43 protein-coding genes (2 of these 43 cut by a window edge) are annotated in these 57,671 nt (G+C 61.5%); 23 read left to right on the top strand and 20 right to left on the bottom strand.

The annotated features are described in order from the left end of the window. The 4 genes from BMZ66_RS13995 to BMZ66_RS14010 all read left to right on the top strand — a co-directional run. On the top strand, window positions 1-2,436 hold the 3' portion of the coding sequence (locus tag BMZ66_RS13995) for a T9SS type B sorting domain-containing protein (RefSeq protein ID WP_092674395.1). Its footprint begins 522 nt before the window's first position; only the last 2,436 of its 2,958 coding nucleotides appear in the window; its start codon lies beyond the left edge, outside the window; its stop codon occupies window positions 2,434-2,436. 251 nt (window positions 2,437-2,687) lie between these two features. Beyond that, the gene (locus tag BMZ66_RS14000; protein WP_092674401.1) at window positions 2,688-5,639 is read left to right on the top strand and encodes a T9SS type B sorting domain-containing protein; all 2,952 of its coding nucleotides are present in this window, start codon (window positions 2,688-2,690) and stop codon (window positions 5,637-5,639) included. 144 nt (window positions 5,640-5,783) lie between these two features. Beyond that, entirely contained in the window at window positions 5,784-6,719 is a 936-nt protein-coding gene (fabD, locus tag BMZ66_RS14005) for an ACP S-malonyltransferase (RefSeq protein ID WP_092674407.1), read from the top strand. Continuing rightward, a complete protein-coding gene (locus BMZ66_RS14010) occupies window positions 6,720-7,958 on the top strand; it encodes a glycosyltransferase family protein (protein WP_143080212.1) in 1,239 nt (412 codons plus the stop codon). A gap of 20 nt (window positions 7,959-7,978) precedes the next feature. On the opposite strand, the gene BMZ66_RS14015 is transcribed toward BMZ66_RS14010, so the two are convergent. From BMZ66_RS14015 to BMZ66_RS14030, 4 genes are all read right to left on the bottom strand, one after another. Continuing rightward, window positions 7,979-8,950 (bottom strand): PorP/SprF family type IX secretion system membrane protein, encoded by a 972-nt coding sequence (locus tag BMZ66_RS14015; RefSeq protein ID WP_092674416.1) that lies wholly within the window; start codon window positions 8,948-8,950, stop codon window positions 7,979-7,981. Between the two features lie 77 nt (window positions 8,951-9,027). Beyond that, window positions 9,028-13,122 (bottom strand): DUF8696 domain-containing protein, encoded by a 4,095-nt coding sequence (locus BMZ66_RS14020; RefSeq protein WP_092674419.1) that lies wholly within the window; start codon window positions 13,120-13,122, stop codon window positions 9,028-9,030. Window positions 13,123-13,581: 459 nt separating this feature from the next. Continuing rightward, complete coding sequence (folK, locus tag BMZ66_RS14025; protein WP_092674422.1) at window positions 13,582-14,088, bottom strand: 2-amino-4-hydroxy-6-hydroxymethyldihydropteridine diphosphokinase; 507 nt, start codon at window positions 14,086-14,088, stop codon at window positions 13,582-13,584. Beyond that, window positions 14,085-14,945 carry an alpha/beta hydrolase family protein gene (locus BMZ66_RS14030; protein WP_092674428.1) on the bottom strand — a complete coding sequence of 287 codons (861 nt, stop codon included), beginning with the start codon at window positions 14,943-14,945 and terminating at the stop codon, window positions 14,085-14,087. Before BMZ66_RS14030 ends, folK begins: the two co-directional genes overlap by 4 nt. A 124-nt stretch (window positions 14,946-15,069) precedes the next feature. Between BMZ66_RS14030 and BMZ66_RS14035 the strand changes: the two genes are divergently transcribed. Further along, window positions 15,070-16,077, top strand: coding sequence for a polyprenyl synthetase family protein (locus BMZ66_RS14035; RefSeq protein WP_092674434.1), 1,008 nt, complete (start codon window positions 15,070-15,072; stop codon window positions 16,075-16,077). Window positions 16,078-16,245: 168 nt separating this feature from the next. Here BMZ66_RS14035 and BMZ66_RS14040 read toward each other — a convergent pair whose 3' ends face one another. Then, entirely contained in the window at window positions 16,246-16,542 is a 297-nt protein-coding gene (locus tag BMZ66_RS14040; protein ID WP_092674439.1) for a hypothetical protein, read from the bottom strand. A gap of 153 nt (window positions 16,543-16,695) precedes the next feature. Here BMZ66_RS14040 and BMZ66_RS14045 point away from each other — a divergent pair, with 153 nt between their 5' ends. Continuing rightward, window positions 16,696-18,111, top strand: coding sequence for a cytochrome P450 (locus BMZ66_RS14045; RefSeq protein ID WP_092674445.1), 1,416 nt, complete (start codon window positions 16,696-16,698; stop codon window positions 18,109-18,111). Between the two features lie 318 nt (window positions 18,112-18,429). On the opposite strand, the gene BMZ66_RS14050 is transcribed toward BMZ66_RS14045, so the two are convergent. The 3 genes from BMZ66_RS14050 to BMZ66_RS14060 all read right to left on the bottom strand — a co-directional run bounded on the left by BMZ66_RS14050 (window position 18,430) and on the right by BMZ66_RS14060 (window position 21,852). Next, window positions 18,430-19,308, bottom strand: a complete 879-nt coding sequence (locus tag BMZ66_RS14050) for a universal stress protein (RefSeq protein WP_092674448.1) — start codon at window positions 19,306-19,308, stop codon at window positions 18,430-18,432. A gap of 244 nt (window positions 19,309-19,552) precedes the next feature. Further along, window positions 19,553-20,410, bottom strand: a complete 858-nt coding sequence (locus tag BMZ66_RS14055; RefSeq protein ID WP_092674453.1) for a universal stress protein — start codon at window positions 20,408-20,410, stop codon at window positions 19,553-19,555. Between the two features lie 140 nt (window positions 20,411-20,550). After that, window positions 20,551-21,852, bottom strand: coding sequence for a peroxiredoxin family protein (locus BMZ66_RS14060; protein ID WP_092674458.1), 1,302 nt, complete (start codon window positions 21,850-21,852; stop codon window positions 20,551-20,553). Window positions 21,853-22,114: 262 nt separating this feature from the next. On the opposite strand from BMZ66_RS14060, the gene BMZ66_RS14065 reads away from it, so the two are divergent. The 3 genes from BMZ66_RS14065 to BMZ66_RS14075 all read left to right on the top strand — a co-directional run bounded on the left by BMZ66_RS14065 (window position 22,115) and on the right by BMZ66_RS14075 (window position 25,935). After that, window positions 22,115-24,406: an aconitate hydratase gene (locus BMZ66_RS14065; RefSeq protein WP_092674464.1), complete on the top strand. Its 2,292-nt coding sequence runs from the start codon at window positions 22,115-22,117 to the stop codon at window positions 24,404-24,406. A gap of 97 nt (window positions 24,407-24,503) precedes the next feature. After that, entirely contained in the window at window positions 24,504-25,043 is a 540-nt protein-coding gene (locus tag BMZ66_RS14070) for a hypothetical protein (protein ID WP_092674471.1), read from the top strand. 328 nt (window positions 25,044-25,371) lie between these two features. Then, complete coding sequence (locus BMZ66_RS14075) at window positions 25,372-25,935, top strand: class I SAM-dependent methyltransferase (protein WP_177204726.1); 564 nt, start codon at window positions 25,372-25,374, stop codon at window positions 25,933-25,935. A 71-nt stretch (window positions 25,936-26,006) separates the two neighbouring features. Here BMZ66_RS14075 and BMZ66_RS14080 read toward each other — a convergent pair whose 3' ends face one another. Both BMZ66_RS14080 and BMZ66_RS14085 read right to left on the bottom strand, forming a co-directional pair. Further along, window positions 26,007-26,750, bottom strand: coding sequence for an EcsC family protein (locus tag BMZ66_RS14080; RefSeq protein ID WP_092674483.1), 744 nt, complete (start codon window positions 26,748-26,750; stop codon window positions 26,007-26,009). Window positions 26,751-26,822: 72 nt separating this feature from the next. Continuing rightward, entirely contained in the window at window positions 26,823-27,584 is a 762-nt protein-coding gene (locus BMZ66_RS14085; RefSeq protein ID WP_092674486.1) for a glycosyltransferase family 2 protein, read from the bottom strand. 159 nt (window positions 27,585-27,743) lie between these two features. Here BMZ66_RS14085 and BMZ66_RS14090 point away from each other — a divergent pair, with 159 nt between their 5' ends. After that, on the top strand, window positions 27,744-28,478 hold the full coding sequence (locus BMZ66_RS14090; protein WP_092674492.1) for a Dph6-related ATP pyrophosphatase: 735 nt from the start codon (window positions 27,744-27,746) through the stop codon (window positions 28,476-28,478). Between the two features lie 39 nt (window positions 28,479-28,517). Here BMZ66_RS14090 and BMZ66_RS14095 read toward each other — a convergent pair whose 3' ends face one another. Continuing rightward, window positions 28,518-30,245 carry a MutS-related protein gene (locus BMZ66_RS14095; protein WP_214607001.1) on the bottom strand — a complete coding sequence of 576 codons (1,728 nt, stop codon included), beginning with the start codon at window positions 30,243-30,245 and terminating at the stop codon, window positions 28,518-28,520. A 23-nt stretch (window positions 30,246-30,268) separates the two neighbouring features. Here BMZ66_RS14095 and BMZ66_RS14100 point away from each other — a divergent pair, with 23 nt between their 5' ends. Then, a complete protein-coding gene (locus BMZ66_RS14100; protein ID WP_092674505.1) occupies window positions 30,269-30,958 on the top strand; it encodes a TIGR02117 family protein in 690 nt (229 codons plus the stop codon). A gap of 436 nt (window positions 30,959-31,394) precedes the next feature. Here BMZ66_RS14100 and BMZ66_RS14105 read toward each other — a convergent pair whose 3' ends face one another. Then, the gene (locus tag BMZ66_RS14105) at window positions 31,395-31,643 is read right to left on the bottom strand and encodes a hypothetical protein (RefSeq protein WP_092674512.1); all 249 of its coding nucleotides are present in this window, start codon (window positions 31,641-31,643) and stop codon (window positions 31,395-31,397) included. Between the two features lie 231 nt (window positions 31,644-31,874). On the opposite strand from BMZ66_RS14105, the gene BMZ66_RS14110 reads away from it, so the two are divergent. The 5 genes from BMZ66_RS14110 to BMZ66_RS14130 all read left to right on the top strand — a co-directional run bounded on the left by BMZ66_RS14110 (window position 31,875) and on the right by BMZ66_RS14130 (window position 40,170). Further along, entirely contained in the window at window positions 31,875-32,330 is a 456-nt protein-coding gene (locus BMZ66_RS14110) for a LexA family protein (RefSeq protein ID WP_092674517.1), read from the top strand. Between the two features lie 29 nt (window positions 32,331-32,359). After that, the gene (locus BMZ66_RS14115; protein WP_092674521.1) at window positions 32,360-33,691 is read left to right on the top strand and encodes a Y-family DNA polymerase; all 1,332 of its coding nucleotides are present in this window, start codon (window positions 32,360-32,362) and stop codon (window positions 33,689-33,691) included. Window positions 33,692-33,865: 174 nt separating this feature from the next. Further along, window positions 33,866-34,264, top strand: coding sequence for a hypothetical protein (locus BMZ66_RS14120; protein WP_143080214.1), 399 nt, complete (start codon window positions 33,866-33,868; stop codon window positions 34,262-34,264). 215 nt (window positions 34,265-34,479) lie between these two features. Next, the gene (locus tag BMZ66_RS14125) at window positions 34,480-38,892 is read left to right on the top strand and encodes a CusA/CzcA family heavy metal efflux RND transporter (protein ID WP_092674529.1); all 4,413 of its coding nucleotides are present in this window, start codon (window positions 34,480-34,482) and stop codon (window positions 38,890-38,892) included. A gap of 189 nt (window positions 38,893-39,081) precedes the next feature. Next, window positions 39,082-40,170, top strand: a complete 1,089-nt coding sequence (locus BMZ66_RS14130; protein WP_177204727.1) for an efflux RND transporter periplasmic adaptor subunit — start codon at window positions 39,082-39,084, stop codon at window positions 40,168-40,170. Between the two features lie 43 nt (window positions 40,171-40,213). Here the strand turns inward: BMZ66_RS14130 and BMZ66_RS14135 are convergent, their stop codons facing one another. Next, complete coding sequence (locus BMZ66_RS14135; protein ID WP_092674535.1) at window positions 40,214-43,048, bottom strand: S8 family peptidase; 2,835 nt, start codon at window positions 43,046-43,048, stop codon at window positions 40,214-40,216. A gap of 280 nt (window positions 43,049-43,328) precedes the next feature. On the opposite strand from BMZ66_RS14135, the gene paaN reads away from it, so the two are divergent. Next, window positions 43,329-44,990: a phenylacetic acid degradation protein PaaN gene (paaN, locus tag BMZ66_RS14140; protein WP_092674538.1), complete on the top strand. Its 1,662-nt coding sequence runs from the start codon at window positions 43,329-43,331 to the stop codon at window positions 44,988-44,990. 107 nt (window positions 44,991-45,097) lie between these two features. On the opposite strand, the gene BMZ66_RS14145 is transcribed toward paaN, so the two are convergent. Then, a complete protein-coding gene (locus BMZ66_RS14145) occupies window positions 45,098-45,358 on the bottom strand; it encodes a hypothetical protein (RefSeq protein WP_092674541.1) in 261 nt (86 codons plus the stop codon). A gap of 134 nt (window positions 45,359-45,492) precedes the next feature. Then, window positions 45,493-45,795, bottom strand: coding sequence for a sll1863 family stress response protein (locus BMZ66_RS14150; RefSeq protein WP_092674544.1), 303 nt, complete (start codon window positions 45,793-45,795; stop codon window positions 45,493-45,495). 198 nt (window positions 45,796-45,993) lie between these two features. On the opposite strand from BMZ66_RS14150, the gene BMZ66_RS14155 reads away from it, so the two are divergent. Then, complete coding sequence (locus BMZ66_RS14155) at window positions 45,994-46,449, top strand: energy transducer TonB (protein ID WP_092674547.1); 456 nt, start codon at window positions 45,994-45,996, stop codon at window positions 46,447-46,449. 101 nt (window positions 46,450-46,550) lie between these two features. On the opposite strand, the gene BMZ66_RS14160 is transcribed toward BMZ66_RS14155, so the two are convergent. From BMZ66_RS14160 to BMZ66_RS14175, 4 genes are all read right to left on the bottom strand, one after another. Continuing rightward, on the bottom strand, window positions 46,551-47,105 hold the full coding sequence (locus BMZ66_RS14160) for a hypothetical protein (protein WP_092674550.1): 555 nt from the start codon (window positions 47,103-47,105) through the stop codon (window positions 46,551-46,553). Window positions 47,106-47,361: 256 nt separating this feature from the next. After that, window positions 47,362-47,889 (bottom strand): hypothetical protein, encoded by a 528-nt coding sequence (locus tag BMZ66_RS14165; protein ID WP_092674553.1) that lies wholly within the window; start codon window positions 47,887-47,889, stop codon window positions 47,362-47,364. Window positions 47,890-47,942: 53 nt separating this feature from the next. Beyond that, complete coding sequence (locus tag BMZ66_RS14170) at window positions 47,943-48,722, bottom strand: DUF2490 domain-containing protein (RefSeq protein WP_092674556.1); 780 nt, start codon at window positions 48,720-48,722, stop codon at window positions 47,943-47,945. Window positions 48,723-48,798: 76 nt separating this feature from the next. After that, window positions 48,799-49,314 (bottom strand): hypothetical protein, encoded by a 516-nt coding sequence (locus tag BMZ66_RS14175; protein WP_143080215.1) that lies wholly within the window; start codon window positions 49,312-49,314, stop codon window positions 48,799-48,801. 459 nt (window positions 49,315-49,773) lie between these two features. Here BMZ66_RS14175 and BMZ66_RS14180 point away from each other — a divergent pair, with 459 nt between their 5' ends. Next, complete coding sequence (locus BMZ66_RS14180) at window positions 49,774-51,753, top strand: PAS domain-containing protein (RefSeq protein ID WP_092674562.1); 1,980 nt, start codon at window positions 49,774-49,776, stop codon at window positions 51,751-51,753. Window positions 51,754-51,824: 71 nt separating this feature from the next. Here BMZ66_RS14180 and BMZ66_RS14185 read toward each other — a convergent pair whose 3' ends face one another. Next, window positions 51,825-53,630: a sensor histidine kinase gene (locus BMZ66_RS14185; protein ID WP_092674565.1), complete on the bottom strand. Its 1,806-nt coding sequence runs from the start codon at window positions 53,628-53,630 to the stop codon at window positions 51,825-51,827. A gap of 654 nt (window positions 53,631-54,284) precedes the next feature. On the opposite strand from BMZ66_RS14185, the gene BMZ66_RS14190 reads away from it, so the two are divergent. From BMZ66_RS14190 to BMZ66_RS14205, 4 genes are all read left to right on the top strand, one after another. Further along, complete coding sequence (locus tag BMZ66_RS14190; RefSeq protein WP_092674568.1) at window positions 54,285-55,364, top strand: NAD(P)-dependent alcohol dehydrogenase; 1,080 nt, start codon at window positions 54,285-54,287, stop codon at window positions 55,362-55,364. Window positions 55,365-55,489: 125 nt separating this feature from the next. Beyond that, window positions 55,490-56,545, top strand: a complete 1,056-nt coding sequence (locus tag BMZ66_RS26440; RefSeq protein WP_092674888.1) for a 2Fe-2S iron-sulfur cluster-binding protein — start codon at window positions 55,490-55,492, stop codon at window positions 56,543-56,545. 15 nt (window positions 56,546-56,560) lie between these two features. Further along, window positions 56,561-57,613: an FAD binding domain-containing protein gene (locus BMZ66_RS14200; protein ID WP_092674571.1), complete on the top strand. Its 1,053-nt coding sequence runs from the start codon at window positions 56,561-56,563 to the stop codon at window positions 57,611-57,613. Between the two features lie 34 nt (window positions 57,614-57,647). Next, window positions 57,648-57,671, top strand: partial view of a xanthine dehydrogenase family protein molybdopterin-binding subunit gene (locus BMZ66_RS14205; protein WP_092674574.1) — the start only. The gene runs 2,226 nt beyond the window's last position; only the first 24 of its 2,250 coding nucleotides appear in the window; it begins with the start codon at window positions 57,648-57,650; its stop codon lies off the right edge, out of view.

Raw genomic sequence — 57,671 nt, forward strand, 5'->3', positions numbered from 1 at the left:
AAAGCCGGGGTTAACCAGGTGTTTCTGCACAACCCCGGCGCTTTCGACCCCGACGGGGATTCTTTGGCGTTCGAATTGCGCGTTAGCCAGCGGGAGGCCCGTCCTCTTCAGAATGTGTTGGGAAATCCTTGCACCGGCACGGGCACCAACACTCCGCTGCCAACGCCGGTCCCCAACTTCCGCTATCCTGCGGACCCAAGCATTTCGCCCGGCAGGCCTCCGTTGCAAGTAGCTTATACCGGTATACCTACGGGAGTACCGGGCGCACCGGCCATTTTTGTGCAGGATGTGCGCACTGGCCAAATTACTTGGAATGCCCCGAACACGGTGGGTATCTACAACGTGGCCATGGTGGTGCGGGAGTTTCGTCGAACACCGCTGGGGCGCCGGCTGATAGGCGAGGTCATCCGCGACATGCAAATTATTGTGACGGGCACGGGCAACCTGCGCCCGCTGCTCACGCTGCCGCCAGACTTGTGCGTGATTGCCGGAGAAACGGCTACGGGCGTAGTGACGGCCACCGACCAGTCGTCGCCCACGAGCCCGGCCACCGCGGTGGACCTGTTTGCCTACTCGGGCATTCTGCCCCCGGCTACCTTCCGCCAAACCCAATTCGGCCCGCCGACGGCCTCAGGTACCTTTACCTGGCAAACTCAGTGCAACAACGTAGCCCAGCTGCCTTACCTGGTGGTGTTCAAAGCCCAGGATAGACCTGCTAACCCGACGCCCGCCAACCCGCCGCTCGTCGACGAGCAGGTCTGGCGAATTACCGTTATTGGCCCAGCGCCGCAGAACCTGCGCGCTACGCCCATTGTGGGGAGCGGCGCTGATGTGAACCGCGTCCGGCTCGATTGGAACCTGTACCAGTGCGCCAATGCCTCGCGCATCCTAGTCTACCGCAAGGTGAACCCGTCGAACTTCGTGCCCGAGCCCTGCGAAACCGGCATTCCGGACCGCGCCGGGTACACGTTCATTGGCTCGGTGCCTGCCAACACTACTACTTATACCGACAGCAACCCCAGCCCCGGTGGCAACAACCAGGGCCTGGAACGCGGGCAGAACTACTGCTACCGCATCTACGCCGAGTTTCCGCTGCCGGCCGGCGGTGCCAGCATTGCCTCGCAGGAGGCCTGTGCCACCTTCCCCGGTAGCCCGCTTCGGCTGGTGAAAGTAGACGTGGAAACCACCAGCCCGACCAATGGTCAGATTCAGGTCTGCTGGACTCGCCCGGCGCTGGGCGGTGGCGGCGCCCTCGAAGGCACTCCCAGCTATGTGCTGTCGCGTGGGGTGGGCCTGGCGCCTACGACTTTCGCGCCCGTTGCGACCATCACCTCGCTGGCCGATACCTGCTACACCGACACCAACATTAACACCGAGGAGCAGCAGTTTACCTACCGGGTGGAGTTTGTGCGCACCTTCCCGCCCAGCGATAACCGCGCGCCCATTCGGGAGGTGGCCCCCACGGCCAGCAGCGTGTACACCACTGCCGTGCCGGCCAACCCCGAAGCCACGTCCGTAACGGTGCGCTGGACCTACCAAGTGCCGTGGGACAATACTCAGCGGCCAGTTACTATCTACCGGCGTACCGGCAACACGGGGCCGTTTGTTCGTTTGAATACAGCCCCGACCACCGCCACCGGCGGCGTCTATACCGACAACGACCCCGCCCTGCGGCGAAACGAGACCTACTGCTACTACGTGCAGACCGATGGGCTGTACCCGGGCGTGCCCTTCCTCAACTCTCTGATAAACCGAAGCCAGGTGCGCTGCTTGCTGCTCAGCACGCCGCCTTGCCGACCCATTCTGACCCTGGCGCCCACCAACTGCGAGGAATTGGCTAACCGCCCCGTGTTTCCCACCGCTGGCGACCGCTACACCAACCAGCTGACCTGGACGCTGAGCAACCAGCCCACCGGCTGCGACGCTACCATTGCCAGCTACCGGGTGTATTACCGGCCAGCGCTTACCGGTCCGTTTACCTTGCTGGGCACTACCACCGAGCAGCGCTTCACGCACCCCAATTTAGAATTCAACGGTGGTTGCTACGCGGTGCAGGCGGTGGCGCCGGGCGGGGTGCGCTCGGACACGAGCAACGTGGCGTGCCAAGACAACTGCGTGTTCTTCTTGCTGCCCAACATCTTCACCCCTAACGGGGACGCGCAGAACCCGGTGTTCCGGCCCAAGAACCACAGCCCCGTGCGGCAAGTGCGCTTCCAGGCCTTCAACCGCTGGGGCGTGAAGGTCTTCGAGAACGTGACCACCGCGGCCGACCCCGTCCTCATCAACTGGGACGGTGGCGGGCCGGCCGGCGAGTCCAGCAGCGGCAAAGCATCGCGCGTGTCGGACGGCATCTACTACTACCTGGCCGAGGTGGAGTTTGCCGACTTTGCCAACACCAAGCGCACGTACAAGGGCTGGGTCGAGGTGCGGCGCTAAGGCCCCGCGCCGCTGCCAATCACACGAGAGAGGCCGCTCCATTAGGGGCGGCCTTTTTCGTGCCCGACTCATGCAGTCGAGCCTGCTTGAAACCGAATGAGTAGCACGTCAGGTTCGTAATTTAAACACCTTGGTACCTTCAATGACAGGCCCTTTTGGGCGCTGTCTTCGGGGCTGTATAACTCAAATAGTTATTACCTTGCTTACCGCTGAGCATAAGTGCCTTCTACCCTCTCTTTTCGTCTGTCATTATGCATAATTCTTTACTTAGCGCCAGAGCTATGGCGAAAGTGACCTTGCTGGTTGTGCTGCTATTGGCAGGGCTGGGGCTGAGGCCGGAAGGGGCGTGGGCTACGCACATTCGAGCGGGCGACATTCAGGCCAAGTCTGACACGACACTGCCGATAGCAAACCGGAATCCGCGCCGGGTCTTTTTCAAGATGGTGCTTTACACCACCATGACGGGGTTCGACGAGGAAACTGTTACCATATTTTTTGGCGATGGCAGCTCGAGTTGTGAGGGCGGCATTGCGCGGATTCCGGGTGGGCGACGCCCGATTCCGGGGGCTCCTGATACCGGTCTTAACATTTACCTCTTTGAGCACACCTTCCCTTCATCGGGCAGCTTCACCATCACTTACACTGGTGAAAACCGTGTTGGCGGGGTGCTTAATATGGACAACTCGATTGCTCAGTCTTTTCATATCAGCACCACCATTACCTTGGACCCGGCCCTGCTGGGCAACAGCTCGCCAGTGCTCAGGGCGCCAGCGGTAGACAAGGCAGCCGTGAGCCAGGTATTTCTACACAACCCCGCAGGCTTCGATGCCGACGGCGACTCCTTGGCCTATAAGCTGCGACCCAGCCAAAAGGTGAGTCGCGCTGTAGGTGTTATAGTGGGTAGCCCTTGCTCCGGAGCTACCGGCGATAATACTCCCGTGGCGCAGCAGGTGCCCAACTTCGTGTATCCAAACTCTGCCAGCATTAGTCCGGGTGCCGTGCAGGTAGAGTATGCCGGCAACCCGGTTGGGGTACGGGATAACCCCGCCATTTTCGTGCAGGACGTTCGCACGGGGCAAATCACCTGGAACGCTCCCATCCGGGTTGGCTTTTATAATGTGGCCATGGTAGTAGAAGAGTGGCGACGCACGCCCTTGGGCAGACGCAAAATCGGCGAAGTAATTCGCGATATCCAAATTATTGTGTCTGCCACCAGCAACCTGCGGCCAACCATCACCATTCCGGCCGACATCTGCGTGATTGCAGGGCAGACGGTGACCGGGCAGGTTTCGGCGGTAGACGGACTATCGGCAACCAGTCCGCAAACGCCCATCTCCCTTTTTGCCTATTCGGGTATTATTCCCCCGGCTACTTTCACGCAAACGGCTACTGGGCCGCCTACAGCTCAAGGCACGTTTACGTGGCGGACCGAGTGCAGCAACGTAGCTCAGCAGCCTTATTTGGTCGTGTTTAAAGCTCAGGATACGCCGTCAGGCGGCAATCTGGCGACTAACCCGCCGCTTATCGACGAGAAGCCGTGGCGCATTACTGTTATCGGGCCACCGCCTCAAAGCCTCAGGGTGACGCCTGCCCTCACCGGCCTGAACAGCGCAGGGCTAACCTGGAGCCCCTATGTGTGCACCAATGCTTCGGTCATTCACATCTACCGCAAGGAGAACACGGCAGGCTGGACGCCCGGTGACTGCGAAACGGGAATTCCTGCCTCCACGGGTTATGTGCGCATAGCAACCGTGCCCGCTTCCGCTACCTCTTTTACTGACAACAACGTGTCGGCCGGAGGTACCAACCAGGGTTTTGAACGGGGCAAAACCTACTGCTACCGCATCTACGCGGAGTTCCCCTTTCCCGCTGGGGGCGCCAGCATTGCTTCCGAAGAAGCTTGCGTGACTTTCGACGGCCGCGCGGCGCAACTGAAGAATGTTGACGTGGAAGAAACCAGCGCCACCGCGGGCCGAATTGCAGTGCGCTGGACGCAGCCCCGCGCCGCAGCGGGCCAAGTGTTGCAGGGTACGCCTTCTTATGTGCTCTCGCGCGGCGAAGGGCTGGCGCCAGCTACCTATGCGGTGGTGCGCACCTTCACGGCCATTACCGATACCTTTTTCATCGATACCAACCTCAATACCCAAGACCTTCAGTATACCTACAAGCTGGAGTTTGTCCGCACCCTTGCCAACACCCAAGTGCCCCAGGTGATAAGGGAAACGGCAACACCCGCGAGCAGCGTCCGCGTGTCGGTGGTGCCTACGAGTTCAACCTCAGGTTTTTCCCTGACGTGGACGTACCAGGTACCTTGGACTAACACGGCCAAGCCGGTGGTTATCTACCGCCGCAACAGTGCCCCTGGCAGTCCTTACGTTCAGATTGCCACCGCGCCTACCGGCCTCGCGGGCGGTAGCTACCGCGACGAAGACGCGGCCTTGGTGAAAGGACAAACCTACTGCTACTACGTCCGGACCGAAGGCCAGTATGCGCCTACCGGTTACCTCAGCTCTTTGCTCAATAGGAGCCAGGAACAGTGCGCCAAGCTGATTGCCCCGCCGTGCGTGCCAGTGCTGAGCTTGGCCGTAACAAACTGCGACAGCTTGGCGGCGCTGCCGTCGTTCCCGCGGCCTAACGAACGCTACACCAACCGCCTACGCTGGCGGCTAGGCAACGTGCCGGCCGGCTGCGACGAGGATGTTGCCAGCTACCGCGTGTATTATCGGCCGGGGCCGACGGGGGCTTTTGCCCTACTCGGTACCACCACGCAAACGAGCTACCTGCACCCCAATTTAGAGTTCAACGGGGGGTGCTACGCGGTGCAGGCGGTGGCGCCGGGCGGGGTGCGCTCGGACACGAGCAACGTGGCGTGCCAGGACAACTGCGTGTTCTTTCTGCTGCCCAACATCTTCACCCCCAACGGGGACGCGCAGAACCCGGTGTTCCGGCCCAAGAACCACAGCCCCGTGCGGCAAGTGCGCTTCCAGGCCTTCAACCGCTGGGGCGTGAAGGTCTTCGAGAACGTGACCACCGCCGCCGACCCCGTCCTCATCAACTGGGACGGCGGGCCGGCTGGCGAGTCCAGCAATGGAAGATTGTTAAAAGTCTCGGACGGCATCTACTACTACTTGGCCGAGGTGGAGTTTGCCGACTTTGCCAACACCAAGCGCACGTACAAGGGCTGGGTTGAGGTGCGGCGCTAAGGCCCCGCGCCGCTGCCAATCACACGAGAGAGGCCGCTCCATTAGGGGCGGCCTTTTTCGTGCCCGATTTGTCAGGTTAGTTGGTTTATGTGCAGCTTGCATGCCCAATTGCTGCGGCGGTTGGCTGGGCTTAAGGCCCCGAAAATGTCTGCTCATTTATTCCTAAGTGTCCTCGTGAACCCCACCAATTCCTCCGAATCTCACAAGTCTGCCATCGTTTTTCCCGGCCAGGGCAGCCAGTTTCCGGGCATGGCCCGCGAGCTGTTCGAACAAAGCCTAGACGCTCGCGCCCTACTCACCCAAGCCAACGACATCCTGGGCTTCAGCCTGACGGACATCATGTTCGGCGGCTCCGAAGAAGACCTGCGCCGCACCGATGTGACCCAGCCCGCCATTTTTGTGCATTCGGTGGCTCAGTTTGTGGCCCGGCCCGACTTGCAGCCCGCTATGACGGCTGGCCATTCGCTGGGCGAGTTCTCGGCCCTGGTGGCGGCCGGCGTGCTGCGCTTCGAAGACGCCCTGCCGCTGGTGGCACGCCGCGCCCAGGCCATGCAGGCCGCCTGCGAAGAGCAGCCCGGCACCATGGCCGCCATTCTGGGGCTTGATGATGCCACTGTGGAGCGCATCTGCCAGGAGATTACCGACGCGGGTGCAGTGGTGGTGGCCGCCAACTACAATTGCCCCGGCCAGCTGGTCATTTCTGGCTCGGCCGAAGGGGTAGCCAAGGCCTGCGAAGCCCTGAAGGCCGCCGGCGCCAAGCGCGCCCTGCCGCTGCCGGTGGGCGGGGCCTTTCACTCGCCTCTTATGCAGAGCGCCGCCGCCGCCCTGGCCGAAGCCATTGAGAAAACCACTTTTGGCGAGGCGCGCTGCCCCGTGTACCAGAACGTGGATGCGCTGCCGCACTCGTCGCCCGCTGAAATCAAGGCCAACCTCCTGCGCCAACTCACCGCGCCCGTGCGCTGGACCCAGCTGGTGCAGCAGATGGCGGCCGATGGCGCCACCGAATTCGTGGAGTGTGGCCCCGGCAAGGTGCTGCAAGGGCTGGTGAAGAAAATCGTGCCCACGGCCGTTCTCGGCTAGGTGGCGGGGCGTTCGTTGGAGTCACCGGGGTGGCTGCGGTGGTTTGGCTGGTCGGTAGGGCTGGCGGTGCTGGTGCAGCTGGGGCTGTTTGTCCTGGCCACCGCCCCGGGACTGGCCGGCACCGCCGACTCGCGTTATTATGTGCACGCGGCCGGCACGTTGCGCGCCGCGGGCGTTCTGCTGCATCCCGATGGGTCGGCTTATCGCTATTGGCCGCCGCTCTACTCCGTACTGGTGGCGCTGGGCGGCAGCCTGGGCGTGGTGCGCGTGCTGCACGGCCTGGCCCTAGTAGCCGGCCTGCTGGCCTGGAGCCGGCTGGGCCGCTGGCTGCTGCCGGGGGCACTGGCGCTGGCGTTTCCGTGGGTGCTGGCCCTCAGCACGCCGTGGCTGGTAGTGAGCAAATTTGTGTGGGGCGAGGCGGTGTTCGTGGCCTTGGTGGCAGGGTACGCCCTGGCGTTGTTCCGGTGGCTGCACACCCAACACGCGCGCTGGTGGGGGCTGGCTACTGCCCTGGGCTTTGTGCTGCCCCTGCATCGGACGCCGGGCTTTTTTCTGCTGGCGGGAGTGGGGGTGGGGCTCGTGCTGCAAGCCCGGGCGCTGCTCCCAAAGCAGCGCCTACTGGCGGTGGCCCACCTGGCCTTAAGCGCGGTGGGAGGGCTGGCCTGGCACTACTACTCGCTGCTGCTGGCGGCGCCCAGCGTTTACCGCTACAACAAGGGCTGGGCTCAGTTTTTCAGCTCCTGCGCCGACTATGGCTTCGTGCTGAGCCGCTGGCTGCTGCCGGTGCGGGCTTCCTGGCGCCCCGAAATGCCCTTGCTTTGGGCGTTAGCCTTGGTGGGTGTGTTGGTGCTGTTGCTGCCACGAGGTTCGACAACATGGCCACAGTCTGCATTCACGAAGCAAGACTCGGCCGGTGACTGGCGCACGCGCTTCCCACGGGTTCTGTGGGCTGCAACGGGTTTCTTTATTCTTCAGTTAATTATTACCACCACCTTCACCCGCAGCGCCGCCGGCCTATACGACGGCGAACGGTACACCAGCGTGCTGTTCGGGCCGGTTATGCTGTTGGCGCTTTTAGGAATAGGACGCTGGGCGGCTCACTCAGGAAGTAGAGATAGGTTTTCCTGGCTGGTAGTGGGCCTAGTGGGAATGTGGCTGGCATACGGGGCCGGCCGTACCATCAGCAACGCAATGGCCCTGCGCAAGCTGCCGCCTTTTGAATGGACGGCGGCGCGCTAGCCGCTAAAGCCAGTTGCCTTTTACCAGAAGCGGTTGGTGCACACCACCTGGGCCTTTTTCTTAAGGCGCAGGCCTACCAGCACCTCGTGGCTGCCGGCGTGGTACCCCGCCAGCTGGGAGAGGCCGGCATCGTAGGAATAGCCCAGCGTGTACTGCTCGTAGCTGAGGCCCACCATACCCACCATCGAGTCGAGGGCGCGCCACGACGCCCCGAACCAGAGCAGGTCCTGGTACTTGAGCTTGGCGTTGACGTCGAGGGAAAGCGGAGCTGGGTTCACGGCCTTCACCAGCACCGACGGCACCAGCGACCAGTCATCGTTGATGGGCAGCCGCACGCCAGCCGTGGCGAAGTAGTGCCGCTTCAGGGTGTTGCCGGTGCCCTCACCCAGTTGGTTGGCGCCGTAGGAAAAGTTGAGCTGATTGCCCAACAGCTGCGCGCCCGAGAAACCCACGTAAAATTTAGAGCTGTACATCCAGACGCCCACCGTCCCGTCGAGGACCCGCGAGGCGGCGCTGGGAGCAACCGTGGTGGGGTCGAAGAAGCGCAGTTGCTGCCCGTCAACAGCAAACTGCTGCATGCCGGCCGATACGCCCAGCGCCAGCCGCAAATCGGGCGTCAGTAGCAAGTTGTAGGCGTAGGAGAGGTGGGCGCTGGTCCGACTCGTGGGCCCGGTTTCGTCTTTGTATACGATGCCGCCTACCGCATGAAACGGCCGGCGCCGGTCGCGGATGGTGCGCTTGGGCGTGCTGCGCCACTTGCCCAGCGAGGAGCTCGCGCTGGCGTAGTAGGTTTTGGGCGCCCCCTCCAGGCCCGTCCACTGGGTGCGGTAGCTTAACTTGACGTCGATGTAATCCTCCACGCCAGTGGCGCCGGGGTTCAGGATGTAGTTGTTGTTCATGTACTGGCTGTACTGGGCCTGCTGCTGGGCCTGGGCTGGCGCGGCGGCCAGCAGCAGCAGTGGTAGCAGTAGCAGCGATAGAGCTCTTCTCATAACAGTGGGTGCCTTATTGTCTGGCTGGGAAGGAAGCTGGCCTTGCTGCGGCCAGCTCCGGGTAACGTACTGTCTAATTAATACAAAATCGTAATCGAACCGCTGTAGGACTTGCCCAATGGGCCCTTCGTGACGACGACGTAGTAGTAGGTGCCCACCGGCGCGGGCTGGCCGTTGATGTCGCCGCGCCACTCGTTGGCCCGGCTGTAGTTTTCGGCCGAGAAAATCCGGTTGCCCCAGCGGTTGAACACGCTCACGGTATTCTCCGGGAATTGCTCGATGAACTCAATCTGCCAGGTGTCGTCGCGGCCATCGCCGTTGGGCGTGAAGGCATTGGGAATGCGGATGGGCGGACGCACGGTTACCGTCACCTGGTCAGAATCGGCGCAGCCACCTTCTCCGGCCGACAGGGTATAGGTGGTGGTTTCAAGGGGGGCGGCCACGGGCCGCAGCGGGTCGTTGCCAGGGAAAGTCAGGCCGATAGAGGGCGTCCAGGTAACGGGGTAGTTGCCATCGGCGCGGCCTTCCAGCAACACGGACGTACCGGCCAGAATTTCCTTATCAGGGCCAGCGTCCACGTCGACCGGCGGCAGAATACGCACCGTGATGCCATTGGAAACCACCGTGACCTGCTGGGCGCATGCGTTGGTGGTGCGCAGGCGCAACGTCACGATTTGGCCTTCGCGCAGCGTGGTGCTGGTGAAAACCGGGCCAGTGGCCCCGGCCACGTCGTTGCCGTTAACCTGCCACTGATATTCGGGGGCTGGGCCGGCTTCGGTTACGCTCGCAATGCTGAACGTCAACGGCGAGCCCAGGCAAACTGCCCCGCCCGGCTGCACCGCAATGGCCAGCGTGGGCAGGGGCGTTGGTGTGCGCGTAACGGTGACCGTGGCCACGGTCGGGCCAGTGCTACAGAGGCCCGCCGTGGGCGTTACTTCCACTCGTACAACGTCGCCGGTAACCAGGGTGCTGCTGGTGAACGAGGACCCGCTGAACACGGCCACGTTGTTGACAAACCATTGGAAGCTAGGCGTGGGGCCCGCGTTGGCAGTAGGTACGGCCGTGAAGGTGAGGGGAATGCCGGGGCACTGCACCGGCGGGGGCGTCAGGGTCACGCCAATGGTTACCACGGGCTGCACCCGTATGGTCACTACATTGGAAAATGCGATAGAGCAGGTACCAGTGCCTGAAGTCACGCGCCGCCGGTAGTAGGTAGTAGCGGTGAGCGACCCAGGCACAAAAGTCAGCCCGGGGGTCCCGGTGGATGTCCAGCTTAGGCTATCCAGCGAGGATTCCCACAGGTTGTCAAACGTGCCTGTGCCGCCGCTGGGCCCGGCCGTGCTGGTGAGGGGGGACGGCACGGCTCCTGCACAAATTGTTTGGTTGGCTGCAATGCTGCCGGCATTCAGCGGCGGCAGCACCCTGAGCAAGACTGAGGCGGAATACACTGGACCACAAGGCCCCGAAATGACTCGGCGCCGATAATAAGTGTCGGACGTGACCGGACCAGGAGGGTAGTCAGCGCTAGTGGCGTCTGGGCCGGGAGCAGTTGTCCAGTTTGCATTATTACCTGACACTTCCCACAGATACTCATAATTACCCGTGCCGCCGCTGGCTCCGGTAATGCTAGTGAGACGAGCGGGGGTAGCACCAGAGCACAGCGACAGCTGGTCGGTGCCGATAGTCCCGGCTGTGAGGGCCGGCACTACGTTTATAGTAACAATATTGGAAAAGACTGGTGCGCAGGCGCTATCCGAACTGGCTTGACGCCGAAAAGAGGTGGAGGTACTCAGCGGGCCGGGTGGGTAAGTTGACCCGGTGGTCCCGGTGGGCGACCAAGTCGTACTACCCGCTGGTTGGAACTCCCATCGGTAATTGATTATGCCCGGACCGCTGGCATCGCTGGTGCTGGTGAGTTGAGCAGGGGTGGAGCCTTCACAAATAGCATTCGGGTCGGCCGCAATGGTCCCAGGGTTTAGCGTCTGCAGCACCGTTATTTTGACAGACTGAGAGAATTCAGGCCCACAAGGCCCGGAAGTTACGCGGCGTCGGAAGTAGGTGGTAGCCGTGAGCACGCCGGGTGGGAATATCTCACTCGTGGCGCCAGGGCTATCCGACCAGGTTCTGTCGTCCGACGAAAACTCCCACTGATACACAAACGAGGCGACACCGTCGCCGCCCGTAGCTGGGGTAGCGCTGGTCAGGGGCGCGGCGACGGTGCCCACGCATATGGTTTGGCTGGCAGCGATGGTACCGGCGGTGAGCGCGGGCAGTACCCTGATGGTTACCGGGTCGGTAAATGTGGGAGTACAGTAAGGAAGACCTGATGGGGCAGGCAGGAGAAGTTGAGCGCGCCGCCTAAAAGAGGTTGTACCAACCGGGAGAGAAGTTGGTGGCGTGTAGCTAGCACTTGTAACTCCGGTGCCTGCGTATGGACTGTTATTAAAGGAGGATTCCCACTCATAAACGAGCGGCAGCCGGGTATCGCCCGTAGCAGCGGTGGTGCTGGTAAGAGTGGGCGGCGGCGTTCCAGCGCATAATGTCTGCGGGCCAGCAATGGCACCTGGATTAGGTAAGTCTGGCACCAGAATACCGCCCGAGCTTTCGCGGCAAAAACATTCCGTCTCGATGCGCAAAGTCACCGTGTAGTTGCCGGGCCTATCGTAAGTGTGAGTGATGACGGAATCCGTTGAAGAAGGTGTTGTTTTAACGCCGTCGCCGAAAGTCCAGGTGTATATTTTCCCGGCAAAGTTAATGGGCGGGGCCGTGAAAGTTATTTGCCGACAACCTGTTATCTCGAAGCTAGGCCCCACGCGTAGCAGCGAGCTCTGGTTGAAGTTGACCAGGCCCAGCCCGCTCAGGCGGCTGCCGCCTAGCTGTAGGCTGTCATCGGCGTAGCCAACCTTAGCGCCCAGCGAGTCCGGGAAAGCAATAAAACCCAGGGCGGGTTGGTTGTCGCGGGCCACGTAAATCTTGCCATCGGGCGCGGCCTGCATTGAGCCCAAGTTGACGGTGGTCTTCAGCGGAATCTCTTCCTTGGTCACCGGCCCGGGGCCTCTGAGATTGAATTGGAGCAGCTTGGGCGGGTTGTTTACCGTAGCGTAGAGGTAGCTGCCGGGCGAAAAACTCACCCCATAATATTTGCCTTGGCCGCTGTCAACGATGAACGGGACCTGCGGGTTGACGGTCACAGCACCCGTGCCGGTATTGAACCCAAACAACTCGACGGTGCTGCTGCTATCGCCCACTGCTTCGCTGTAGCGGGCCAGGGCCAGCCGCTGGCCGTCGGGCGTCACCTTCATCTGGCCTTTATAGCCCAGGGCCGCCACGCTCGGCGCGTGCAGGCTGCCGACTTCTGAAATTATCGGTGTAGAATCCACGCCGGTTGTTCGCACACGGTAAGCCAGGAAAGCATCGCCCCGGTTGTCATTGCCAGTCTTGGCATCGCCCCAGCCGTGGATGATAACCCAGATATCGCAGCCGTTTCTATGGAATACGCCCGTTATTTTCTCTGCTGTGCCGCGAGCCAAGGGCGTGTTTTTAGTAGCGGCGATGACGGTGCCCTGCCTACTACCCGCGGGAAACTCTATTTCCGAATAGCTCAGGCCGGCGGTGCTATCCAGGGTGAAGAGGAGGTAACGCCTCGGTTGGCCCGGCAGAACTAGGCCCGGCCTCTTGAGGGGCAGGGGGCCGTCAGTAGTGAAGCGGTTGCCTGCCAGGCCTGTGCCGTTTGCCATCACAGTGCCGTCGCCGTTCCAAACGTTTTCGCCGTTGCTATAAAAGAGAATTTCGCCGTTCTCATCCGACATCACCCCCGAGCCGGCGGGGGCATCCATCGCCCCATTCGTGAGCACCTCCGGAAGAGTGACCCTCCGAAGAGAGTCGGTAGAGAGTTTGTTGAAGTCCAGTCCCGCCTTAAAGCCAAAGTACCAGGTGTTGGCAAACTTCTCATCGGCCGCGCACTCCGGGGGGGGCGTGCCCTGCGCCAGGGCCGAGGTGGCCGCGCCGCTCAGCAGCAGGAGCAGCAGGGTGAGCAGCCAGCTAGTGGCTGGCCGCACCCGACTGGCCGGGCATCGGCTATTGGCGCCAGCCAGCTGGCTGGGCTCAGCAGTAGGAGGAAGGTAGAAAACGTTGGTACTAGATGGGGCAGGATGCGATAGCTCTGCGGGCATAGTAGGGCGCGTAAGTGGAAGGGCAGGTAGGCGGGTACTTCCGAAGGAGAAGCACCGACCGCTGCCCTGAGGAAACGGAGGCTGATGGCCAGCTATTGCTGAAACACGCTTGCTAAAAAGCGCTGCCAGCCGGTTTCAGTAAATCTACGCACTGCCAGCTAGGTTTATGCAAGGCAATGCCCGAATAGTGATGAAGCCCGACGTTAATTGCCCGCTCAGCGTGTAGCTCGACTATAGCAACACCACAAGCAACTTCGTTTGGTTCCGGTTTTGAATTTCGGGCGAGTAAATTCCGAGTTCTGGCTTTGGGGTGCGTGCTTTTCTGTCATGCCGAGGAACAAAGCACCCTTTCACACCAAAAATAATCAGGTGGGAAAAAGATGCTTCGTTGCGCGGCACAACAACGCTTCGAAGCGATGCAAACGCCTGGCCCTTGGGAGTTTTTAAGGCGATAATTCTTTACTCCCCAGCCGCATCCAACCACGCCCGCACCGGCAGCGGGTCGGGGCAGCGCGCCAATAGCTCAGTCACGGTCAGGCCTGCCTGCGGATGCTCCAGCTCAGGTGCAATCTCCGCCAGCGGCACCAGCGCAAAGCGCCGCTCGGCCAGCCGCGGGTGGGGCACGGTGAGGCTGGGTTGGTCGATGATTTCCGGCCCGTAAAGCAATATGTCCACATCGAGCGTGCGGCTGCCCCAGCGCTCCAGACGCTCGCGGCCGGCGTGGCGCTCGGCGGCCAGGCATTGCGCTAGCAACAGCTCTGGCGGCAGCGTGGTGCGGATGGCCAGGGCCTGGTTGAGAAAGGCCGGCTGGTCTTCGCGGCCCCAGGCGGCCGTTTCATACAAGGCCGATGCGGCAATTATTTCGCCAGCGGTGGTGGCCAGTTGCTGCTGGGCAGCGCGCAGTAGCGCGGCCCGGTCGCCGAGGTTGCTGCCCAGCAGCAGGTACGCGGTTACTGCTGCGCTCACGCCTGGCGATGGAAAAAATCGGCGGTGCGTTCCGCAATGAAGCGTGCGGTTTCGGGCAGGCTGGTTTCGGGCCAGGGGTGGGCGCCGCCAAACATGTGGCCGGCTCCGGGCACCAGCAGCAGCTCGGCATTGGGCTTTAGCTCGTGCAGGGTATAGGCGGCGTTTACGGGCACGGTTTCGTCCTCATCGCCGTGAATGAGCAGCAGGGGCTGGCGAAGTCGGCGGCGCACGTTGTGCGGAATGTCGAGCCGCGGGCGGTTGGCGATGTAGTCTTCCACAATTTGGTAGTGCAGGGGCAGTTGCTGGCCGGTGCGCATGTTGGGCACGTGCAGGATGCCGGTGCGCTGCCACTCCTCGAGCATGGGCTGGGGCCAGCGCTGGTCCACGTCGGCGATGCCAGCCCAGGTAGCCACGGCCCGCACGCGCGAGTCTTCGGCGGCTTTTAGCATCACCAGGCCGCCGCCGCGGCTGTGGCCCACCAGGTTGAGGTAGTTTAGGTCCATTTCGGCGGCGGGCACGGGCGTGGCGCCGGGCGTGAACAGCGCGTCGATTACCTGGCCAATGTCGTCGAGCTCGATGCTGAAATTATTGCGGCCGAAGGCGTCGAGGTCTTCCAGGTCGCCGGTGCCGCCCACCACGATGCCGTTGTGCGAGAGGTTCAGTTTCACGAACACAAACCCGTGCTCCGCAAAAAAATCGGCAAGCAGCGGGAAGTGACCCCAATCTTTAAATCCCTTAAAACCGTGCACGAAAACTACCACCGGTTTAAGCTGGCTAGTAGGCTGATAGGTAGCGTCGGCTTCAAAAGCTCGGCCGTGCCGCGTGCCGGTGAGCAGAAAAGGCGAGTGAGTGAGCATAAGCGAAGGTAGGGCAGAGGCTAGCCAAACAGTCGTTCCAATGGTTACAATCGGCAACTAGGGCGAAAAGTTGGAAGCCGGCAAGTCGGCCTCTCCACTGTTCTGCCGTATCATTGTCGCCGCAATGCCCCATACTCCGACCTTCTCCCTCGACCAAATTCAGGCGCCCATCGCGGCCGAAATGGAAGAGTTTGAACACAAGTTCCGCCAGTCGATGCGCACCAAAGTGCTGCTGCTCGACAAGATAATGGGGTACATTGTGAAGCGCAAGGGCAAGCAAATCCGGCCGATGTTCGTGTTTCTCACAGCCCGGGCGGCCCGGCCCGAACCCGCCACCGGCGACCCCTTGCCCGATTCCTCCTTCCGCGGCGCGGCGCTCATTGAGCTGCTGCACACCGCCACCCTCGTGCACGACGACGTGGTGGACGAAAGCAACTACCGCCGCGGCTTTTTCTCCATAAATGCCCTGTGGAAGAACAAGATTGCCGTGCTCGTAGGCGACTACCTGCTGTCGCGCGGCCTGCTGCTGGCCCTGGAAAACGACGACTACGACCTGCTGAAAATAGTAAGCAACGCCGTGCGGGAGCTGAGCGAAGGCGAACTGCTGCAAATCGAAAAAGCCCGCAAGCTGGACATTACTGAAGATGTTTATTTCGACATCATTCGCCAGAAAACGGCTTCGCTCATTGCTTCGTGCACGGCCGTGGGCGCGGCCTCCGTTGGGGCCGACAAAGAGGTGATTGAGCGGGCCCGCTTGTTTGGCGAAAAAGTGGGCATAGCCTTCCAAATCAAAGACGACTTGTTCGATTACGGCACCGCCGAAATTGGCAAGCCCGTCGGCATCGACATCAAAGAAAAAAAGATGACACTGCCGCTGATTTATGCCCTGCAGCAGGCGTCTTGGCTGGAAAAGCGCAAGGTCATCTTCAATGTGAAAAACAACGAAGGCCACCGCGACCGGGTGCAGCAGGTGATTGAGTTCGTGAAAAAATCGGGCGGTCTGGACTATGCCATTACCACCATGAAGCAATACCGCGACGAGGCCCTGGCCATCCTGCACACGTTCCCGGAGTCGCCGAGCCGCACGTCGTTGGAAGAGCTGATTAACTACACGATAGAGCGGGAAAAGTAACGTTTGTCATTGCGAGGAGGCACGACGACGCAATCCGTCCTGTCAATACCAGACACTTTAATGAAACGGCAAGCCCCGGCACTGCGAAGTGTCGGGGCTTCTCACATTATTAAGCTGGTCGCTGAGAACAGGACGGATTGCTTCGGCTCCGCCTCGCAATGACACTTATTATTGAGCTACTTGGTAGCTCACTTCTTTGGCGTCGCTCACCTTGAAGGTCACGCCATCGAACGAGCTGTCTACTTCCAGGGAGTGGGTGATTTCGCAGCCGGGGCACTTGATTTCTTCAATCTCGTGATTCTCCGCGTGTTCCACCGAGTCGGCGTGCTCGTTGGGGGCGGGTACGCCGATGAGGTCGGTAAACACTTCGGTGTTACACTGTTCGCACTCGAACTTGAGGCCAACGGCGCGGCCTTGCAGGTCGGCAAGCGGAGCGGGCGAGCTGGGATTTTGCTGAATCCACATAAGGGAAGGGGTTAGTTTGAGGAAAGGAAGAAATGCGGCGGGCCGCAGTCCGGGTAGGTTTACGCGGCTGATTTGAAAAAAGATGAATCGGCCCCGGCTAGCGGTTATTTTTGACGGCCGCACCGGGTTGCGGGTCGAAGCCAAGGATGAGCTATGGAAGCATTAAAAACTGAACAGAAACCACCGGAAGGCTCCTTTCACTTGCCACGGGTGCCGCGCTGGCGCTCGCTGCTGCGCTCGTTTGCGCTGGCCAAAGACCCGCTGCCGGTGCTCGACCTGACCTTGGCCCGCTACGGCGACACCGTAGAGATGTTCATTGGCGGGGTGGAGAAAAGCATCCTCACCCGCGACCCGGGCCTGACGCAGCACATTCTGCAGAAAAACCACCGCAACTACGCCAAATCGAAGTTTACCCAAGGCTTTTCGCGCTACGTGGGCCACGGCCTGCTCACCAACGAAGGCCCCGACTGGCTCCGTCAGCGCCGGCTGATTCAGCCAGGCTTTCACCGGCAGCGGGTGGCGGCGCTCACGGGCCTGATGCAGGACATCACGGCCGAGACCCTGGCTCCGCTGGCTGCCCAGGCCGCCAGCGGGGGCGGCGCCTTCACCGTGCCGGTGCACGAGCTGATGACGCGGCTCACGTTTCGCATCATTGCCCGCTCGGTGTTCAGCACGAACTTTCCCGAAGCCGAACTTGACCGGCTGGCCGGGCTGATTACCGAAATCCAGGCGTTTTTTGTGCGTTCCATTCGGCAGCCTTACCTCAAGCCCTGGTTTCGGCTGCGCGGGCAGTTCCGCTACCACGACTCACTAGCTACCGAGTTGCGCACCCTGCTGGCCCAATACATAGCCCAGCGCCAGCAGGCCAACCAGGCGCCCAACGCCACCCCGCCCGACGACCTGCTGCAAATGCTGCTCGACGTGCGCTACGAGGACACCGGCGAGCCCATGACCCCCGACCGCGTGCTCGATGAAGCCCTCATCCTGCTCATAGCCGGCCACGAAACCAGCGCCAACGCCCTCACCTGGCTTACGTACCTGCTGGCTCACCACCCCGAGGAAGCCACTCGCATTCGCACCGAAATGGACACGGTGCTCACCGGCCGCACGCCCACGTTCGAAGAGCTGCCGCGCCTGGGCAAAGCCCTCTACGCCGTGCAGGAGGCCATGCGTCACTACCCGCCCGCCTGGATGGTAGACCGCGTAGCCCTAGCCGACGACACCTACAATGGCCTGCGCATCCCGAAGGGCACGCTGTTTTCGCTCTACTTCTACGGCTTGCACCACGACGAAAAGTATTGGGATTCTCCCAAAGAGTTTCGGCCAGTGCGCTTCGCGCCCGGGCAGGCGCGGCCCGTGCAGCCTTTCGCCTACGTCCCCTTTGGAGGTGGGCCACGCCTGTGCATCGGCATGCAGTTCGCGCTCACTGAAATGCAGCTCGTGACGCTGGAACTGCTCCGGCAGTTTGAGGTAGAATGGGTGGAAGGCCAGCCGTCCGTGACCATGCAGCCGCTCATTACGTTACGTCCTCGCACTGATTTTCAGGTTCGGATGCGGCTGCGTAAGTGAGGGGGGGATGCAGGCGAAAGCTCACGCGGGGAACCTCACCCCCGGCCCCTCTCCAAAAGAGAGGGGAGACGGACGCCGCCTGTCATTGCGAGGAGGCACGACGAAGCAATCCGTCTTGGTCTCAGCGACCAACCTACTAATGTGCCAAGCCCCGGCTCTGCGCAGAGCCGGGGCTTGTCGTTTCATTGAAGAGTCTGGTTCTTACAGGACGGATTGCTTCGCTCCGCTCGCAATGACAGGCGCTGTTATGGCTCCCCTCTCCGTGGGAGAGGGGTCGGGGGTGAGGTTCTGCGGGAGTGAGGTGCCCACGGCAGAATGCTACCCTGACGACTTCAAATGATACGTAAGCACCGGCGGAAAAGCACTGGTAGCCACGGTCTCAGCAATACTAGTTTGCAGGAAACGGCTCAGGCCAGTGCGGGCGTGGGTCGGTATCACGACCAAGTCGGCTTTTACTTCCTGCGCAAACTGCTCGATGCCCGTGGAGGTACGGGCTGCGTTCACCACATCAATCTTGTAGTTAGTTAGGCCAACGCGTTCGGCAAACACCTGGATGTGCTGCTCTGCGGTGGTGCCGTCGGTGTTCGAGGCGACGTAGAGCAGGTGCAGCGTGGCGTTGGGGAAAGCGGCCACTACTTGGCGCAGGCCTTCGATGGCTGCGGCTGCTTCTTCGGTGAAGTCGGAGGGGAACACGATGTTGCGCACGTCGAAACCACTTTGGGCGTGTTTCACGCTAAGTACCGGGCAGGGCGCCAGGCGAATGATGCGCTCGGTGTTGGAGCCGACAAAAAAGCCTTCCATGGCGCCGTGGCCCTGGGCTCCCATCACCACCAGGTCGATGCCATATTTCTCGACGGCGGTCAGGATGCCGTCGCCAATGCGCGATACCTCCACCGCGTCTTGCACCGATACGCTGGGGGCTAGGGTTGCGGCTTCTTCCTTGAGTTGGTTCATGCGGCGCTTGGTCACCTCCATTAGCTTGATGGTGAACAGCTGGTCCATGCCGCCGCTGTTGGGCAGCTCGGTGCCGTTTACAGGCCCGCCAAAGGTGCTGAAGTTGGGCGTGGCCGACTCCGGCGCTTCGAGCACGTGCAGCAGGGTGACACTGCCGCCCGTTTGCTGGGCCAGCTGTAGCGCTACCTCGTAGGCGTGGTGCGATTCGGCAGAGAAATCGGTGGGGACGAGAATGTTTTTCATCGGTAAAAGAAGAGAGGTGAAACAGGCAAAATGCCCTAGACATCTATTCTCTTACGAGTGTTTACCGATTGGGGGTAAGCTGCAGCATGCCGCAGTTACTGCATCAGTATGAAGACATTCTATCAAGTGCAAGCGCTGGATGCGCCATAGGCAGGTCCTCGCTGCCTAAGCCGCATGCGTCGAACCATAGCTTGACAGTGCCGGTGCCGGGCGCACATTTCTGGCTTCCCGTCACCGGCAACTGTTACTGAAAACGGTAGGTCAGCACGGGCGGAAAGGCGTGGGTGGCCACGGCCTCGGCCACGCTGGGCCGCAGCCAGGTGCTCAGGCCCGAGCGGCCGTGCGTGGGCATCACCACCCAATCGGATTGCACGCTTTGGGCATATTGCTCGATACCGGTGCTGGTGCGGTCGGCCTCGACCACGGCCGGCTGCCAGTTGGTGAGCTGGTGCTTGCGGGCAAACTCCTGAATCTGCTCTTGCTGCTGGCTGGGCTCGGTATGGTGCCCCACCATTACCTGCAGCAGGTGCAGCCGGGCGTTCGGGAACACGGCCTGCACCTGGCGCAAGCCTGCAAGGGCGCCTTCTGGGTTGCCCGAAAAATCGAAGGGAAACACAATGTTGCGCACCTCCAGCTGCGCGTGCTCGTGCTTCACAGTCAGCACCGGGCAGGGCGCCAGTCGAATCATTTGCTCGGTGGTCGAGCTCACGAAGAAGTGCTGGATGCCGCTGTGCTCGCGGGCCCCCATCACCACCAGGTCGATGCCGTATTTCTGAATGGCCCGCAGAATGCCATCGCCCACCGCACCGGTCTTCACGGTGTGCCGAACCGACACACCCGACGCGCGCAGCATCGCTTCGTCCTGCAGGTTCTGCAGCCGACGCTTGGTGGCCTCCATAAGCTTGATGGGGAAGATTTGGTCGAGCCCGGCGCCACCAACCGGGCCGCCCACCGAGCTGAAGCCGCTTGCGGTGTCGCCGAGTTCTTCGAGCACGTGCAACAGCGTTACGCTGCCTCCCGTGTGCCGGGCGAGCTGCAGCGCCACCTTGTAGGCGTAGTGCGCCTCGGGTGAAAAATCAGTGGGTACAAGTATATTTTTCATAACTAAAAAAGAAAGGTGAAAAATTGTAATAACCCGGCGCAGTCACTCCCCGCCATAGGCCCTATACGCAAGAGGGTTGGCTAGGGTAAGACGCTGTGCACCGGGTTATTACAAGTTAATCTTTCTTTTCTAGTTATGCACTATTCTTTTAATAGTTTATCTACCTCCCGGTTGAAGCCGGCAATCTCTTCTTCGTAGTATTTGCCCGTGCCGGGGCCGGCAAAACCGGTGTGGATTTTCCGCACGTTGCCTTTCTTATCCAGGAAGATTGTGGTGGGGAAAGCCAGCACCTGCTGCAGCTGAGGCAGCGACTTGGCAGCCGAGTCTTTGTTGGACACCCCCGCCACGGCCAGCTCGTACTTGATGTCGTAGCGCTCGCGCAGCTTGCGCAGCCGGGCTGAGGCCACTTTGTAGTCGGGGCTGCGTTCGTAGCCCAGGCCGATTACCTCCACGCCCCGGTCTTTGTTTTTCTCGTACCAGGGCGCTAGGAAAGCGGTTTCGTCCATGCAGTTGGGGCACCAGGAGCCCAGGAGCTGGATAACCACCACTTTGCCTTTGTAGATGGGATTGGAAGGGGAAACCACCCCGCCCTCGAACACGCTGGGAAATTTGAAGTCCAGCTTGGTTTGACCCTCTTTGAGCGAGGTCAGGGCGTAGGCATCGGGGAGTTTGGCTTTGGGGTCGAGCACGGCGGTCCAGGTTTCGTGGCCGGCTTTGCCGGAATAAAAGTCGCCTTTGAGAGTGCCATCGGGCTGCTTGATGGCCTGAAAGAGAAAGCCGTGGTTGCCGTCGAACGTCGACATGCCCATGCCGCTGGGCAGCACTGAGCCCGCGAGGTAGCGGTAGTCGCCGGTGGTGGTGAGGAAAGTGCCCCGGATGCTGGCCCCGTCCTGCTTAAAAACGCCCACGGCGGGGTATGTCTTGCCGCCGTCTTCTCTGAACGTGACCCGCCAGGTGCCGTTGAAGTCCGGGGTGCCGGCCGCAGCCGTGGGCTGGGGCCGCTCGCCGAAGAGGGCCACCACCGGCAGGCGGTAGGAGGTGGGCGCGTCGTACTTCACCCAAGTGCCGGTGAGCTTGTTCTCGCCATCGGGCCGCAGCACCAACGCGGCGTCGAACACGTGCAGGCGGATAGTAGCCGAGTCGCCGGCGGCTGAGATTTCGTCGCAGCGCAGCCGCTCTTCGCCGTCGAGGCCCTTATTTATTAGGTAAACAACCGGCTTGCCGTTCTCCACGGCCACGTCTAAGGTGAAGTTGATGGCCTTGTTCTGAGCTTTTACAAACCCCTCCCAAAGGCCGGTCTTGAGGCCCGCGGGCAGGGCCGTGCTGGTAGTGGCGGCGCTGGTGTCGGCCGTTTCTTTTTTGGTGGAAGAGGAATCGCAGCTGGCCAGCAGGCTCAGGCCCGCGGCGGCCATGGCCAGCAAGCGGAGGGAAATCGTAGTCATAATAGTGCAAAAGTGCGAAGGGAAAACCGGCAGTGCCAGCCGGGGGCCACAACTGCTAATTGCACCAATTAGTTGTGGTGGCCTGCTGTTCTATTAAGCCATGGTCTGTGCTTCAGCATTGTCGCACCAATCCCAACGCTACTCCAAAAACCTACGTTACCTATAGTTGGACTTCCCCAAAACGGTATTCCCACGTTCCGGCTAGGTACAACTTAGCGCAGGTACTACATTTGCACAACCACTTTTTTTACTACTGCATCCTATGGCTTTCGACCTGGAAATGATTCGCGCCGTGTACGACGGCATGGGTTCCCGCATCGAGGCGGCCCGCGCCGCGGTGGCGCGCCCGCTCACCCTCACCGAGAAAATCCTCTACGCCCACCTCTACGGGGGCGAAGTAAAGCAAGCCTTCGAGCGTGGGGTTTCTTACGTTGATTTTGCCCCCGACCGCGTGGCCATGCAGGACGCTACCGCCCAAATGGCGCTGCTCCAGTTCATGCAGGCCGGCAAGCCCACGGCCGCCGTGCCCAGCACCGTGCATTGCGACCACCTTATTCAGGCCAAAGACGGCGCCACGCCCGACCTCGCCGAAGCCAACACCGAAAACAAGGAAGTGTACGACTTCCTGGCCTCGGTTTCCAATAAATACGGCATCGGTTTCTGGAAGCCCGGCGCCGGCATCATTCACCAGGTAGTGCTGGAAAACTACGCCTTCCCCGGCGGTATGATGATTGGCACCGACTCCCACACCCCCAACGCGGGCGGCCTAGGCATGATTGCCATTGGCGTAGGCGGCGCCGATGCCGTGGACGTAATGGCCGGCATGGCCTGGGAATTGAAGTTCCCCAAGGTGATTGGCGTGAAGCTGACTGGCAAGCTCAGCGGCTGGACGGCTCCCAAAGATGTTATTCTAAAGGTCGCTGGTATTCTGACCGTGAAAGGCGGCACAGGCGCCATCGTGGAGTACTTCGGCGAAGGTGCCGAAGCCATGAGCTGCACCGGCAAAGCCACCATCTGCAACATGGGCGCTGAAATCGGGGCAACTACCTCGGTGTTCAACTACGACGAGAAAATGGCCGAGTACCTGCGCGGCACTGGCCGTGCCGACATCGCCGACGCTGCCTCCGCGGTAGCCGAGCACCTGCGCGCCGACGAAGAAGTGTATGCCCAGCCCGAGCGTTTCTACGACCAACTCATCGAAATCAACCTTTCCGAGTTGGAGCCGCACGTCAACGGCCCGTTCACGCCGGACGCGGCCTGGCCCATCTCGCAGTTTGCTGCTGCTGTGCGCGAGCACGGCTGGCCCGCTAAGCTGGAAGTAGGCCTCATCGGCTCCTGCACCAACTCGAGCTACGAAGACATCACCCGCGCCGCTTCCATTGCTGCCCAGGCCGTGGAAAAAGGCCTACACGTGAACGCCGAGTTTACCATCACGCCCGGCTCGGAGCTGGTGCGCTACACCGTGGCCCGCGACGGCCTCCTCGACACGTTTGCCGAAATGGGCGGCGTGGTGCTGGCCAACGCCTGCGGTCCGTGCATCGGCCAGTGGGCCCGCCACACCGATGACCCCAAGCGCAAGAACTCCATCATCACGAGCTTCAACCGCAATTTCGCCAAGCGCAACGACGGCAACCCCAACACCCACGCCTTCGTGGCTTCGCCCGAAATTGTGACGGCTTTCGCTATAGCCGGCGACCTGACTTTCAATCCCCTCACCGACACCCTGCCCGGCACCAACGGCCCCGTGAAGCTCGACGAGCCCCGCGGCGTGGAGATGCCACCCCGCGGCTTCGCCGTAGAAGATGCCGGCTTCCAGGCGCCCGCTGCCGATGGCAGCACGGTGCAGGTATTGGTAAGCCCATCGTCTGACCGCCTGGAGCTGCTCGAGCCCTTCAAAGCTTGGGAAGGCACCGACCTGAAAGGGTTGCGCCTCCTCATCAAGGCCCAGGGCAAGTGCACCACCGACCACATTTCGATGGCCGGCCCGTGGTTGAAATACCGTGGTCACCTGGACAACATCTCCAACAACATGCTCATCGGGGCCACTAACGCCTTCAATGGCGAGGCCAATTCGGTGCGGGAGTTTGTGACCCAGGGCGATGGCACTACCACCGTACCGCAGGCCGCCCGCTCCTACAAGAGCATGGGCATCGGCACGGTAGTAGTGGGCGATGAGAACTACGGCGAAGGCTCCTCCCGCGAGCACGCCGCCATGGAGCCCCGCCACCTGGGCGTGCGCGCCGTGATTGTGAAGAGCTTCGCACGTATCCACGAAACCAACCTGAAGAAGCAAGGCATGCTGGCCCTCACCTTCGCCAACAAGGCCGACTACGACCTGATTGAAGAGGAGGATACCATCGACATCCTCGGCCTGACCAACTTCACGCCCGGCGAGCCCCTGCAGGCCCGCCTGCACCACTCCGACGGCGACACCGACCTCATCACCCTCAACCACACCTACAACCAAGGTCAAATTGAGTGGTTCAAAGCAGGTTCGGCCCTGAACCTGATTCGGATGAAGGAAAGCGGCTCCGCTCAAATGTCGCAGAAGTAGTAACCGCTTTAGAAGCGTAAGCAACAACGGCCGCCTCAGGATACTGGGGCGGCCGTTTTGTTATCTTATTATTGGAAAACGGGATAGATTAAATAATATGAGTGACAACAGCATTTCAATTGTTTCTAAAATCTCTGATTATCCCGCGAATCGATTAAAGGCGCAACAAATTTTAGACTGGCTGATTTCGGAGGATATAGTGGAGCGAGAACTATCAACCTGCGTATTAAGCTCTGAGCTTGGGTATGCAATTGCAAAAGGCGCGAGCTTGATTACGGATATGCCTCAAAATTTGCCGATGAACCTAGCTGTTAACGGGTTAGAAATTATAGTAAAGAGAACAGTATTCGATACGGGCGGCAATGGTGTCGAGAGTATTATTTGCCCAAAGTGTTCGAAGGATATTGTTGAGAACGATTGGGATTTAGAGTCTTGGAGTAACAGTGAAATTGATAAATTGCTTTGTCCACAATGTGAAGCTTTATCAGACATAAATCAATACTGTTTTGTGCCCGATTGGGGCTTTAGCAACTTGGGGTTTAAATTTTGGAACTGGCCTGAATTAAGTCCTGAGTTTATAGCAAATTTTGAAAAGAGGCTTGAATGCAAGGTGCGCGTAGTGTACCAGCGTATTTAAATAAGCGCTATAAGCGCTTTCGGAGTTATTACTCCGCTGGCGCGAGTTTAGCGCAGCGTATCTCGTGATTCAATAATTGGGCGAGGTTGTGCCTCGCAATAGCACGACTGGCCTTGGAACGACCTACAGGAGCGGCCATATCTTGCTGCTGGTGCAGCAGGGGGCAGCCTCACTTCATAATCGGCACGAGTTACGCTGCGCTAAACTCGCGTCAGTGATGCAATGGCCGCCTCAGGAAACTGGGGCGGCCGTTTCGTTTCCGCCACTTTCGCGGGCGCTTGCCGTACAAGCATTGCACTATCATCCCGTAAACCAGCGCGCTAGCACAATGGATACTATCGTCTATCTCAAGAATATGCTGCGCGATAAGCAGGTAGCTTCTTTAATGCCGACCTCGGGTTTTGCGGTCGAAAGGGTGTGCAGTAAAATTGATTTTAGCCGTCGGAACATAATTGTGGAGTTCGGGCCGGGCACGGGCGTATTTACCCGCTATCTGCTTAGCCGGCTGACATCCGACTCGGTGCTGATTGTGATTGAGCGGAACGAAGAGTTTGTGCAGATACTGCACGAGACGTTTCAGGATTTGCGGCTGGTTATTTACCACGACAGTGCCGAGAACATTGGGCACCTATTAGCCAGCAGCAATGAAAATCAGGCGGATTATATCGTGTCAGGCATCCCGTTTTCGTTTCTGCCCCCCGAACTGCGCGAAACTATTGTTCGCAACTCGAACCAGTGCCTGCGGCCCGGTGGCAAATTCCTGGCATATCAGACATTCTTTCAGTTAGACCGTTTTCTGAAAGATTATCTCGACCAGCAATTCAGAAAATCAGCGATAGAAATCTGCCTTCTTAATGCGCCGCCGCTTAAGATTTTTGAGGCGGTTAAGTAGCTCTCATTGGCTGGCGCGAGTTACACTCCGCTAACCTCGCGCCAGACGTGCGTCAGCCGGTTTAAGCTGCACTATGCCCGCGCCAGCCGGGCATCCTCCGCGGCGAAGTAGCGCATGCGGTAGCAGTTCATAGCCATGTCGCCGAGCTGTTCCATGAGCTTGTAGTTGGCGATGGCACCCACTGGTGCGCCGATGATGGGCAGGAGTTGGGCCATCTTGGCGATGTCGATGTAGTCGCGGTATTCCTGCTGCAGGGTGCGCCAGTCGAACTCGTTCACGTCGGCGGGCAGGGAGTGGCGGTAGCTGTCCCAGGTGGCGAGGCGGGCGTAGGTTTCGTTGCGGGTATGCTGGCTGCTGAAGGCCAGCTGAAAGACGTGCAGCATGTAGAGCCGCTCGGTGTAGTCGCGCACGTCGTGGCCGTAGAGGGCGGCAATGTCGAAGAGCAGCTTGATTTTGAGGCCCAGCAGCAGCGGGAAATCGGCCAGGCCCAGCAGGAAGCCACCGGCTCCCGTCACGGCGCCTTCGGCCGAGGCGGTGTTGCGGTAGTAACGGATGCGGGTGCGCACGGCAGTTTCGCGGGCCGGGAGGGTGCCATCGGGGAGGGGGCGGCGCGTGGTGTGGGTGGAGCCGAACAGCACGCCGCGCACCATCTGCTTGATGGCGGCCGTGATGGCCCGGTGCACCCGCTCGGGCAGGAGGGCGTTGAACCGGGCCTGCATGTGGCGGGCGAAGCGGTTCATAAAGGACGGGGGCCGCTGCATCCGCTGCTGCCAGGCCTGCATCTCGGCGTGGGCCTGCTGTTCCTCAGAAGACATGGGCTTGGGGTAAAGGTGGTTGCCCTTAGCTACGTGGGTTGGCAGGCTTGCGTTGGGAAGATGCCCCTTAAGCTATTGCCCCGGCGCCGCTATGCCCTGGGCCTCCAGCTGTTTGGCGTACTTCGCGTAAATCACCTGCAGGTCGGCGTTGTGCTTGTCGGCATCGACCCCAATGCTCACGTTACTGGCGTGGAAGCGGTGCAGGTGGCTGATGTGCGGGCACAGCACTGGCAATTGCCCGGCCAGCAGGAAGCGGACGTACAGGTCCAGGTCTTCGGCCATGGGCAGTTTGCCGTCATAGCCGCCCACCTCGTCGAAGAAAGCGCGGCTGTAGCACACATTGCCCTGAATGAAGTGCTCGGCCCGGAAGATGGCGCGGAGCATGTCGGCGGGCGTGTCGAACTGCCAGGCGTAGTAGTCCTCGTTTGGGAGGTAGCGGCCGTGCTCGTCCACGCGCAGGAAATCGGCCACGAACCACGGGCGGTCGGGGTTGGAGTTGATTTGGGCCGCGTAGTGGTAGAGGGTGCGCTGGAGTATGATGTCGTCGTCGTCGAGCGGCACCACCCAGGCCTCCGGTGCGGTTTCCTGGATGAGCTGGTTGCGGGCCAGGCCGGCGAGCTGGCGGGCCGCATGGTGCCAGTGGCGCAGGGCCGGGCCGGGCTGGGCGGCGGCTTCGCGCAGGTAGGCGGCGGTGCCGTCGCGCGAGCCGTTGTCGTTTATCAGGTGTTCGAAGGAGAAGTCGAGCGGGGCACTGATGCTGGCCCGAACGCTGGCCACGGCTTCGGGCAACAGGGCCCGGCGCTGGTGGGTGGGGGTGATAATGGCAAAATGCATGGCTCCCTTGTTCGGCTACTGCCAGAAAAAGTTGCCGGGTGAGAGTAGCGCGGTTGTTTCTCAGGAAACGCTGCGAGTCCGCGTTTGCGCGCGACTCCAGGTGGCCCGACGCAAGCGCGGACTCGCAGAGTCCACGTTACAGAGTTAATTTGCCCGCCAATGAAACAATCGGCAATTTTCAATTGGAGTGGGGGCAAGGATTCCGCTCTGGCCCTTTATAAAGTGGAGCAGGCCGCCCAATACGAGGTACTCACGCTGCTCACCAGCGTCAGCGAGCCGTATCAGCGCATTTCCATGCACGGCGTACGCGTGGACCTGCTCGACCAGCAAGCGGCCAGCATCGGGCTGCCCTGCCACAAGCTGTTTCTGCCCGAAACGCCCACCATGGAGGCCTACGAGCAGCACATGACCACCACGCTGCGGCAGTTGCAAAGCCAAGGCGCCACGGTGTCTATCTTCGGCGATATCTTCCTGGAAGACCTGCGGCGCTACCGCGAAGAGCAGCTGGCCAGGTTGAATATCGAAGCTGCCTTCCCGCTGTGGGGCGTGCCGACCACAGAGCTCATCCGTGAGTTTCTGGACCTGGGCTTCAAGACCATTACCACCTGCGTCAACGAGAAATTCCTTGACCAAAGCTTCGTGGGCCGGGTGATAGATGAAGACTTCCTGCGCGACTTGCCCGCCAATGTCGACCCCTGCGGGGAGAACGGCGAATTTCACACCTTCGTGTTCGATGGGCCGATTTTTCAACAGCCGATTGCCTTTGAAAAAGGGGAAATAGTGTACCGCAAGTACACGCCCGCGCCGAAAACCGACGACTCCGGCTACGACTGTGGCGATGAGAACGAACCCAGTCCGTTTGATACCGGCTTCTGGTATTGCGACTTGGTGTAGGTCAGGCCATTGGTTCGCTGCGCTCTGCATGACCGCCTTTTAGGGGTTGGCAGCACTAGTTCCCACCGCGTCCAGCGTGCGGCTCAGTGCCTCGGCGTCCTCTACGATGCTGGTCGGGAAGCCTACCCGGGCCAGCAGCCGGATGGCATTGCGGGTGCGCAGCGGGCCGGGCTTGAGCAGGTAGTCGAAGTACCAGTCAGTTTCGGTTACGGTTTCGGAGAAGTGGTATTCGGTGAAAGCAGGTGCCAGTAATTGTCCCAGCTCGCCGTCGTGGGTGGAGGCTACCACCAGGCTGCGGGGCTGCAGGTAAGCCAGCACGGCCTGCGTGGCGGCAATGCGCTCCACGGTGTTGGTGCCCTTGAATAGCTCATCGAGAATGAATAGGTAGCCGCCCGCGCTGGCCTCGGCCGCCCGCACGAAGCCGAGGATGGTTTCGGCCTCGGCAAAGTAGTAGCTCTTGCCCTCGGTGAGGCTATCGGCCAGGTTGATGCTCGACACTACCCGCCGAAACGGTGCCGCGTAGGCCGTGGCCGGGCAGGTGGCAATGGTTTGGGCCAGCAGCATGCTCAGGCCAATGGCGCGCATGAAGGTGGTTTTGCCCGACATGTTGGAGCCCGTAAGCAGTATGCTGGTGTCGGCAACAGTCAAGTCATTCGGCACGCAGCCGGGCACCAACGGGTTGTAGGCGCCCGAGAGGCGCAGGCCGGTTTCGGCGGTGAATTGCGGCACGCAGTGCGGGTGCCGCGCTCGAAACCCTGCCACCGCCACCGCGCAATCCACGTAGCCCACGGCCTCATACACCGCCCGGATGGCCCCGAAGTGCTGCTCTACCTGGCGCCGGCAGCTGCGGTACACGATGAAATCGAGTAGCAGCATCATTTTGAGGTATTCCAAAACCAGCCACGGCAGCATCGTCATTTCCGACTTCATCAGGTCATCGGTCTGCAAAAACGCCACCTTGTTTACAATGGAACCCAACTGGCCCAGCGGCTCGGCCAGCCCGTGCAGCGCTGCTAGTGGCAGTTGCAGTCGGGTCAGGCCGCGTCCGGCGCGGTAGAGGCTGCTTAGCTGCTGCATGGGCCGCATGACCCCCTTGATGCGCGACCGGTACCAGAAATGCAGCACCGAATGCAGCAAAATCAAGCCCCCCGAAAGCAGCCACAAGGCCGGCTGCCAGAAGCCCCCCACCACGGTGGCCAGCAGCAGCAGCACCATCGCAGGCGCGGCGACCGTCCAGGGCAGGGCCAGTAGGGCGTCGCCGGTCAGGATGTCGGGCAGGTAATAGGCATCTGTGGAGGTGAGGCGGCGCAGGGCCAGCAGCGCTTTGCCGCGCGGGGCCGGTTCGGCAAACAGCCGGGCGGCCTGGTCGAAGTCCTGCAAGGCGGCTTCGTCGTTTAGGGGGCTGCGCACGCGGTGGTAGAGGCACTGCTGGCCCACGCGGCTAGTGGTGCCATCAAGCAGGGCAAACAGGTCGTCGCCGTTGAGGTCGGTCCAGGTCTGGTCGTCGAGGCGGTGGTAGGCCGGTTCGGCCTGCACGGCGGCGTGGTAGCGGGCAATGAGTGGAAAATTGCGCGGGCGGGGCGAGGGTGTGCGCCACTCAGCTTCGAGCAAAGCCAGGCGGTCGGCGGTAGAAGTCCACATGAGGGTAGGGGCGGGGCCGCGCCCACAAGCGGGCGGGGGCCGGGCAAAAGTACGGGCGGCGGCGCGGCGCACGGTTTGGGTTACTTTTTCAGTTCTGCCGTATTTGGCTGCGTCGCGTCGGTCCAATTTCCTTTTTGTTGCCTCAACCCATGCCCTCCCTCATTCGCAAAGCGCTGAAAGTAGCCGCCTATGCCGCCGTGGGCCTCAGCGGCACCGTGGCGGTGTACCTGTCGTCGGCCTTTGTGCTCTCCCGCATCACGGTGCCCAAGGCCAACCCCAATGCCTCGCCCGATGTGCTGGTGTACCTGCACACCAACGGCGTGCACACCGACATGGTGGTGCCCATCAAAACCCCGCAGATGGACTGGAGCCAACAGCTGCCATTCAGCAACATTCCCTCCGGCGACACCTCCATGCGCTACATCGCCTTCGGCTGGGGCGACAAAGGCTTCTACCTCGACACGCCCACCTGGGCCGACCTCAAGGTGAGCACAGCCCTGGTGGCGGCGTTTTGGCTGGGTTCGTCGGCCATGCACACCACCTATCTTCACACTCTGGTACCCGGCCCCGACACAGTGCCGCTCTACCTCAGCCAAGATGAATACGCCCGGCTGATTGCCTACATCCAACGCAGCTTCCGTTACGATGCGGCCGGCCGCACCCAGCACATCAAAGGCCACAGCTACGGCAACAACGACGCTTTCTACGAAGCGCATCGCGTCTACAGCTTCATCTACACCTGCAACACCTGGACTAACAACGCTCTGAAAGCCAGTGGTCAGAAAGCATGTCTCTGGACGCCTTCGGATACGGGGATTTTTTATCAGTATGAGAAGTAGCGGTTGGCCCTGCGCAGGAATATCAGCCCCGGGAAGCTCACCCCCGGCCCTACCGGGTACGACCCCTCTCCAAAAGAGAGGGAGCCTGACGCCGGCTGTCATTGCGAGCGGAGCGCGGCAATCCGTCCTAGTCTCCGCGAGCAGCCTAGTAATGTGACAAGCCCCTGTACTGCGCAGTGCCAGGGCTTGTCGGTTCATTGAAGTGTCTGATTTTGTCAGAACGGATTGCTTCGTCGTTCCTCCTCGCAATGACAATTGGCGTCAGGCTCCCCTCTCCACGGGAGAGGGGTCGTACCCGGTAGGGCCGGGGGTGAGGTTCCGCCGCCTGCGCGTTTCCCCGCCAAACAACCTTCGTCCAAAAACAAACCGGCCCCGCCGGCTGCGAAGCCAACGGGGCCAAAATGAGTGGAACCATCGTGCCGACGGTCAGTATGGCTTAATTAAGCCAAACGTCCGCCACTTGCTCGAAGCGGTGAGCGGCGAAAGCACCGTAGGGGCGCTCGGCGTAGAAGCCAAGGATGTGCACCTGCGGCTGGCCAGTGCGCACGTGCGGCAACACGCGCACAGCATACACGCAGCCGGCCTTAGGCCAGTCGCCAATGTAGTCGGCAGGGCGTTGCGCGTCGTTCACGCAACGGGCAAATTGCTGCACAGGCAGCGGCGTGGGGAGCTTCACTTTAGACATAACCAAAGATACGAAATTTGCCATAAACTAAAAAGCTTGGAAATAAACTTTTTTAGTCTTTTTTAGAGAGTATTGATTCAATTATTCTAATCCAGCATAATTATCTTGTGGGGTTTAGCAACATACGTTCTCCATGGCTATACGGATTTTTTGAGGTGCGCGACAACAATTTGCTAAATTAATTAGTAAATAGCATCCCCAACTCGTTACTATAGACACGGGGCTGCTCTTATGCTTACATCACTTCAGGACTTCATTTCCGCCTCCCACCTCATCACTCGGGAGCTGCCCTTATTTGGGTGCGCCATCCCGGCAGGCTTCCCCTCGCCGGCCGACGACCACCTCGACGCCCCGCTCGACCTCACCAAGCACCTGTTCCGGCATCCGGCCTCTACTTTTCTGGCCCGGGTGAGCGGCGATTCCATGATTGGGGCCGGTATTCACCCGGGCGATTTGGTGGCCGTAGACCGCGCTCTGCGCCCCGATAACGGCAGCATCGTGGTGGCGGTCATTGAGGGCGAACACACCATTAAACGCCTGCAGGAACGGGGCGGTCAGCGCTGGCTGGTGGCCGAAAACGCCCGCTACCCGCCCGTGCCCGTGGACCGCGAAACCGGCCTGCTGGTGTGGGGCGTGGTGACGCACGTTATACACGCGCTGGGCAACCACCAGGTAGCGAAGTTGTAACCGGGCTTTGGCCTCCTTTCTCCTGATTTATGTACGCTCTCGTCGACTGCAATAATTTCTATGTGTCCTGCGAGCGGGTTTTTTCGCCGCACCTGGAGGGCAAGCCCGTGGTGGTGCTTTCGAACAACGACGGCTGCCTGATTGCGCGCTCGCAGGAAGCCAAGGACCTGGGCCTGAAGATGGGCGAGCCCTACCACCTGGTACGCCCGCTGCTGGAGCAGCACCAGGTACACGTGTTTTCATCCAACTACGGCTTGTATGGCGACATGAGCCGCCGCGTGGTGCGGGTGCTCAGCGAGTTCTCGGTGGGAGTGGAGGTATACTCCATCGATGAGGCTTTTCTGGACTTTCATGGTCTGTCGTTGATGGAAAATGACCTGCACGCCTACGGTGTGCGGGTGAAGGAGACGGTGAAGCGCGATACCGGTATTCCGACCTGCGTAGGCATAGCGCCCACCAAAACCCTGGCTAAACTGGCCAACCGGCTGGCCAAAAAGCACGGCACCAACGGCGTGCTGCTGCTCGACACCGAGGCCCGGTGGCAAAAGGCCCTGACCCTGACCCCCGTGGAAGACGTCTGGGGCGTAGGCCGACGCTACGCCCGCAAACTGTACGACATGGACATCCGCACCGGGGCGGCGCTGGCCGCCATGCCCGAGCACTGGATGCGCCGGCACATGGGCGGCGTGGTGGGCCAGCGGCTGTGGCGCGAGCTGCACGGCCAGTCCTGCCTGGAGTGGAACCCTGCCGAGTGGGACGAACACGACGAACTGCAGCCCTCCCACGCCAGCCGCCACAGCGTGACGTGCACCCGCTCGTTTGGCCGGCCCCAGCACGATGCTGCCGTGCTGAGCGAAGCCGTGGCCACCTTCACCGCCAAAGCCGCCGAGAAGCTGCGCAAGCACGGCGTAGTTGCGCACCTTGTGACCGTGATATTGGGCACGGATAAATTTGCAGCGACTGCGGGGCCAACCACGCACTCCGTTGCCGTAACCTTGCCCAACGCCAGCTACGACGTGAGCCTGCTCACCCAAGCGGCACTGCAGGGCCTGCACCGCCTGCGGCGCCCCGGGGTGGCTTACCACCGGGCCGGCGTGCTGTTCAGCGGCCTCGAACCGGCAGGCCAAGGTCAGTTGGGCCTGTTTGCAGGCACCGCCGCCGACCAACAGCGCAGCCAACAGCTGATGAAAACCCTGGATAACCTGAATGCCCGCTTTGGTCGCCAGGTGGTGCGGCTGGCTGCTGCTGGCGTTGCCAAAAAGCCGGATGGCAAGCCGAAGGAACCCGCCTGGGCCGGGCGGTCGGCGCACCGCTCGCCGCTGTACACCACGGGCTGGGGCGAGTTGTGGCAGCTTCGCTGAGGGGCATCGCACGGTGTAGAGACGCGTATTCGCGTCTCGTCGTCCGCGCCGTTAGGACCTCACTTCATCGTTCTGCTACTAATTGTTCAACGCCGAGACGCGAATACGCGTCTCTACATCGGCCACATATAGCCTGCCCGGCAACCGATAGCTAGGCCTATCTTTGCGCTTGAAATGAAACAAGCAGCAGCCTTATTTCTGAGCTTAATCATGTTCGTCGGTGGCCTGATGCCGCAGAACGACGTGGAGGAGCTGAGCAAGCTGCCGCAGCTTTTCCAGCACTACAAATACCATAGTTCCGCGGCGGGCGGCTCTTTGTCGCTCGGGCAATTCCTGAGTCTGCACTACGGTGCCGGCCAGGCAGCCTACAGCTGCGCCCCCGCGCCGGAGCACGAGAGACTGCCGTTTCATGGGCAGCACCAGAGTCCCAATCTGGAATATGTAGTGCCGGCTATTCAGCAGGTAGTGCACCTGCGGAAGCCGCAATGGCAGGCCCCGGCGTACCGTTTGGCGGCCGCCTTGCCTTATTCCTATGCCTTTGCGGCGGGCTTGCTGCAGCCGCCCCGAGCGTAGTTGGAATTGCGCCCCGGGAAGTAGTGTGCCCGGTTTGCTCTAAACCGAGGGCCTTACGTCCAAAATGGTAGCGGCATATGGTTCGCCACTGCCGGCAACTATAGCTTTCAATGGCGGTTTGGGCATCGTCTCTGCGCTGGCCTGTGGGCCGGCCCCTTCTTAATTATTGCTGACATTGTGCTGGCGCGCTTCGCGGCCAGCGGCAACTCTAGCCTATGCTTTCTTGGATAATTGCGGCCAGCATCCGCAACAAGCTTTTTGTGGTGTTGCTGGTCATTGGCATCATGGTGTGGGGCGGCTACTCGGTGGCGCACCTGCCGCTCGATGCCATCCCCGACATCACTAACAATCAGGTGCAGGTCATCACGCAGTCGCCCGCGCTGGCAGCGCAGGAGGTCGAGCAGCTGCTCACCGTGCCGCTCGAGCTGCAACTGCGCACGGTGCCTGGCGTGCTGGAAATCCGCTCCACATCGCGGGTGGGGCTGTCGGTTATCACCGTCGTGTTTGATGACGACATGGACACCTACCGCACGCGGCAGCTGGTGGCCGAAAAACTGAAAACCGCCGAGGGCAGCCTCAGCGCCGACATGGGTCGCCCCGAAATGGCGCCCATCACCACGGGCCTGGGCGAAATATTTCAGTATTCGCTGCGCGTGGCGCCGGGCTACGAGAAGAAGTTTTCCCTGGCCCAGCTGCGCGAAGTGCAGGATTGGATTGTGAAGCGGCAGCTGGCCGGCGTGCCCGGCGTGGTCGACGTGAGCAGCTTCGGCGGCATGGTGCGCCAGTACGAAGTGAGCGTAATGCCCGACCGGCTCAACTCGGCCGGCGTATCACTGAACGAGCTATTCCGGGCCCTGCAGGCGAACAACGCCAACACCGGCGGCTCTTACCTGGAGCGCGGCCCCAACGCCTATTTCATCCGGGGCGAGGGCCGCGTCAGCAACCTGCAGGACATTGGCAATATTGTGGTGAAGCAGGCCGGCAACACGCCGCTGTTGGTGCGCGACGTGGCCGACGTGCGCTTCGGCCACGCCGTGCGCTACGGCGCCATGACCCGCAACGGGCAGGGCGAAACTGCCGGCGGCATCGTGCTCATGCTCAAAGGCGCCAGCTCGCAGCAGACGATTCAAGGCGTGAAGGCGCAGGTGAAGAAGATTGAAAAAATGCTGCCGCCGGGCCTCACCATCGAGCCTTTTCTGGACCGCACCAAGCTCATCGACCGAGCCATTCACACCGTGAGTAAAAACCTGCTGGAGGGAGGCATCATCGTGGTGATGGTGTTGCTGCTGCTCCTCGGCAACCTGCGCGCCGGGCTGGTGGTGGCCAGCATGATTCCGCTGTGCATGCTCTTCGCGCTGGGCCTGATGCGCACCTTCGACGTGTCGGCCAACCTTATGAGTCTGGGCGCTTTGGACTTCGGCCTCATCGTGGACGGGGCGGTGATTATCGTGGAGGCCATGATATTCCAGCTCGTGCACCACCGCGCCCAGTCCGAGCACGAAACCATGGACCAGGTGGCCGAAACCGCCGCGACGCGCATGATGCGCTCGGCCCTGTTCGGGCAGCTCATCATCCTCATTGTGTACTTCCCCATTTTGGCGCTCACGGGCATCGAGGGGAAGATGTTCCGCCCCATGGCCCTCACGGTGAGCTTCGCCATCATCGGCGCCATGCTGCTGTCGCTCACCTACGTGCCGGCTGTGTCGGCGTGGGCCTTGCGCCGCGACATCAAAGAAGAAGGCACCTTTGCCGACCGGTTTATGAAGTTTCTGTACCGCGGCTACCGGCCCATCATCGAGGGCGCGCTACGCCTGCGGCTGGCGGTGGTGGGCGTGGCGCTGGGCCTGCTGGGGCTGGCCGTGGTGATTTTCCTGGGCATGGGAGGCGAGTTTGTGCCCCAGCTCGACGAAGGTGACTTCGCCGTGAATGTGACCCTCAAGCCCGGCAGCTCCCTGAGCCAGAGCATCGCCACCACCACGAAAGTGCAAAAGGTGTTGCTCGAGAAGTTTCCCGAAATAGAGCAGGTGGTAGGTAAAATTGGCACCTCCGAAATTCCCACCGACCCCATGTCGTTGGAAGACTCCGACCAGATTGTGGTGCTCAAGGACCAGAGCGAGTGGACCTCGGCCACCTCCCGCGAAGAGCTGGCCGACAAGATGCAGCAGGCCCTAGCCGGTATTCCGGGCATCACCCTGGAGTTTCAGCAGCCCATTCAGATGCGTTTTAATGAGCTTATTAGCGGCGCGAAGTCGGACATTAGCATCAAGATTTACGGCGATGACCTGGGAGTTCTCTACGAAAAAGCCAACCAGGCCGCCGCACTGATTCGTCCGTTGGCGGGAGTGGGCGACCTGAAAGTGGAGCAGGTGGTGGGCCTACCGCAGCTACGCGTCACCTACGACCGCCAGAAGCTGGCCCGCTACGGCCTGAATGTGGCCGACCTGAACACGCTGCTGCGCGCTTCTTTTGCTGGCGATGTGGCCGGCCAAGTGTACGAAGGTGAGCGCCGCTTCGACCTCGTGGTGCGCCTCGATTCCTCGCAGCGCCGCGGCCTCACCGACCTCAACAACTTGTACGTAGACTTGCCCAGTGGCCAGAAAGTCCCGCTAGGGGAGGTGGCGACGGTGGCTTTCCGCAACGCGCCCGCGCAAGTTTCGCGCGACAACGCCGCCCGCCGCATCAACATCGGCGTGAACGTGCGCAACCGCGACGTGGAAAGCCTAGTGGACGATATTCAACAGCAGCTCGCCCAAAAACTGACTCTGCCCACCGGCTATTCCATTGCCTACGGCGGCCAGTTCGAGAACCTGCAGCAGGCCAAGGGGCGGCTGCGAATTGCCGTGCCGGTGGCGCTGCTGCTCATTTTCCTGCTGCTCTACCTGTCGTTCCGCTCGGTGAAGCAGGCGGGCTTGATTTTTACGGGTATCCCGCTGGCGGCCATTGGCGGCATTGCGGCCTTGTGGCTGCGGGGAATGCCGTTTTCCATCTCGGCGGGGGTGGGGTTCATCGCGCTGTTTGGGGTGGCCGTGCTGAACGGCATTGTGCTGGTGGCCAGTATCAACGATTTTGCCCGGGCGGGTATCACCTCGGTGCGCAAGCGGGTGGTGCTGGCCACCGCCGAACGCTTCCGCCCGGTGCTGCTCACGGCGGCGGTGGCCTCGCTGGGCTTCCTGCCTATGGCCCTGTCGAACTCGGCCGGAGCGGAAGTGCAAAAGCCCCTGGCCACGGTGGTTATTGGCGGGCTGATTTCGGCCACTTTGCTTACGCTGGTGGTGCTGCCAGTGCTCTACACGCTGTTTACCCGCGACGGCGAGCCCAGCCCCACCGATGATGATGAGTTGCCCGAACCCCCAGCCGCGGCCCGGCAGCCTATGGCAGTTGGCACCGGGCGGCTTACCAGCCTGCTGTTGGTGTTTGGCCTGATGCTAATGGCTGGAAGCCGGTCTGCCCGAGCGCAAACCACTCCTCCCAGCGTCAGCGATGGCCAGCCTCTGACCCTGGCGCAGGCCCTGCAAACGGGCTTGCAGCAAAGCCTGCAGCTCCAAAGCTCGTCGCTGGAAGTGCAGCGCCAGCGCGCCCTCACGCGCACTGGCTACGATGTGCCGCGCACCCTGGTGGATGTGCAGTACGGGAAAATCCAGGGGCCTTTTAACGACCGCAGCATCAACATCATCCAGCAAACCTCGCTGCCAAATGTGTACGCGGCCCAGCGCAAGCTGCTGGAAGGCCAGACCCTCACCGCCGAGCAGCGCGCCCGCCTGCAGCGCCGCTTGCTGACCCAGGACATCCGCGGGGCCTACTACCGACTGCTCACCGACCACCGCCGCCTCAGCCTGCTGCGGCGTCAGGACAGCCTGTACCGCCGGGCGGCCCGGGCGGCCAGTGTGCGCTACCGCACCGGCGAAACCAACCGCCTGGAGCAAGTATCGGCCGCCGCCCGCTCCCAGGAGCTGCAAAACCGACTGGCCACCCTCCGGATGCAGCTGCAGGTGCAGCGCCAGCAACTGGGCGTGCTGCTCAACACCGGCGGGGCAGTCAGCATCGACACCACGGCGCAGCTGCTGGCCCCGTTGGCGGCCGCCGATACAGCCGGCCTCACCGCCGCCACCAACCCAACGCTGGGCTTATTAGAACAGGAAGTAACCGTGAGCCAGCAGCAAACCAAAGTAGAGCGACTGCGCCGCCTGCCCGATATTCGGGCGGGCTACTTCAACCAGTCCATCAACCAAGAGGGCGGCTTCCAGGTGGGGCAGCTGGGCGTGTCGTTGCCACTGCTGGGTGGGGTGCAGAAGAACCGCGTGGCCGCTGCTCAAATCGGCGAGCAGGTGGCCGCTGCCCAGCTCACGTATGCCACGGCCCAGCTGCAGGGACAGCTGCGGGGCCTGCGGCTGCAGTTAGCCCGCGCTCAGGCCTCGCTCACTTATTACGAACAAACCGCGCTGCCCCAGGCCCGCCTGATTCTGAGCACTGCCGAAAAAGTCTTCCGCGCCGGCGAAATTGATTACGTGACCTACGTGGTGAATACCGAGCCCGCCTGGCAAATCCAATCCGCCTACCTCGACCAAGTCGGGCAATACAATGAGTTCGTCATCGCGCTGCAGGCCTTGGCCGGCACCGATAGCCAATAGCCCGTTCGGGTACCCCATTTTTGCTACTATCCAATGTCATATTTTCAGTTTTCTTCACTTTCTCAGCTTGCTAAGCCCAACTCGAGTTCTGCCTACGGCCTCCAGCGGTCAGGGCTTGGACTCGCGATAGCACTGCTGCTAGCCGGAGGCGCGCTGCCGGCCTGCCAGAGCAAGGGCGAGCCGGCCGCTGTGCGGGAAACCCCAACGGCCCAGCCTGCGGCCAAGGCAGGCGAGCTCACCCTGAGCCCGGCTCAGTTTGCCGCGGCGGGCATCGAGACGGGTAGCTTCATCTACAAAAACATGACTTCCGACGTGCAGGCCAACGGCATGGTGGACGTGCCCCCGCAGAACCACGTGTCCATCAGCGCGGTGATGGGCGGCTACGTGCAGCAGGTGAAGGTGCTGCCCGGCCAGCAGGTGCGCAAAGGCGCTGTGATAGCCGTGCTCCGCCACCCCGACTACCTCAAGCTGCAGCAGGAGTACCTGCAGGCTCGCGCCCGCCTGCAGTTTCTGCGGCAGGAGCTGCAGCGCCAGCAAACCCTCGACGCCGAGGACGTGGGCGCTAAGCGCAAGCTGCAACAGGCTCAGTCGGAGTTCCAGAACGAGCAGGCCACGGAAAGCTCCCTGGCCGGCCAGCTGCGCCTGCTGGGCCTCGCGCCCGAGCGGCTCCGCGCCACATCGCTCACCCCCAGCGTATCGCTCACCGCGACCATTGGCGGCTACGTGAAGGCCGTCAATATCAACCCCGGCCAGTTCGTGAATCCGCAGGACGTGCTGGTGGAGGTAGTAGACCGCTCCGACCTGCACCTCGAGCTGAAGGTGTTTGAGAAAGACATTGCCCGGGTGCAGAAGGGCCAGCGCGTGCTTTTCAAAGTGCCCAACAGCGGCCTGAACCAGGAACTCGAAGCCGAGGTATTCCTAGTCGGGCAGACCTTCGACGACGAGGCCCGGACCGTGCGGGTGCACGCCCATTTGCACAATACAAAAGTTATGCTGCTGCCCGGCCAGTACGTGGCGGCTCACATCCAAACAGCCGGCGCCCGGCACCGCACCCTGCCCGAAGAAGCCGTGATTCAGGCCGGCGAGCTGAGCTATATTTTCGCCCGCCAGGGCTCCGCCAGCAGCCACCGCTTCCGCCGCTACCAGGTGAAGACGGGCCCCGCGCAAAACGGCGACGTGGCCATCACTCCCCTGGAGGCCCTGCCCGATACCACGCAGCTGGTTCGCCGCGGCGCCTATTTTCTGGAAGCTGAACTAACGAAAGGGCGGGATGAATAGGAGGCAGCCTGCTCAACTGTCATAGTGAACTATAGTACCTTCTCTAGCGCACCACCACTGCACGGGTAAGCACGCGGCTAGCACCCACCGCCCGCACTTGGTACACGCCCGGCGGCAGCCCTGCCAGGTTTGCTTCCGCTTGCCGGCCACGCGTTGACAGGCTGATTACTGGTCGACCCGTTAGGTCGAGGACCTGCACAGTTGCGGGGCCAAAGCCCTCGGGCAATTCCAGTTGCAGAGGCCCGTTGGTGGGGTTGGGGTAAGCGCTGAAGGCCGGAGCAGACACGGCCAACTTCGTGGGCAGGGGCATAGCAAAGGCTCGCGACGCGGCGTCGGCGGCGGCCTGTAGCCGCAGCAACGACGGCGCCGACATCATGGCAAACGTCACCGTGGCCGAGTCGCCGGGTGCCAGCTTGGCTAGGCGGGCACCTACTACCTGCGAGACATCGGCGCCGGCGGGCAGGCCCGCCGTGCGTTGGCTAGAGCCGCTGCTTAAGGTGAGGAATTTCTCGGCTGGCGAGAAGCCATCGGCTAGGCGCACCGGTGCGCCAGCGGGCGCGTTGTTATCAAAAGAGTACACCGTGGGAGAGCCTCCGCGCAACAGCTGCACGCCAGCATAGGAAGCGGGCAGGCTGGGTGCTGGCAGCCCCAGGGAGTAGGTATAGCCCAGAGAGCGAGTGCTGTCCCAGGCGGCGGCGTTGCGTGCCGAGCCGTCGGACGTAGGCATGTCCCAGTCCATAAACAAGCCGGCGTAAAGAGGCTTGAGAGTATCGGCCGTAATATTCTTCAGAGTGTATTCCAGCACCACAAAATCGCGGCGGTTAGGGCTGGCCCACGCAAAAGCGCGCTGGCGCACGGCCACGCCCACGCTCCGGGCGAGGCTGCCGGCCACGGGGATGCTATCCTGAAACAGGGCGCGGGCCTCCTGGTCGGCGCGGGGGCCGGGCTGCACCCGTACTACTTGCGCAGTGCTGAAAAACGACTGCCGGCTTTGCCCGGCCCGGGTCCGGAGGCGGTCCGATACGCGGGTGGGGCTGGTGGCTAGCAGCAGGCCACCTTCGCTCAGGATGTTGCCGCTGCCGCGGTAGGTAACGCCTGCGCCTACGGTGCCCATCAGGTTGTCATAGGCCAGGTTGCCGCGGCTGGTCAGCGTCACGGACATGTCGTTGCCATCGAGCACCACGTAATCGGGGTTGAGCATGACATCGACGAACTGGTCGAATTGAAAGCCGCCCGCACCGGTTAAGCGGTAGCGCAGCGTGGCCTTGGTATTGAGCGGAATGCCGCTGCTGGCTACCACCAGCCGAAAAGGAGTGGTGGTGTTGATGGTGCGAGCCAAGCTGGCAAGGTTGCCCGCCGCAAAGCTGCCCTGCCGCACCACTATGTAGGGCGTAAGTGAGGTCACCGTAATGGTGAGGTCGGAGATGGGCTGCAGCAGGTTTTGCACACTCACCACCAGTCGGACAGAATCGCCGGGCAGGTACACGGAGCGGGCCGGCGCGAAGGTGCTCGCGAGTACACGGGCCTCCTGCAGATTGGTTTTGGTCAGGGCTTTGAACACATTGAGTCGGCCCGTGCCCAAGCGCTTAGCCCACGCGCTGTTTACCGGTAGCTCGTCGATATTATCGGTCGACTGACGCAGTTGGGCTGCTACCTGGGCTGCCGTAAACTGCGGAAACTGCCACCGCACCAGAGCCGCTGCTGCTGCTACCAACGGCGCTGCAAATGAAGTGCCGCCCACTGCATCGTAATCGGCATCGGCCGGCCCGCCTCTCCACGTGGCGTGGTAGCCCGATACGGTGAGGATGCTGACGCCTGGCGCCACTAGGTCTACGCGGTGGCTGAAGGTGGCGCTGGGGCTTTTTTGGTCGGTGCTGCTCACGCCCGATACCGACAACACATGGTCGTAGGAAGCAGGATAAAACCGCAGGTCAGCATTGGTGTTGCCGGCTGCGGCGACCAGCACGGCGTCGCGGTTCACGGCGGCGTAGGTCATGGCATCCTGCTCGTAGCGCGAGTAGCCGCCCACAGCGCCCCAACTCATGTTGATAACCCGGCAGTTGTGGTCGGCCGCGTATATCACCGCTTCTACTCCGGCAAAACTGCCATTGGGGGTATTGGGGTAAATGTTCAGGGGAAGAAACCGGCATTTATTACCCAAACCGGCAATGCCTACCCCATTATCGGTATGCGCCGAGGACACGCCGGCCACCTGCGAGCCGTGTGTGATGTTGATGTCATAGCCGGGGTCGTTGTCGTCGTTGGCCAAGTCCCAGCCGTTGAAATTGTCCACGTAGCCGTCGCCGTCGTCGTCGATGCCATTGACGGGGTCGGCGTAGTTGTATTTAATCTGCCGACGCAGGTCTTCGTGGGTAAGCCGCACCCCACCATCGGTGATGCCGATGACGATGGAGCTGTCGCCCCTTGTAATGTTCCAGGCCCGGTAGGCCTGAATCTGCTTTAGGTAAAACTGACTGGTGGCCAAGCTGGTGAGCGTGGAATCAGCCATAGGGTCGTTGGGTTGGTACTGCGGCTGGCGGATGTAGAGAGGCTCCACGTATTCGACCAAGCCAGTGCCCAGCAGCACGGCCCGGGCACGGTCGAGGCTGAGAGTAGCAGGCACTTGCAGCTGATAGATGCCGCGCAGCTCTACGCTTCCCGGCTTCTCGGGACTAGGGGCAATGGCGCGTGGAAATTTCTGCTGCGCGTTGCTGGCGTTCAGCGTGCGAAGAGCAGTTTCCAACGCCGCTACCGGCTGGCCTGGTTTCAGCTTTAGCACCAGCCGGCCGGGCACCGTTGGTGGGTTAGCTGCTGCCTGTGTTGGCCAGCCTAATCCAATGAAAACCAGGAAAAATAACAAGCGTAGAGTTTTATCCATCGAATAAAAATAGAAGAGCTAGGCTGTAGCAAATAGTGGGAGTAAAGATACCGTAATACGGAGTTATTAAGGTGTTGGTGCGCCGGGTGAATTCGAAAAGTCGGGGGATGATAAAAAGGGCTGGCTGAAAGGATTATTGGTTGCCAACAATCGAGGCTAAGCACCGGTCTTGCGTTCTTTTACCTACGATGTCCGCGGCAGGGTCGGGCGCCTTGCTGTAACTTGCGGCGCGGCGCTTCCGCCGTTCATTCGTCACTTTCCATACTACGTCCCACCCCCGATGATTGCTAAGCACCAAGCCACTCTCGATGCCGCTGTGCAGGCCCTGCACGGGCGCACGTTCTTTGCCGCATTTCCCGAAAACCCATCCCCCGAAATCTACGGGGCTGACGCCGATGCTCAGGGCCGCGAGAAATTCGCCGCCATGCGCGGCCAGCACTTTGCCGAACTGTTGCAGGACGAGCCTCAAGGCTGGGCCGGCCAGGAAGAATCGCCCTACGAGCAGCAGTCGCTCGACATCAAATACCCATTCTACGAGCCCGCAACCCTTATCAAAAATGCCCAAGGCGGTTTTGATGAGTGGCGCAAGCTCAAGCCAGCCCTGCGTGCGGCCCTGCTCACCGAGGCCCTGGAGGGCATGAAGAGCCGCTTTTTTGAAATTGCCTACGCTACCATGCACACCACGGGGCAGGCCTACATGATGTCGTTTCAGGCCAGCGGCCCCCACGCCGCCGACCGCGCCCTCGAAGCCATTGCGGCCGGCTACGAAGAGCAAACCCGCTTTCCCGAAGACACCCGCTGGGAGAAGCCCATGGGCAAGTACAGCATCTCGCTGAACAAGACCTGGCGCGCCGTGCCCAAGGGCCTGGCCCTGGTTATTGGCTGCTCCACGTTCCCGACCTGGAACACGGTGCCCGGCATGTTTGCCTCGCTCGTAACCGGCAACCCCACCATCATCAAGCCGCACCCCAAGGCGGTGCTGCCCATCGCCATTGTGGTGGCCGAGGTGCAGAAGGTGCTGAAGGAGCACGGCCTGAACCCCTGCATCTGCCAGCTGGCCGTGGATGCTGATGACCGCCTTATCACCAAGGACCTGGCCGAAGACCCCGCCATCAAGCTGATTGACTACACCGGCGGCTCGCAGTTTGGCGAGTACGTGGAAAGCCTCAAGGGCAAAACCGTCTTCACCGAGAAAACCGGTGTCAACAGCATCATCATCGACAGCTGCGACGACCTCGACAAGGTGGCCCAAAACCTGGCCTTCTCCGTCAGCCTCTACTCGGGCCAGATGTGCACGGCCCCGCAAAACTTCTTCATCCCCGAAGCCGGCGTGAAAGTGGGCGACGCCCTGGTTCCTTACGAGGAAGTAGTGCAGAAAATTTCGGCCGCTGTCATCGGCCTGGCTACCAACCCCAAGGCGGGCCCGCACGTGTTTGGCGCCATCCAGAACCCTGCTACGCACGACCGGGTGAAGCAGCTGGCCTTCGACGGCGGCCGCAGCATTCTGGCCCACGGCACCGTAGACAACCCCACGTTCAAGAACGCCCGCACCTGCTCGCCTAGCATTTTTGAGGTCGACGCCAGCCGCGTCGAGCAGTACAGCCAGGAGCTGTTCGGGCCCATCATGCTGGTTATCAAAACCAAGAACACCCAGGAAAGCGTGCACCTGGCTGCCCAGCTAGCGCGCGAGCACGGCGCCATTTCGTGCGGTGCCTACACCACCGACCCTGCCATGAAAGAGCAAATCATGGATGAGATGAGTCTGGCCGGCACGCCCGTCAGCTTCAACCTCACGGGCGGCATCTACGTGAACCAGAACGCCGGCTTCTCCGACTTCCACGTGACTGGCGGCAACCCCGCCGGCAACGCCAGCTTCACTAACCCCGAGTTTGTTATCAAGCGCTTCACCTGGGTTGGCTTCCGCGAGCCAGCATTGGGCTAGTTAGTTGCTAGTTGTCAGTTGTTAGTGGTGGAGTTCTTATCCCTGACAACTAGCTACTGACACAAAAAAGGGCCGCCGCTTCAGTTGAAGCGGCGGCCCTTTTTTGTTTAAACTCCTTTGGTCCACTTATAATTTTTAGCGGCCTTGGTGGTTTTGAATCTCTCTTGTTTTCTGGGGTTTAGGTCGATGGTGGGGCGAATGTTGTTCACCGGCCGGAAGCGCATTTTGGTGGCTTTGCCTCTGGATGATTCAGAAGCGTGCTCGTAGTGATGCTTGGCTTTCAGGCGGGGTTTCTTTCCTTGGCCTTGAGCATAAGAGGCTGTTGTGGCAAGGAAAGGGAAGAGCAGCAATAAGAGTAACTTTTTCATGGCGAGTAAAGGCTAAAGCATAGGGGTCAGTGGGAAATAACCGGAGCCCAGACCGAGTGATAATCAGCCTGAACCATTCCTTGAAACGCAGATATTTGCCAGGGGGTTGCGATATTCCGGATTGACTGCTGTGCTTACAAAATTTTGCGCAAGTCTTCGCGCAGGCTTTCGATGCCTTGCCGAATTTGGCCCCAGATGCCATGCTCCGACCCGTCGGTGGACGTGGGGGCCGAGCCTAACTGCTCGGCTAGGCGGGCGCGCTTGGCTTCGAGGGCTTCGGCGTGGGCCTGGTAGGTATTGGGCGAGCCGGCAGCAGTGGCGTGGGCTCGATTGTGCAGGGTCCGGATTTTGGCGTCTAGTTCGGCCAGGGCTTGGTGTAAGTCGTGTGCCGAAAGCTGGGGCGGGCGCTGGGCATCAGGGCCGGGGGTGCTGGACATGGGAATGAAGGAAAAGGCGTTGGTAAATGAAGCTGCTTGTTGTACTGCCTTCGGCTTCGAAAAGATGCCTCAGCAGCCTGCTGCTTGCGGCCAGCCAATGTTACCAACATAAGCGCAACAAAAGGATAATTCTAAGCGAATTGGGCCAGTTATAGATGCTAATAGCTTTGTGCGGTTGAATTTTATCTGGAAAGGCGTATGCTGCGATATTTTACCCTAACCTGTGTGTTGGTGGCTACAATGGCGGGGCAGGCCAGTAGCCAGACGGCCTCGGTAGCCGCTGCGGCTCCCGGCTCTGAGGGCGGCCCCACCACACCAGCTACGCCGCCGGCTGCGCCCACCGTCTACTTCACGGCCGACGAGATGCCGGCTTTCCCGGGAGGCGACGTGGCCCTGCTGAAATTTCTGGCCAGCAGGCTTAAATACCCAACAGCGGCCCTCGACCGTAGCCTTTCGGGCAAGGTCTACCTCACCTTCACCGTCGACCCCGAAGGCCGCCTGCACAACCCGCACGTGGTGCGCGGCCTCGGCTACGGCCTCGATGAGGAGGCCCTGCGCCTCGTGCGCCTCATGCCCTGGTGGAACCCCGGCAAAATCAATGGCCAGCCCGTGTGGGTTACTCTCACCATGCCTATCAACTTCCGAGCACTTTGAGACATTTGATATTTAACAGTTAGCATTTAACAATAAACACTTCATCGGAACACGCCCGAAGAGCTGTTAACTGGCAGTTGTTAAATGCTAATTGTTAAATATTAATTGTCAAACGTTCGGGGAACGCCGGCTTCGCGAGCTAGTGGGGCGGCGCCCGACTGCCACAGCGCGGCCAGTACGGCATTGGCGGTTTCGGCTAGTTCTACGTGGTAGTCTTCGTGGAGGCGGGCGGTCTGTTTCAAGGCCTCGTGGGTGCGTTTGGTGAGGTGCTGGAGCAGGGGCTGGGTGGGGCCGTGCAGCCGCGCCGTGATATCGGGTTGGTGCCGAAACACGTTGGCTAGCAGGCGCCAGCTGAGTTCGGTTTCGCCATACACGTCTTCGGTGATTTTGGCGTGGTAGGCGAGGCGCGCCTGCAGCTGCCGCAGAATCACGAGCAAGTCGTTGGGCGTTTGGTGGAAGCCGCGCACGGGGTCGTCGACTTGGGCGCGCAGCACGGCCCGGCGGGTTTCCAGCGCGTCGGGGCCTTCGAGTAGGCGGTAGGCCAGCTGCTCGGTGAGGATGGTGTCTTGGGCCACGAGGCGGGCCAAAAGCTGGTCTTTTTCCTTTTGAGGGAGCTGAAAGAGAGCTTTGCGCAGGTCTGGTGGGAGAACGGGCATGCTTTGTCCGTGGGAATGTAGAATCTCAAAATTATGAGCGTAATAATTCACGCCAGCGCTGGCCCGTACTCCAAAGCCCTAACGCCGCTATTGTCATCAGAAGCAAAACAATCAGAAGCAAAACACTTAACCAGCACTCACATGATGTTAATGTTTTGGAAACGGAAGTATGAAGAATAGCTTAAGCTAACTCACTTCTATGAATATCAAATGCGTTGGAAAGCGAAGGTGTTGGCAAATCATTTAGACAAGCTGTTCAGTAGATACTCTCCATCGTTTGGTATTGGATATGCCGTAGTCTCGCATAAGTATAAGCGTATAAAGTAACAGGCCCATGATGTATGTCGAGCCGGTACTTTTGCACCTTTTCGCGGTTCATTAAATCCAGCGCAAAAACTAAATCCTTAAAACGAGCCGTAGAGGCAAATCTGATGCGTACACCACCGTCCTGGGCTGAGTCTGCCATCATGGCTTGTATTAGACCTATTGTTCGCTCCTGCTCGCGCGCGTCGGTAACCGGATTTCCTAAAAAGGAAGCTTCACGCCAAGTCCGGAATGCTTGTAGCTCAGTAACAGACATGAGCTGTGGTGCATCGTAATTATTGCATTGATTTAATGGTAGATGCTTTGGCAGAAGCACAAGCTGCATAATCATCTTCCTGCTCAATTTTCCCTGCCAAAGGTTTACAGTCAAGCACCCCAGCCACAGCAGTCCCGCCAACGCCAGCAGGCCCGGTGGAAACAGCAGCTTGCGCCGATAGCGGCGTGGCAGGTGAAAGCGCATAAGCAGGTGGTTCAAAACCCAACGGTTAGCTGAAAACGCTACCAGCTAGCCGCTTAGTCTATCAGCGTCAGGTTATACGTCAGGCCCAGGCGAAACCCGTTGTTGAACTCATACACCGGGAAGCCGGTGCGAGGGTCGGGGTCGAAGTGGTGGGTAATCTGGTTGAGGTACTGGAACTCCAGGCGGAAATTGTCGTGAACGCGGTAGCCCAGGCCGCCGCCAATGCGGTTTTGGTTGAAGACGTTGGTGGTGATTTCGCGGCCGAAGTTGAGGAAGACTTCATCGAAGGCGGTGAGGTACCATTCGCCGTCGTCGAGGGTGGGGCCTTGCAGCGGGAAGGCGAGGGCCAACTGGTAGCGGACGCGGTTTTGGCGGTTCCACACGGCCGAGTTGCCCAGGCTGCCGCTGGCGCCGGGCACGCCAATCCAGCGTTGTTCGAGCCGTATCCGCTGCTCGAGAGCGAAGCGGCCCACCTCGTCGCTCAGCTCCACGTCTTCGTAGAAGCGCTGCTCGGGATAGCTGCCGGCATCGGCCACGGGGTGGTCGCCGTAGGGGTGGGTGACGAGGCGGGTGTAGCCGCCGCCCACTTTAAACCGGGGCATTACCTTGTAGGCAAAGCCCGCGCGCAGCAGCGACTGCTGCCGGTCGGTGATGAAGTTGATGCGGCGCAGCTGGTACTCGGTGTGAATCTGCCAACGCTCGCCCAACGCGTGGTCGCCCTCGTACACATACCAGCCGATGGCGTTGAAGTCGTTGATGCGGCTAACCTGGGCTGCGGCCGGCCGCGAAACCAAGCTGCCAGCGGCTGCCAGCAGTGGCAGGAGAATTTTCATGCGGCAAGATGCCACCGAATGCGCCGACACATTGCCCGCACGGCCACCGGGCCACCGCTAACAGCTTGGGCGCTGCTTATCCTTTTTGTGCCAACCGGCGCAGCTGCCGCAGCTCCGAACCCCTGGTATAGCGCAGCTGCTGATGGCGCGAGCAAACATCGGTGGCGTAGTAGGGAGCGACTTTTTTTACGGCCCCACGCGGATTAGCATCTTCAGTAACGGCGTAGGCATACATGAGCCGTTCGGTTCCCACGGCCAGATTCACGCCGCAAGAAGTATTGTCGCTGATGACCTGCACTTCCGTGCCTGTCTGCTGTCCCTTAATTAATTGAATGACAGCAAACGTGTAGCGCACGGCTGCGCGTCGCGACGTAATCACGGTGTCTTGCCCCGAAACCAGGGACCGAACGTGCGCGGTGTCGGTGGTGGTAATTGGCTCGGCCCGCACCAGGCGGCCTGTAAAAACAAGCGCCGCCTGCTCGTATTCTTTGGAGATTTTGGCCTTCTCAGAAATGCGTTCGGAAACGCAAGAGCACGCCCACGCGGGCAACGAGAACCATAGCAGGCAGCAGACGAGAAAAGTCGTTTTCATACAAACATTAAAAGGCAGGTGGTGCGCCAGCCCCCAGTATTGGGCTGCGATGGAAGGATGCCGGTAACGTCGCTATTGCATAAAATGCCTCGGAAAAAAGCTGCCGGGCCGGCCCAATACATTTCACCGGCGGCAGCGTGTTGCCAAGCGGCAAAACTGCTTGAGGCGGCTGAGCGAATTGGCCGCCGTCTTCGATTCGTTTGGCAGGGAAAATCTGGCGGGCAGGCCTGGCCTATATTTACCAAGAACTGACTCTTTATAGCCGCCACGTAAGCCCGGAAAAGCTGGTCGACGAGGCGGCTAACCTCTAGCTGCAGCAGGCCCTTCCGTTAACGAGCAAGTAGGGGAGTGGGCCTGGGGCGCGCAACTTCTGCCTGTATTTTGGCCCCGCCAAGATATTGTGCAGGTGCTGCATAGCCGGCTGCCTTCTACCGTTTCTAAGCTTGCTTGCCTACTTGTATGCCCGTTACGCCGGTCCCGTCTCCGCTCTGCTCTCTTCCCGCCGACCAACTACTTGGCGACCTGCTGGCCGTTTCCATGACCGGGGTCATCTACTACACGCCCCTCTATGACCCCAGCGGCACGGGCGGAATCGTTGACTTCACCTTCGAGTACCTCAACCCCGCCGCCCAGCGCATGATGCGCATGCCCGAGGTGCCCACCCTCACGCACAACGAGCAGTGGCCCCACAGCCGCCAGCAGGGCACCTTCGGCTTCCACGTCGACGCCTTCGAGTCCGGCGAGCCCCGCGAGTACAACATCAATTATCAGCACGACGGCTACGACAACTACTACCGCCTAGCCGCCCGCCGCTCGGGAAACGGCCTGCTGGTGAGTTTCACCGATACCGCCGACCAACCCCGCAGCCCCGTGGAGGTGGCGCTACGCGAAGCCCAGACCCGCGAGAAAGCTGCCCGCGCCGAAACCGAAGCCGAGCGCCAGCGCCTCCACGACATCATAATGGAGCTGCCCGCCAGCATGGCCATCCTCGCCGGGCCGGACCTCACGTTTGCCCTCGTCAGCCCCGGCTACCAGCAGCTCTTTCCCACCCGCGCCCTCCAGGGCCTGCCCATGCGCGAGGCCCTGCCGGAGCTGGTGGGCCAGTCCCACTTGGGGATGCTCACGCAAGTGTATCAAACGGGCAAGCCCTACTACGGCACTGAGCTGGAAACCTGGGTGGACTTTGCCGGCACGGGCCAGCCCCAGTGCCGCTACTTTAATGTGTTTTTTCAGGCGCTGCGTACCCCCGATGGCCTAATCGATGGCGTCCTGAATTTTGCCTACGAGGTCACGGAGCAAGTAGAGGCCCGGCAGCAGCTCGTCGAGCTCAACCAGGAGCTGGAAGCCAGGGTGCAGGCGCGCACGGCTGAGCTGCAGGAAAGCGAAGCCCGGTTTCGCATCATGGCCGATGCCGCGCCCAACCAGGTGTGGGCCGTGAACCCCGATACCACCATCCGCTACGCCAACCAGGCTTTTCTGGACTTTGTGGGCGTGTCCCTGGAAGAATACGTGACCACGGGCTGGGAAGCTTTTCTGCCTGCCGAGGAACTGGAGCTGGCCCAAACCACCTTGGAAACGGCTATCAGCAACCGTACGCTGTACGTACTGGAGCACCGCATGCGCCGCCACGACGGGCAGTACCGTTGGCTGCAGGCCCAGGGGGCGCCCAGCTTCTACCCCAACGGCGACCTGTACGGCTACGTGGGCTCGGCCATCGACATCACCGACCTTAAGCAGGCCAATGAGCGCCTGACCCGCACCAACCAGGACCTGGACAGCTTCGTGTACGCGGCCTCGCACGACCTGAAGCAGCCCGTCAACAACCTCATGGGCCTCTTCGACGAGCTACGCCGTGGCATCACCTTTGCCGACCTTGCCGAGGAGGAACTGCTGGTGCCCCTGGTGCAGGAAGCCCTGCAGCAGCTGGGCCGCACCATCGACGACCTGGCCGCTCTGGGGCAAGCCCAGCAGGCTGGCGGCGCGCCGGCCGAGGAAGTTTCCCTGGCCGACCTGATGGAAGAAGTGCTGAACACGCTCGAGCCGCAGGTGCGCGCCGCCCGGGCCCGCATCACGGCCGACTTTGCGGCGCGGCCCACCGTGGCCTTTGCCCGGGTGAACCTGCGCACCATTATGCTCAACCTGCTCAGCAATGCCCTCAAATATGCCGACCCGGCGCGGCCCGCCCGCATCCACGTTTCGGTGTGGACAGAGCACGAACAGCCCGTGCTGGTGGTGGAAGACAACGGCCTGGGGTTCGACGCGGCCCGGTACGGCCCGGAGCTGTTTCATCTTTTCCGCCGCTTTCACCACCACACGTCGGGCTCGGGCGTGGGGCTCTACTTGGTAAACCGCATTGTGCAGGCCCACGGCGGCCGCATCGAAGTCGACAGCGCGGAAGGGGAGGGCGCCACGTTTCGCGTGCTGTTGGGGCGAACCTAAGCGGCCCGGCGTTTTGCCCCGGTGCCCAGCCGCCTGAGGCGGAAAGGAAACCGGAATTAAACGGCTGCCTCCTATGCAGGGGCAGGCAGCGTAATGGTGAACGTGGTGCCCACGCCCAGCTCACTCTGCACCGCGATGGTGCCCCCGGCGTTTTCCACCATGCGCTTGACCATGTAGAGGCCAATGCCCGAGCCCTCGACGTGGTCGTGCAGGCGGCTGAACAGGCCGAAAAGCTGGCCCTGCTGTCCCTCGGAGAGGCCCAGGCCGTTGTCTTGCACGTCGAGCACTATGGTTGTGCCGGTGCTGCGGCACCGCAGCCGCACCTCGGGCGGGCAGCCGGGGCGCTGGTACTTAACGGCGTTGCTGAGCAGGTTGTAAACAATGCTGCGCAGGTTTTGGGGAGCGAAGGAAATGCTGGGGCAGGTCGCTACCTCCACCTCGATACGGGCCTCGGCAGCGACTAATACGGCCCCCAAATCCAGGCGGATGTCTTCGACCAGGGTGGCTAGGTCTACGGTGGCGGCGGGCTGGGTGTGGGCCCGCTGAATCCGCGACACGTCGGTGAGCTGGGCAATGGTGAGCTTGAAGCGGTCGACGGCGAGCTGCATGCGCTCGAGCATGGCCGGCACTTGGCCAGCCTGCTTGGCGGCGGCGGGCAGCTCTTCGTTCAAGGCGTACAATAAGCCTTCGAGGTTGCTGATGGGAGCCTTCAGGTCGTGCGAGGCGGTGTAGACAAACGTGTCGAGGTCGGCGTTGGTGCGCGTGAGCTGGGCGTTGGCGGTGGTCAGCTCCGCGTTGGCCTGGGCCAGCTGCTGCCGGGTGTTCACCTGCTCGGTTACGTCGGTGCCAAACACGGAAATGCCCGCTGGCTGTCCGCCTTCCTCAAACCGGTGGTAAGTGAAATTGAAGTAATGGCGCTTGGCCGGCTGGCCGTCGAGCTGGTCGAGGTCGGCGGGCACTTCGACTCCTGCACCCGGCTTGCCGGTGGCGTACACCTGGTCGAGGAGGGCCACGAAACCCTGCGTGGCCGCGTCGGGCAGCACGGTAGCCAGGGGCTGCCCCAGTAGCTGGCGCCCCGGAAACACCCGTTCCTGGGCCGCGTTGCAGTACTCAAAGCGGTGCTCGGGGCCCCGCAGCAGGGTGAGCAGGGCCGGGGTTTGCTCGAACACCTGATGAAAGGCTTCGCGCTCGTGCAGCTGCCGTTGGGTGGCGGCCAGCGCCTCGGCCTGCAGGGTTTCGTTGAGGCGCCGGGCCAGCACGGCTTCGGTCACGTCGTAGGCAAACAGGGACACGCCCACGACGTGGCCGTGCTCGTGGTAGGCATCGCAGGAAAAAGTAAAGTACCGGGTGCGGGCGGCTTCCCCTGCGGGTGGAGCCAGGGTCAGCGGGGTCTCGACGCCGAAATAGGAAGTGCCGGAACGGTACACGCCGTCGAGCCGCCCCACCAGGCCCAGGGCCACGGTTTCGGGGTACCAATCGGCCACGGACTGGCCAAGGGGCAACGTGTGCCCAGGAAAGAGCTCTTGAAAGGCAGGGTTTGCGTAGTCGAGTTGGTGGGTCGTGCCGCGCAGAATGCACACGGCGGCCCGGGTCTGGCCCAGAAAGCGCTCGAGGCTGGCGCGCTGGTGCCCTGCCTCGGTTTGGGCCGCCAGCGCAACCTGAGCACTGGCCAGCACTTGGGCTTCCAGGTTTAGGTTGTGGGCTTGTAGAGCAGACTGGTCGTGCTGCAACTCGGCGTTGCTGGTGAACAGGCCCTCGTTGGCAGTATTCAGGGCGTCGTTGACGGCGGTCAGCACTTGGTTTTGCTGCCGCACCTGCTCGTGGGAGCCAGCAGAAGCGAGAGGGGAGGTGGAGGTCCCAAAGAGAGAGGAGAGCATAACGGCGCAGCAGGCGCCAGGGGAAAACAGTAGCCAGGAAAGCAGTGGCGAAAACTACGGGCGGGGAAGGGCCGACGGCCGCACTAAGGCGGCGGAGGGGCCTCCGTCCGGGGATGGGAGGCAGGCCGGGCGGCCGTCCACGCGAACCCAGCAAGTTGGTATACGGGGGCCGCCGAACAATGAACGGGAACGGCAAAAGCCGAACCTTGAATGAGGCCTATTTCATTTGCTATGAGCAGCCCGTGAGCCTGCGCGCTGCGCCATTCTATGTGCGGAACTGACGCGCGAGAACACGCCCGTACCCAACCCCGGAGCTAGGTGGTCGGCCCACGCCCCGTTGCGCCACCGGGAGGGCGCGACAAGCCCTCGTGCAGGCCGGGGCCAAGCCCGACAGTGCCCGGATTAGATGGAGGTTCAGACCAGCGAGCTTGGCAAAAGGGCAACCGCGGTACTTATAATTTTCGGGCAAAGCTGCTTGGCGGGCAAACCATGCAGTGCCCACCAGGGTATAGAATAAGCCCTTACATGCTTTTCCGGTCGGGCTGACCGGCCGCCGGCCGGTAACCTGCGTGCACTCAGCAATCAGTGCTGACCAGCGGCCGGCTGGGACTTTCCAACTGCTAACTCCACTTTCTACTCCAATTGGTTCTTCTTATGGAAACTCTCCCTACCAAAGCGTACGGGGCCACTGGCTCCCTGTTCAGCAAACTGGCCCCGATGGAAATCGAGCGCACCCCGCCCCAGGCCGACGAAGTGCACATCGACATTCTCTACTGCGGCGTGTGCCACTCCGACCTGCACCAGGTGAAAAACGACTGGCACAACACCATTTACCCCTGCGTGCCCGGCCACGAAATCATTGGCCGCGTGGTGGAGGCGGGCAGTGCCGTCACCAAATTCAAGACCGGCGACTTGGTAGGCGTGGGCTGCATGGTTGACTCCTGCGGCACCTGCAGCTCCTGCCGCGAGGGCGAGGAAAACTACTGCGAAGGCCCCGTGAGCTGGACGGCGACCTACAACGGCTACATGAAGCCGCAAAACAAGGACTTCAACACCTTTGGCGGCTACTCCACCAACATCGTGGTGAAGGAAGCGTTTGTGCTGCGCATCCCCGACACGCTGGACGTTCAGGCCGCGGCCCCAATCCTGTGCGCGGGCATCACCACCTACTCGCCCCTGAAGCACTGGAATGTGGGCCCGGGCCAAAGCGTGGCCGTGGTGGGCATTGGCGGGCTGGGCCACATGGCTGTGCAGCTGGCGCGGGCCATGGGCGCCACCGTCACGGCCGTCACGCGCAACAAAGACAAGCAAGCCGATGCCGAAAAGCTGGGCGCACACGAGGTGCTGATTTCTTCGGACAGCGAGGCCATGGAAGCGCACGAGCTGCAGTTCGATTTTATCCTCATCACCATCCCGGACGCTTTCGAAGTAAACGACTACGTGAAGCTGGCCAAGCGCAACGGCGTCATCGTGACGGTGGGCCTGATTGGGCCCTACAAGGCGCCGCTCGACAACCAGGAAATGGCCATGCACCGGCGCTCGGTGGCGGGCTCCGTCATCGGCGGCATTGCCGAAACCCAGGAAGTGCTCGACTTCTGCGCCGAGCACCGCATTCAGCCCGAGGTGGAAATCATTGCCATGCAGGACATCAACGACGCCTTCGATAAGATGATGGACGAGGAAGTGCGTTTTCGCTACGTCATCGACATGCAGTCATTGAAGGACGCGCAGTAAGGCTCTTTTGAGTCGGCTACGGCAGCTCTTTTACTCCTGCGTTGGCTCAGCCCGCCCCGCTCGCGCACCTGCCGGGCGCGGGGCGGGCTTTCGCTTCGCAGCATCATGTTTCCTACACTTTGCCCATGTCTTTGCCCCTGAAACCCGAATTTCCACTGGCCCTGCAGACCGGCGACCTGGCCCCGGATTGCGAGCTGCCCGACGGCTCGCGCCTGACGGAGCTGCGCGGCCGGCCCGTTGTGCTGGCCTTTGCACCCGACACCTGGGACCCCACGCTGGCCCACCAGAGCGAGCTGTTTGCGCAGCTGTTGGCGGAGTTTGGCAGCGGAGCCGCGTTCGTAGATGCTGCCGCTGATGAGTGGCACGCGCTGGATTGCCGTGGGGAACTGGCCGAGCGGTTTGGCGTCGTTGGCAAGCGGGCTCTCTTTCTGCTCGATGAGCAAGGCATAGTGCGTTGGAAAACCGTGGTGGAGCCCGGCGAAGACCTGCGGCCCGGCCCGGTGCTGGCGGCTCTGGAGGCACTGCACCCGCCAACCCCTGCGGCGGCGTCCCCCGCAACCGGGGTTCTGGCCAGTGGGCTCACGCGCCGCACGTTTGTGACGGCCACCCTGGCCGCGGCCGCATTGCTACTGCTACCAGGCTGCCGCACGGAGTCGTCCGACACGAACGAGCAGGCAGCCACGGGCTCAGCTGATGGAGCTGGCAGCGGCAACGGCCTCCTAGCCGTCACGCTGCGCATCAACGACAAAAATTATCCCCTGCAGCTCGACCCGCGCGTGACCTTGCTAGACGCCCTGCGCGAACATCTGCACCTAACCGGCACCAAGAAGGGCTGTGACCACGGCCAGTGCGGTGCCTGCACCGTGCACCTAAACGGGCAGAGCGCCCTCTCGTGCCTGACGCTGGCCGTGATGAGCCAGGGCCAGGAAATTACCACCATTGAAGGCCTTTCTACCGGCGAGGCGCTGCATCCCATGCAGGCCGCTTTTCTCAAGCACGACGCGTTTCAGTGCGGCTACTGCACACCGGGCCAGATTATGGCGGCCACTGCGCTGCTGCAGGACCAGACCACCCGCACCGGCTCGGCCGTGGAGCTGCGGGAAGCCATGAGCGGCAACCTGTGCCGCTGCGCTGCCTACCCCAACATCCTCGCCGCCATTCAGGAAGTGCAGCGCGCCTAACCCCCGACCCAGCCCATGCATCCGTTTCAGTACCAGCGCGCCGATAGTGCCGAACAAGCCGTGGCCACGGTGACGAAAAACCCGGCGGCCACTTTCATCGCCGGCGGCACCTCGCACGTCGACCTCCTCAAGGAGGGCGTGTACCGCCCCGGCCTGTTGGTCGACGTGTCGGCGCTGCCCCTGCGGCAGATTACTGCCCACGAGGGCGGGCTGCGCATCGGTGCCGGGGTGTCCAATACTGCCGCGGCGGCTTCGGCCGAAGTGCGGCAGCGCTACCCCGCCGTGAGCGAGGCACTGCTGGCGGGCGCCTCGGTACAGATTCGCAACGTGGCCTCCATGGCCGGCAACCCGCTGCAGCGCACCCGCTGCCCGTATTTCCGCGACCCTACTCAGGCCTGCAACAAGCGGGAGCCGGGCAGCGGCTGCGCGGCCCTCGAAGGCTATAACCACGTGCACGCGCTGTTTGGCGCCTCGGCGGCCTGCGTGGCCACGCACCCCAGCGACGTGGCCGTGGCCCTGGCCGCGCTCGATGCCCGCGTGCAAACCCTTGGTCCGAAGGGCCCGCGCACCATTGCCTTCCCGGAGCTGCACCGCCTGCCGGGCACCACGCCCCACCTCGACACCATACTTGAACATGGCGAGCTGATTACCAGCATCGACCTGCCCGCTTTCACCGGCCGCTCGCACTACCTTAAGGTGCGGGAGCGGGCTTCTTATGCTTACGCACTGGTATCGTGTGCCGTGGCGCTGGAAATGGACGGGCCGAACATTCGGCGGGCGCGGGTAGCGCTGGGGTCGGTGGCGCACAAGCCCTGGCGCGCGACCTCGGCCGAAGCCATGCTCGCGGGCCAGCGGCCCACCGAGCAGCTGTTTCGGGCCGCGGCTGATGCTGCCTTCGCCGAGGCCAAACCTCTTAAACACAACGCCTACAAAGTACCGATGGGCCGCCAGTTGATGGTGCGGGCCCTGCTGGAAACCAGCAGCCTGCAGCCGCTGCAGGGCCCCGCCGGCACTGCCTTTGCGGCCAGCGTGGGCGGCGTGGCCGGCCAGGTGGCGTCGCCCCGCTAACCTGCTCCTTTTTCTAAATTAAAACCTGATATCGATGCTAGCCACTGGAAAACCCCTC

This window comes from Hymenobacter arizonensis (assembly GCF_900115775.1).
Lineage (GTDB): Bacteria > Bacteroidota > Bacteroidia > Cytophagales > Hymenobacteraceae > Hymenobacter > Hymenobacter arizonensis.

Excerpts from the sequence above, each read along its gene's own strand:
- BMZ66_RS14115 (WP_092674521.1), top strand. The coding sequence starts at position 32,360 with ATGTACGCTCTCGTCGACTGCAATAATTTCTATGTGTCCTGCGAGCGG.
- paaN (WP_092674538.1), top strand. The coding sequence starts at position 43,329 with ATGATTGCTAAGCACCAAGCCACTCTCGATGCCGCTGTGCAGGCCCTG.
- BMZ66_RS14160 (WP_092674550.1), bottom strand. The coding sequence starts at position 47,105 with ATGCCCGTTCTCCCACCAGACCTGCGCAAAGCTCTCTTTCAGCTCCCT.
- BMZ66_RS14035 (WP_092674434.1), top strand. The coding sequence starts at position 15,070 with ATGCCCCATACTCCGACCTTCTCCCTCGACCAAATTCAGGCGCCCATC.
- BMZ66_RS14175 (WP_143080215.1), bottom strand. The coding sequence starts at position 49,314 with ATGAAAACGACTTTTCTCGTCTGCTGCCTGCTATGGTTCTCGTTGCCC.
- BMZ66_RS14145 (WP_092674541.1), bottom strand. The coding sequence starts at position 45,358 with ATGAAAAAGTTACTCTTATTGCTGCTCTTCCCTTTCCTTGCCACAACA.
- BMZ66_RS14085 (WP_092674486.1), bottom strand. The coding sequence starts at position 27,584 with ATGCATTTTGCCATTATCACCCCCACCCACCAGCGCCGGGCCCTGTTG.
- BMZ66_RS14125 (WP_092674529.1), top strand. The coding sequence starts at position 34,480 with ATGCTTTCTTGGATAATTGCGGCCAGCATCCGCAACAAGCTTTTTGTG.
- BMZ66_RS26440 (WP_092674888.1), top strand. The coding sequence starts at position 55,490 with ATGTCTTTGCCCCTGAAACCCGAATTTCCACTGGCCCTGCAGACCGGC.
- BMZ66_RS14110 (WP_092674517.1), top strand. The coding sequence starts at position 31,875 with ATGCTTACATCACTTCAGGACTTCATTTCCGCCTCCCACCTCATCACT.
- BMZ66_RS14200 (WP_092674571.1), top strand. The coding sequence starts at position 56,561 with ATGCATCCGTTTCAGTACCAGCGCGCCGATAGTGCCGAACAAGCCGTG.
- BMZ66_RS14165 (WP_092674553.1), bottom strand. The coding sequence starts at position 47,889 with ATGCGCTTTCACCTGCCACGCCGCTATCGGCGCAAGCTGCTGTTTCCA.
- BMZ66_RS14030 (WP_092674428.1), bottom strand. The coding sequence starts at position 14,945 with ATGCTCACTCACTCGCCTTTTCTGCTCACCGGCACGCGGCACGGCCGA.
- BMZ66_RS14150 (WP_092674544.1), bottom strand. The coding sequence starts at position 45,795 with ATGTCCAGCACCCCCGGCCCTGATGCCCAGCGCCCGCCCCAGCTTTCG.
- BMZ66_RS14055 (WP_092674453.1), bottom strand. The coding sequence starts at position 20,410 with ATGAAAAATATACTTGTACCCACTGATTTTTCACCCGAGGCGCACTAC.
- BMZ66_RS14090 (WP_092674492.1), top strand. The coding sequence starts at position 27,744 with ATGAAACAATCGGCAATTTTCAATTGGAGTGGGGGCAAGGATTCCGCT.
- BMZ66_RS14060 (WP_092674458.1), bottom strand. The coding sequence starts at position 21,852 with ATGACTACGATTTCCCTCCGCTTGCTGGCCATGGCCGCCGCGGGCCTG.
- BMZ66_RS14120 (WP_143080214.1), top strand. The coding sequence starts at position 33,866 with ATGAAACAAGCAGCAGCCTTATTTCTGAGCTTAATCATGTTCGTCGGT.
- BMZ66_RS14040 (WP_092674439.1), bottom strand. The coding sequence starts at position 16,542 with ATGTGGATTCAGCAAAATCCCAGCTCGCCCGCTCCGCTTGCCGACCTG.
- BMZ66_RS14065 (WP_092674464.1), top strand. The coding sequence starts at position 22,115 with ATGGCTTTCGACCTGGAAATGATTCGCGCCGTGTACGACGGCATGGGT.
- BMZ66_RS14180 (WP_092674562.1), top strand. The coding sequence starts at position 49,774 with ATGCCCGTTACGCCGGTCCCGTCTCCGCTCTGCTCTCTTCCCGCCGAC.
- BMZ66_RS14000 (WP_092674401.1), top strand. The coding sequence starts at position 2,688 with ATGCATAATTCTTTACTTAGCGCCAGAGCTATGGCGAAAGTGACCTTG.
- BMZ66_RS14045 (WP_092674445.1), top strand. The coding sequence starts at position 16,696 with ATGGAAGCATTAAAAACTGAACAGAAACCACCGGAAGGCTCCTTTCAC.
- BMZ66_RS14185 (WP_092674565.1), bottom strand. The coding sequence starts at position 53,630 with ATGCTCTCCTCTCTCTTTGGGACCTCCACCTCCCCTCTCGCTTCTGCT.
- BMZ66_RS14070 (WP_092674471.1), top strand. The coding sequence starts at position 24,504 with ATGAGTGACAACAGCATTTCAATTGTTTCTAAAATCTCTGATTATCCC.
- BMZ66_RS14105 (WP_092674512.1), bottom strand. The coding sequence starts at position 31,643 with ATGTCTAAAGTGAAGCTCCCCACGCCGCTGCCTGTGCAGCAATTTGCC.
- BMZ66_RS14135 (WP_092674535.1), bottom strand. The coding sequence starts at position 43,048 with ATGGATAAAACTCTACGCTTGTTATTTTTCCTGGTTTTCATTGGATTA.
- BMZ66_RS14015 (WP_092674416.1), bottom strand. The coding sequence starts at position 8,950 with ATGAGAAGAGCTCTATCGCTGCTACTGCTACCACTGCTGCTGCTGGCC.
- BMZ66_RS14075 (WP_177204726.1), top strand. The coding sequence starts at position 25,372 with ATGGATACTATCGTCTATCTCAAGAATATGCTGCGCGATAAGCAGGTA.
- BMZ66_RS14100 (WP_092674505.1), top strand. The coding sequence starts at position 30,269 with ATGCCCTCCCTCATTCGCAAAGCGCTGAAAGTAGCCGCCTATGCCGCC.
- BMZ66_RS14020 (WP_092674419.1), bottom strand. The coding sequence starts at position 13,122 with ATGCCCGCAGAGCTATCGCATCCTGCCCCATCTAGTACCAACGTTTTC.
- BMZ66_RS14080 (WP_092674483.1), bottom strand. The coding sequence starts at position 26,750 with ATGTCTTCTGAGGAACAGCAGGCCCACGCCGAGATGCAGGCCTGGCAG.
- BMZ66_RS14170 (WP_092674556.1), bottom strand. The coding sequence starts at position 48,722 with ATGAAAATTCTCCTGCCACTGCTGGCAGCCGCTGGCAGCTTGGTTTCG.
- BMZ66_RS14190 (WP_092674568.1), top strand. The coding sequence starts at position 54,285 with ATGGAAACTCTCCCTACCAAAGCGTACGGGGCCACTGGCTCCCTGTTC.
- BMZ66_RS14050 (WP_092674448.1), bottom strand. The coding sequence starts at position 19,308 with ATGAAAAACATTCTCGTCCCCACCGATTTCTCTGCCGAATCGCACCAC.
- fabD (WP_092674407.1), top strand. The coding sequence starts at position 5,784 with ATGTCTGCTCATTTATTCCTAAGTGTCCTCGTGAACCCCACCAATTCC.
- BMZ66_RS14155 (WP_092674547.1), top strand. The coding sequence starts at position 45,994 with ATGCTGCGATATTTTACCCTAACCTGTGTGTTGGTGGCTACAATGGCG.